The following is a 57,671-nucleotide window of genomic DNA, read 5'->3' on the forward strand; positions in this document are numbered from 1 at the left end:
GTCGAGTCGCACCGCGGCGTAGCCCAGCACCGATACCGCCAGCACGATCACCAGGTCACCGGCGGCCAGTGGCCGGGTGCCCAGAAGGTCGCGCAGGGGCGGGAGGTACAGCCCGGCCAGCTGGAGCGCGAACGCGCCCGCGACGGCGATCGGCAGCAGTGGATTGGCCCGGGTGCCGGGCCGGGTGCGTGAGCCGAGGGCGACGCCGAGCTGTGCCGCGCCCAGGGCCAGGAAGGCCATGCTCTGCCAGGGGCGGCCGGTGTGAGCGGCCCACACCGCGACGCCGAGTGTCACGGCGGTCAGCACCGCGGCGATGCGGACCACCCGCTGCCACAGGCCCGCCCCGAGGATGCTCTCCCTCGGAGGGCGCGGTGGGACGTCCATGGATCCGGGCGTGGCGGGCTCGCCGCCCAGGGCCACGCCGGGCAGGCCATGGGTGAGCAGGTTGATCCACAGGATCTGGGCGGGCAGCAGCGGCAGCGGAAGACCGAGGAAGGGGCCCAGCAGCATCACGGCGATCTCCGCGGCCCCGCCGGACAGGCCGTACACGAGGAAGCGGCGGATGTTGGCGTAGACGCGCCTGCCCTCCTGGACGGCGGCGACCACGGTGGTCAGGTTGTCGTCGGCGAGTACCAGGTCGGCGGCCTGACGGGCGACTTCGGTGCCCCGGAGGCCCATGGCCACCCCGATATCGGCGTGCCGCAGGGCGGGACCGTCGTTGACCCCGTCGCCTGTCATGGCCAGCACCTCGCCGCGGTCCCGCAGGCGCCGGATGATGTCCAGTTTCTGGGCGGGAGTGGCGCGGGCGTATACGGTGGCGTCCTGCCGGTGGGCGTCTGTCTCGCGGCAGTCGGCGACCAGGCCGTCGTGTTCGACGATGCCCAGTTCCACGGCGATGGCGCGGGCGGTTCCCGGATGGTCGCCGGTGATCAGCAGGGGCCGGATCCCGGCCCTGCGGCAGGCGGTCACGGCGGTGGCGGCCTCCTGCCTCGGCGGGTCGAGCATCGCCACCAGGCCGATCAGGCGCAGGCCGCGCTCCTCGGTGCCCGCAGGCGTTCCGTCGAGGTCGGCCCGCGCGACCGCCAGCACCCGGTAACCCGCGCGGGCGAGCCGGTCGGCCTCCGCGGCCGCGCGTTCGAGCAACTCCGGCGCGTCGCCGAGCAGCGGGGGATGGAGCAGCACTTCGGGGGCGCCTTTGCAGATCACCAGAGTCCGGCCGTCGGGCAGTCGGTGTGCGGTGGTCATGCGCTTGCGGTCGCTGTCGAAGGGGAGTTCGCCGACCCTCGGGAACAGGCGCTGGAGTCCGGCATGGTCCAGGCCCAGTTTGGCGGCGGCGGCCAGCAGGGCGGCCTCGGTCGGGTCGCCCAGCGCCTCCCATCTGCCCTCGGAGTCGCGGACGAGCGTGGCGTCGTTGCACAGGGCCGCCGCGGTCGCCAGGTCGGTGAAGTCGCCGGCGGCCGTGCCGGGGGAGAAGCGGACCTCGCCTTCCGGCGCGTAGCCGGAGCCGGTGAGCAGCGCTTCTCCGACGGGGGTCCACATCTCGCGGACGACCATCCGGCCCTCGGTGAGGGTGCCGGTCTTGTCCGTGGCCAGTACGGTCACCGAGCCCAGGGTCTCCACCGCGTGCAGGCGGCGCACCAGCGCCGACCGCGTGGTCATCCGCCGGGCGCCCAGCGCGAGGCTCAGTGTGACCACGGCCGGCAGGGATTCGGGTACGGCGGCGACGACGAGGCTGATCGCGGTCACCACCATCAGCTCCACCGGCTGCCCGCGCAGCAGGCCCAGGGCCAGCACCAGCGCGCACAGCGCCACCGCGACCCCGGCCAGCACGCGTCCGACGCCTGCCAGCCGGCGTTGGAGCGGCGTCAGCGCCGCCTTCTCGCCCATCATCGAGGCGATGCGGCCGACGGCGCTCGCGGCACCGATCGCCGTGACCTCGGCCTGGCCCCGCCCCCGCACCACCATGGTCCCGGCGGACAGACGCTCACCGTCCCCCTTGTCGATCGACACGGACTCCCCGGTCAGCGCCGACTCGTCCACCAGCAGCCCGGCCGACTCCACCACCACGGCGTCGGCGGGGATCACATCTCCCTCGGCCAGCACCAGCAGATCGCCCCGCACCACCTCGGCCGCCGGGACCGGCGTCTGGGCGCCGTCTCTGACCACCCGGGCGGATGGGGCGGTGAGCCGCGAGAGGGCGGTGATGGCCCGGTCGGCGCGTACTTCCTGCACCACCCCGACGGTGGTGTTGACCGCGATCACCAGCAGGATCACGCTCATGTCGGCCCAGTCCCGGGTGGCGGCGGTCAAGGCGGCGGCCACAAGCAGGACGAGGATCAGCGGGTCCTTCATCTGCCCGGCGATCCGCCGCCACAAGGGTGTCGGGGGCCGCTGCGGCGGCAGGTTGGGGCCGTCCCGCTTCAGCAGGACCGCCGCCTCACGGGTGGAGAGCCCGTGGTATTCGAAACCTCGTGTCTTCATCGTCGCGTGCGTACGACGGCGACGGGGCAGGGGGCGACGTGCAGCAGGGCCTGGCTGACCGACCCCAGGACCATCCCGGCCAGGGCGGCGTGCCCGCGTGATCCGACCACCAGGAGTTCGGCCTGGGCGGCGGCCTGGCGCAGGACGTCGACCGGGTGCCCTTCGACGACCTCCATCGACACTCGGACGTCCGGAAAGAGTTCGCGACGACCGGCCATGGCCTCCGCCAGGGCCCGCCTGCCGTCTTCCGGTTCGTCGCCGAGGGTGCCGGCACCGAGGACGTCCCGCCAGTTCCAGGCCAGGACGGCACGCAGGGCGGCGTCGCGCGCGGCGGCTTCCCGGAAGGCGAAGTCGAGCACGTCACCCTGAGCGGCCGACCCGTCGACGCCGACGACGACCTCCGCCTGTGGCGCGGTCGCCGGGGGCCGCACCACCACCACGTCGCAGTGGGCGTGACCGGCCACGCCCAGGGCGACGGATCCGATCAGGAGGCCCCGCAGGGAACCCATGCCGGAATCGCCGACGACGAGGAGGTCGGCCTCCCTCGAGATCTCGATGAGCTCGTGCCGGGGATCACCACTCAGCAGGGAGGTCTCGACGGCCGCCTTCTCCGCCGCGCGCCGGGCGGCGGCCGCCGCCTCGGCCAGGGCGGCCTCGCCGCCGTTGCGCATCCATGCGCCGACCTCGGCGATCGTGCCGGTCAGGTCACTCAGCAGGCACCACGCGGGGACGACGTTCACGACATTCAGCGGAAGGCCGCGAAGCACCGCCTCCCCGGCGGCCCACTCGGCCGCGAGCACTCCGGGACGCATTCCGTCCACTCCGACGACGATCATGGTGTTCTCCTTCTGCCGCCGTAGCGGCCTCTCAACGGGACCAGGTCCAGTCGCGGACTTCCGGGAGGTCCTCGCCGTGTTCGCGCGTGTACGCGCGGGCGCGCAGCCGGGCGTCGTTCATCCGCTGGCGCAGGTGCGCCTGTGTGGCGCCCAGGCCGGGGACGCGGTCGATGACGTCCATGACCAGGTGGTAGCGGTCGATGTCGTTGAGCATGGCCATGTCGAAGGGGGTGGTCGTGGTGCCCTCCTCCTTGTAGCCGCGCACGTGGATGTTGGGGTGGCCGGTCCGGCGGTAGGTGAGGCGGTGGATCAGCCAGGGGTAGCCGTGGAAGTTGAAGATGACCGGCTTGTCGGTGGTGAACAGGGCGTCGAACTCGGCGTCGGGCAGTCCGTGCGGGTGTTCGGTCGACGGCTGGAGGCGCATCAGGTCGACCACGTTGACGACGCGGACCCGCAGGCTCGGCAGGTGTTCGCGCAGCAGCGCGGCGGCGGCGAGGGTCTCCAGTGTCGGGACGTCGCCCGCGCAGGCCAGCACCACGTCGGGCTCCTCGCCGGCGTCGGTGGAGGCCCAGTCGATGATGCCGAGGCCGCGGCTGCAGTGGGTGATCGCCTCGCCGGGGCCGAACAGGTCCAAGACGGGCTGTTTCCCGGCGACGATCACGTTGACGTAGTCGCGTGAGCGGAGGCAGTGGTCGGCGACCGACAGCAGGGTGTTGGCGTCCGGTGGCAGGTACACGCGTACGACTTCCGCCTTCTTGTTCACGACGACGTCGAGGAATCCGGGGTCCTGGTGGCTGAAGCCGTTGTGGTCCTGCCGCCAGACGTGGGAGGACAGCAGGTAGTTGAGCGAGGCGACGGGGCGGCGCCAGGGGATCTTCCGGGTGGTGGACAACCACTTGGCGTGCTGGTTGAACATGGCGTCGATGATGTGGATGAAGGCCTCGTAGCAGTTGAACAGGCCGTGCCTGCCGGTGAGGAGGTAGCCCTCCAGCCAGCCCTGGCACAGGTGCTCCGACAGCACCTCCATGACGCGGCCGCCGCGTGCGAGGTGCTGGTCGGTGGGGAGGATCTGGGCGTTCCACGCCCGGTCGGTGGTGTCGAAGACGGCCGACAGGCGGTTGGAGTCGGTCTCGTCGGGGCCCATGATCCGGAAGTTGGCCTCGTTGGCGGCCATCACGTCCCGCAGGAATCTGCCCAGGACGCGGGTCGGCTCGGTGGTGGCCGTGCCGGGTGAGGGCACGTCCACCGCGTAGTCGCGGAAGTCGGGCAGGACAAGCGGGCGGAGCAGTTTTCCGCCGTTGGCGTGGGGGCTCGCGCTCATGCGCAGGTCGCCGGACGGCACCGTGCCGAGGATCTCCGGGACGGGACGGCCGTCGGCGCCGAACAGTTCCTCCGGGCGGTACGACCGCATCCACTGCTCCAGCATCGCGAGGTGGGCGGGGTTCTCCCGGACCGAGGCCAGCGGCACCTGGTGGGAGCGCCATGTTCCTTCGACTGGTACGCCGTCGACCTCCTTGGGGCCGGTCCACCCCTTGGGGGTACGCAGGATGATCATCGGCTGGAGTCCCGCCGCGATGTCGTCGAAGACGGCGTCCAGGGTGTCGGCCATCAGCTTGTGCATGGCCGCCGGGTCCTCGCCCTCGACGGTGTATGGACGGTAGCCGTAGCCCTCCATGAGCTTGGTCAGCTCTTCGGCGGGAATCCGGGACAGTACGGTCGGGTTGGCGATCTTGTAGCCGTTCAGGTGGAGGATCGGCAGGACGGCGCCGTCGCGCTCGGGGTCGGTGAACTTGTTCGAGTGCCAGCTCGCCGCCAGCGGCCCGGTCTCCGCCTCGCCGTCGCCGATGACACAGGCGACCACGAGGCCGGGGTTGTCGAAGGCCGCGCCGTAGGCGTGCGCGAGCGAGTAGCCGAGTTCGCCGCCCTCGTGGATGGAGCCGGGGGTCTCCGGCGCCACGTGGCTGGGGATGCCGCCCGGAAAGCTGAACTGGCGGAACAGGCGGCGCATCCCGGCGGCGTCCTGGGAGACGTCCGGGTAGGTCTCGCTGTAGGAGCCCTCCAGCCAGGCGTGCGCGACGGCGGCGGGTCCGCCGTGGCCGGGCCCGGCGATGTAGATCATGTCCTGGCCGCGTTCGGTGATGACACGGTTCAGGTGGGCGAAGATGAAGTTGAGCCCGGGGGTGGTGCCCCAGTGACCGAGCAGGCGGGGCTTGATGTGCGCAGCCGTGAGGGGCTCGGTCAGCAGGGGGTTGTCCAGCAGGTAGATCTGGCCGACCGAGAGGTAGTTGGCGGCCCGCCAGTAGGCGTCGACTTTCTCCAGCGTGTCCATGCTTCGATCGTCCTTTCTGCGCCGTGGCCATCCCAGGGACCAAGGTCCCGTAGGGAAGGGCCGTTGGAAACGCGACGACGCCCCTCCGGAGAACCGGGGGGCGTCGTCGCGATGCGTGGGCTGCTACTTGAGGATCGGGTACTTCTGGACGATGGGGAGGCGGGCCCACCAGCGGCCCAGGCCCCAGGTGTCGCCGGCCGCCGCGGCGGCCAGGCCGATGAGGACGACGGCGTAGACGATGTGGTCGTCCATGAAGGGGTTGGTCTGGAGAGGCAGTTCCGCGCCCCACATCATGACCATCATCAGGGTGCCCGCACCGGCGGCGACCCGCAGGCCGATGCCGGCGATCAGGGCGACGCCGATGCCGAGGAGACCGAGCATGAACAGCCAGTCGACCAGGGCGTGGCCGGCGAGCGCGTTGTAGAACCCGCCGAGGGGGCCTTCGGCGGCGCCCTTCAGGAAGCCGGTGGTCGGGGTGCCGCCGTTGATCCACGCCTTGGCGGCGGGGGTGGCGAAGCCGAATCCGAACAGCTTGTCGAGGAAGGCCCACAGGAAGATCCAGCCGAGGGCGATGCGGGCGACGGCCCAGACCTGGTCCGCGATGCGCGGAGCGGGGGTGGCCGCCTGGGGGGTGAGGGGGGTCGTGTGGAAGATGCGGCGTCCGTGCGTGGTGGCCATCGTCGGCCCCTTTCAGGGGATTTTCTGTCGCCTTGTGATACTTCAATGACACCGTTTTCCGGGGGCCGTGCTCAGGGCTGGAAGACTCCCCGCCGTGGTCCTCAAGACCCCTGCCTGACGGGACTTTCGTCCCTGGGCGCGGTCAGTCGCCGGCGGAACACCCAGTAGGTCCACGCCTGGTAGGCCAGCACGACCGGGGTGAAGATCGCCGCCACCCAGGTCATCACGCTCAGGGTGTACGGGGTGGAGCTCGCGTTCGTCACGGTCAGGCTGTTGGCCGGGTCGAGCGCGGGCATGACGTCGGGCCACAGGCCGCCGAACAGCGTGGCGGTGATCGCGACGATGGCGACGGTGTTCGCCGTGAACGCCCAGCCGTCACGCCGCCCGATGAGCGCCAGTGCGGCGGCGATGCCGGCCGCCGCCAGGACGGTGGTGACCCAGGTGGCTGGTTTCGGGTCGTTGAGCTGCGTGAGCAGCAGGAACAGCCCTCCTGCCAGGAAGGCGGCCAGCCCGGCCTGCCGCCCGACGCGAGCGGAGGTCTGGCGCAGTTCGCCGTTCGTGCGCAGGGTGAGGAACAGAGCCCCGTGGAAGGTGAACAGCGCGAGCGTGGTCACCCCGCCGAGCAGGGCGTAGGGGCTGAGCAGGGTGAGCAGATTCCCGGTGAACTCGTGCCGGGCGTCCAGGGGGACGCCTCGCACGATGTTGGCGAAGGCGACGCCCCACAGGAACGCGGGGGCGAGGGAGCCCCAGAAGAAGGTGCGGTCCCAGCCCCGGGTGGAATCGCTCTTGTTGCGATACTCCAGGGCGATCCCGCGGGCGATCAGGGCCAGCAGGATGAGGAACAGCGGCAGGTAGAAGCCGCTGAACAGGGTGGCGTACCACTCGGGGAACGCGGCGAACGTCGCGCCGCCCGCGACCAGCAGCCACACCTCGTTGCCGTCCCAGACAGGCCCGATCGAGGCGACGACCAGCCTGCGATCGGCCTCGTCGCGGGACACGTACGGCAGCAGCACGCCGACCCCGAAGTCGAAACCCTCCAGGACGAAGTAACCGGTCCACAGGACCGCGATCAGGATGAACCAGATGGTGGTGAGTTCCATGGGGGCCTTCTAGTAGGAGAGAGCCGGCGCGGCCGGGACGGTTTCGGTGCCGGCTTCGGGGTCGGGCCCGAGTCGGGTGAACTTGATCAGCAGCCGGATCTCGACGGCGGCGAGGACGGCGTACACGAGGGTGAACCCCACGAGAGTCAGGGCGACCGACGGCACGTCGGCGCCCGGGGAGACCGCGGCGGCGGTGCGCATCACGCCGAAGACGGTCCACGGCTGGCGGCCCATCTCGGTGAAGATCCAGCCGAGGGAGTTGGCCAGGAACGGCAGCCCGATGCCGAGCAGGGCGATCCGGGTGAACCAAGGACCGCCGGGGAAGCGCCCGCGACGCATCAGCCAGAGTCCGGCCAGGGCGAGCAGCGCGGCCAGCGCGCCGAAGCCGATCATCAGGCGGAACGACCAGTAGGCGATTCCGACGACCGGCTTGTAGTCGCCGGGGCCGTAGGTGGCCTCGTAGCGTTTCTGCACGTCGTTGATGCCTTCGACGGCGCCGTCAAGGCTGTTGGTGGCCAGCAGGCTGAGTCCGTTGGGCACCTGGACGTTGACGGAGTTGCGGCCGTTCTCGACGTCACCGATCGCGAACAACGAGAACCCGGCCGAGGTCTCGTCCTCCCAGAGGGCTTCGGCCGCCGCCATCTTCATCGGCTGCTGCTCGGTCATGATCTGGGCCTGCACGTGGCCCGACACCGCCACCCCGAGCGCGGCGACCAGACTCACCGACATGGCCAGCCTGGCGGAGGTGCGGAAGATCGCCGTGTCCCGGTCACGGGCGATCTGCCAGACGCTGATCCCGGCCATGAACGCGCCGGCCGTGGCGAACGCCCCGAAGATCACATGGGGGAAGGTGACCAGGGTCGTGGAGTTGGTGAGCACGGCGCCGATGTCGGTGAGCTCGGCCCGGCCGCTGACCGGGTTGAGCCGGTATCCCACGGGATGCTGCATCCAGGAGTTGGCGGCGAGGATGAAGTACGCCGAGATGACCGTGCCGATCGAGGCGAGCCAGATCGTCGCCAGGTGCACCCGGCGCGGCAGGCGGTCCCAGCCGAAGATCCACAGGCCGAGGAACGTCGACTCCATGAAGAAGGCGATCAGCCCCTCCATGGCCAGCGGCGCGCCGAACACGTCACCGACGAACCGCGAATAGGCGCTCCAGTTCATCCCGAACTGGAACTCCTGCACGATGCCGGTGACCACGCCCATCGCGAAGTTGATCAGAAAGAGCTTGCCCCAGAAGTGGGTCAGCCGCAGATATCCGGGTTTCCCGGTGCGGTACCAGGCGGTCTGCAGACTCGCGACCAGCACTGACAGACCGATGGTGAGCGGGATGAACAGGAAGTGGTAGACGGTTGTGATGCCGAACTGCCAGCGTGAGAGGTCGAGGACATCCATGGTGGGAGCGTGGGGGGCCGGATGTGGCCGTCCCCAGGGGACTCGGTCCTCGCACGACAGGACCTTGGTCCCTGTTGCGTTATGTCCGGTAAAAGTAAATTGGCGGCATGATTCGGGTTTTTCTTGTCGATGATCACGAGGTCGTCCGGCGCGGTGTCGCCGCGCTCCTGGACAGCGAGGACGACATCGAGGTGATCGGCGAGGCCGGCACCGCGGAGTCGGCGATCGCGCGCATCCCCGCGCTGCGCCCCGATGTCGCGGTGCTCGACATGCGGCTGCCCGACGGCAACGGCGTGGAGATCTGCCGCGAGGTGCGCAATCGGGTGCCCGGTCTGGCGTGCCTCATGCTGACTTCGTACGCCGATGACGAGGCGCTGTTCCAGGCGGTGATGGCGGGCGCGTCGGGTTATGTCCTCAAGCAGATCCACGGGTCCGACCTGGTGGGCGCCGTGCGCACGGTGGCGGCCGGGCAGTCGCTGATGGACCCGCAGACCACAGCCGCGATGCTGCACCGCCTGCGTGACGACGCCACGCGCAAGGATCCCCTGGCCGCGCTGACCGACCAGGAGCGCCGCATTCTGGAGTACATCGGTGAAGGGCTGACCAACCGCCAGATCGGCGAGCACATGTTCCTGGCCGAGAAGACGGTGAAGAACTACGTGTCCACCCTGCTCACCAAGCTCAGCATGCAGCGCCGCACCCAGGTGGCCGCCCTGGCCGCGCGCCTCCAGGCCGACCGGCACGACTGACGGCTGTCAGCCGGTCGGGACGCTCCAGCGCAGCAGCGTCCCACCGAGTGCGCCCGGACCCGCCTCGAACGTGCCGCCCAGCTGGTCGGCCCGGTCGTCCAGGTTGCGCAGCCCGCTCCTGCGGCCGTCCGGGGACAGGCCGACACCGTTGTCCTCCACCGTCAGCGTGAGGTTCCCGCCGCCGACCTCCGCCGTGACCTGGGCCCGGGTCGCCTTCGCGTGTCGGACGAGGTTCGACAGCGCCTCTCTGAGGACGGCGAGCAGGTGTTCGGCGACGGGTTCCGGGACGGCGTTGTCGAGCGGTCCCTCCAGCCGCAGTCCCGGGAGAAACCCCAGGTGCCCGCGGGTTCCCTCGACGAGATCCACGATCTGCGCGCGCAGACCCGAGCCGCCCGGCCCAAGCGGTCCCTGAAGCGCGAAGATCGTGGCCCGGATCTGGCGGATCGTGGCGTCGAGCTCGTCGATGGCGTGCTGGACGCGGGAGGCCCCCTCGGGCCGGTCGACCAGCCGGATGGTGCTCATCAGGGTCATCGCCACCGCGAACAGCCGCTGGATGACCACATCGTGCAGGTCTTTGGCGATACGGTCGCGGTCTTCCAGCAGGCCCAGACGCTCGGCGTCTCTCCTCGCTTCGGCCAGCTCAAGCGCGATGGCGGCCTGGCCGGCGAAGGAGTGCAGCATGCGCACCGTCGAGGGGGCGAACGGAACGCGCCCCGGCCGTTTGCCGAAGGCCAGCACGCCCCTGATCGATCCGGCCGCGCCCAGCGGGACGGCGGTGGCGGGACCGATCGGCAGGCTGTCGAGGGTCTCGTAGTCGGTCGCGGCCAGATCGCGGACCGTGACCGGCTCACCGGTCCGGAAGGCCTGGCCGGACAGCGACCCGTCGATGCCGATCTCGGTGCCCAGCAGGCCCTCGGCGCCTTCGGAGATCAGCACGCGCAGCGCCCGGCCGTCGTCGATGGGGAAGAGGATCGAGGCGACGTCGGCGTCCGCCATGTCCCGGACGTTCCGGGCCACCTGGCTGAGCACGTCGCCGACGTCCGCGCCGGACAGCAGGCTCGTCGTGACCTCGGAGCTGGCCTGCAACCAGATCTCCCGGCGGTGGGTCTCCCCGTAGAGGCGGGCGTTCTCGATGGCCACGCCGGCGGCCGTGGCCAGGGCGATGACGACGGCCTCGTCCTCTTCGTCGAAGTCGGCTCCGCCGCGTTTCTCGGTGAGGTAGAGGTTGCCGAAGACCTCCTCACGGAGTCTCAGGGGGACGCCGAGAAAGGAGCCCATCGGCGGGTGGCCGGGGGGAAACCCGTACGACTCGGGATGGTCGGAGATTCGGGACATCCGCAGTGGCCGGGGCTCTTTGATCAGCAGTCCGAGCAGGCCGAGACCGTGGGGCCAGTGTTCGATCCGGGCGATCTCCTCCTCGCTGAGGCCGACCGGGATGAACTCCAGCAGGGTGTTCTCCTCGCCGATCACGCCGAGGGCGCCGTAGCTGGCGTCCACCAGTTGGGTCGCGGTCTCGACGATGCGCCGGAGCACCGTCTCGAGCTGGAGGTCGCTGCCGACCAGGACGACGGCTTCCAGGAGTGTGTGGACCCGGTCGCGGGTGGCGAGCACCGCCTCCAGGCGTGATTGGAGCTCGGCGAGCAGCTCGTCCAGGCGCATGCTCGGAATCAGAGGATGCGTTCCCTCCGTGGTCATTTCCGAATTGTGGCACCAAGTGCATCGGTGGACCAAAGTCCCTGACCGCAGAGCCCTCCGGCCCTGCGGCAGGCGGGACGGCGGGCGAGAACCTGGAGGCAGAGCCCGTTAAGGAGGCTTTGCCATGATCACTCCGCTCGCCACCGATCTTGGGACACGCCGGCTCCTGATCGCAGCCGGAGAGGCGCCGTCGGTGCAGAACACCCAGCCGTGGCGGTTCCGGGTCGTGCGCCGCGAGTACGTCGAGCTGTCCGCCGACCCGGATCGCCGGCTGACGGTGGGGGACCCCCGCGCCAGGTCGCTGCACGTGAGCTGCGGTGCCGCCCTGCTCAACCTCCGGCTGGCCGTCCGGCAGACGGGTCACCACCCGCTGGTGTGGCTGATGCCCGAACCCGGCCTGCTGGCCGCCGTGCGCCTCAAGGAGACCGAGGCGCCCCTCCCCGCCGAGCGCCGTCTGTACGCCGCCATCCCCGCCCGCAGGACCAACCGCGAGCCCTACGACGATCGGGCCGTGCCCGCCGGGATCATCGGCGATATGAAGATCGCCGCCAGCCGGGAGGGCGCCTGCCTGGTCGTCCTCGACCGCACCGGGGTTCATGAGCTGCTCGAATACGCGGCCATCGCGGAGGACGAACTGGGCCGCGACGGCGACTATCAGGCGGAGCTCACCCGGTGGGCGGTGCCCGACTACGTTCGCGGCCCCGGCCCGGACGGCGACCCGCCCGTGACCCGGAACCTCGGCCGGCGGTACCGGTCGGCCACATTCGAGGCGCGTCCGCGGATCGCCGTCCTCACCACGCCCGGTGACGGGCCGGTCGACTGGCTGCGCGCCGGGCAGGCCCTCGAACGGGTGCTCCTCGTCGCCACCGCCGCCGGGCTGTCCACGTCCTTCCTGAACCAGCCGCTCGACCTGCGCGACATGCGCGGCCACACCGACCCCCGCCACCGTCGCGGGCATCCACAAATGATCATCAGGTTCGGCTTCGGCCCGCCCGTGCCGCGCGCGCCCCGCCGTCCCGTGACTGAACTGGAGATCCACCATGTCCGATGAATGCGACGTCCTGCTGCGCGACGGCGGCATCGCCCACATACGCCCGCTTGGCCCCGGCGACGTGCCGGAACTGCACGAACTGGTGGAACGCGTCTCCGAGAAATCCGCGTACCTGCGGTTCTTCACCGGAGGCCGGGCGACGGCGCACGCGTACATGGACGCGATCGCCCGGCCCGGCCATCACGGCCGTGTGCTGGTCGCCTTGGTGGCGGGACGGCTCGCCGCTGTCGCCGAGTACATCCCGGACGCGGACGGCGCCGCCGACCTCGGCGTCCTCGTGGACGACGCCCTGCACGGCACCGGCCTGGGCACGCTGCTCATCGAGCACCTGGCCCTCGCCGCCGCGGCCGAGGGGGTGACCCGCTTCGTCGCCGACGTCCTGACCGAGAACAAGGTCATGCTCGACGTGCTCTCCCACGTGGGCCTGCCGGTCGAGATCACCCGCAGTGGCCCGGACACCCGCGTGATCGCGGCGCTCACCGCGGGAAGTCGCCTGGCCGGGACCATCGCGGCCCGCGATCACGAGGCCGAACGCGCCTCGCTGCGACGGGTGCTGGAACCACGCGCCGTCGCCGTCGTCGGCGCCGGCCGCGATCCCGGCTCGGTCGGGCACAAGGTGCTGCGCAACCTGATAGACGGCGGATTCCCCGGCACGATCTACCCCGTCAACCCGCACGCCGACGAGATCGCCGGCTGGCCGGCCTACCCCTCCCTGGCCATGCTGCCCGAGCGGGTCGACGTCGTCGTGGTGGCGGTCCCCGCGAAGGCGGTCCCGGACGTGGCCCGCGACTGCGCGGCGACGGGGGTGCGCGGCCTGGTGGTCCTGTCGGCCGGGTTCGCCGAGCATGGCGGCAAGGACGCCGAACGCGAACTCCTGACGATCTGCCGCACGGCGGGGATGCGCCTGATCGGCCCCAACTGCCTGGGCATCGTCAACACCGCCGCCCACCTGAACGCCAGCTTCCTGCGCGGCACGCCGGAACCGGGCGGTGTCGCGGTGCTGTCCCAGTCGGGGGCGGTCGGCGCGGTGCTGCTCGACCGGCTGCCGATCTCCTCGTTCGTGTCGGTCGGCAACAAGGCCGACGTCAGCGGAAACGACCTGCTGGAGTACTGGGAGGACGACGAGACCACCCGCGTCATCGCGCTCTACCTGGAGTCGTTCGGCAACCCCCGCAGGTTCGCCCGGATCGCCGCCCGGGTGGGGCGGCGCAAGCCGGTCCTGCTGGTCAAGAGCGGCCGTTCGGAGGCGGGTGACCGGGCCGTGCGCTCCCACACCGCCGCCGCCGCGACGCCGGACATCGCCGTCGACGCGCTGGTCCGCGCGGCCGGGGTGATCCGCCTCGACAGCATCCGCGACATGTACGACACCGCCCGGCTCCTGGAGACCCAACCCCTGCCCGCCGGGCGGCGGGTCGCCATCGTCGGCAACTCGGGCGGCCCGGAGGCCATGACGGCCGACGTCTGCGAACGCGCCGGCCTGACCGTTCCCGCCCTCGACCCTGGCGCCGAACTGCGGCGCAGGTTCCCCTCGGCGGCCCTCGGCAACCCGGTCGACCTGGGCGCGGAGGCGTCCGCCGAGGACATCGGGCTGGGGATCGAAAGCGCTCTGGCCGACCCCGGGGTGGATGTCGTCTTGGCCGTCTACACCCCGCCCTTCGGCTCCGGCGCGCCCGCCACCAAGGAGGCCATCGCCAAGGCCGCCCGCGAAGCGCGCAAGCCGGTCATCGCCTGCATCCTGGGCGAGGACGGCCTCATCGACGGCCGGGTGCCGAGCTACGCCTACCCTGAACAGGCCGTCCAGGCACTGGCCCGGGTCGTCCATTACACCGAGTGGCGGAACTCTCCCGCGGAGGAGGTGGAGACGGGCGGCTTCGACGACCTCACCGCGCGGGCACTGCTGACGGGGCAGGCCCCCGAAGGATGGCTCGACCCCCACGCGCTCGACGGACTGCTCCGGCACTTCGGCATCCCGCTCGTCCAGACGATCAGCGTGTCCGATGCCGAGGCGGCGGCCGAGGCGTCCGCCGCCCTGGGCGGTCCGGTGGTGCTGAAGGCGGTCGGCCCCGTCCACAAGAGCGACGTCGGCGGTGTACGGGTCGGCCTGACCACTCCGGAGGAGACCAGGGCCGCCTTCGTCGCGATGCGGGAGTCGATCGGCGCTGAGATGACCGGCGCTGTCGTCCAGCCGATGGTCGAGCAGGGTACCGAGATCATCGTCGGCGGTGTCAACTATCCCGCCTTCGGCCCGCTGGTCATGGTCGGCATGGGCGGCGTCACCGCCGACCTGCTCGCCGACCGCGCCTTCCGGGTGCCGCCGTTCTCGGCGGCCACCGCCGAGGGGATGATCCGCGAGCTCCGCTCGCACCCCGTCCTGTACGGCTACCGCGGCAGGCCCCCGGCCGACGCCCAGGCGCTGGCAGAGGTCGTCAGAAGAGTGGGCCTGCTCATGGACGCCCTCCCGGAGGTCGCCGAACTCGACCTCAACCCGGTGATCGTCACCCCCGGCGGCGCGGTCGCCGTCGACGCCCGAATCAGACTGGCCCCGGCCGGACGCCCGCCCTCGCCGTTCATCCGCAGACTCCGCTGACAGGAGGAGACATGCGACCCACCGTACGAACCCTGATGACTCAGGAGGTTGTGACGGTTCATCCGGACGCGACCTTCAAGGAGGTCGCCGAGACCATCATCGGGAACGAGATCAGTGGAGTCCCGGTCGTCGGAGACGACGGCCGGGTGCTCGGCGTCATCTCCGAAGAGGACCTGCTGCGCAAGGAGCAGTTCCGCGAGCAGTACTACCGCGAGGGCTACCAGCCCCCGCTGCGCGCCCGTCTGCGTCATCGGCTGAATCACCGGCGCGACCCCGGACGCACGGCCCACGGTGACACGGCGGCCGAGTTGATGACCTCTCCGGCGGTGACCATCGGCCCGGACTTCTCGTGCGGGTACGTGGCCCGGCTCATGGAGCGCGAGGACGTCAAGCGGCTGCCCGTGGTCGACGACGCCGGTCGGCTGATCGGCGTGGTCAGCAGGCGTGACCTGATCAAGCCGTTCCTCCGCCCGGACGCCGAACTGGCGGAGGAGATCGCCGGCGACGTCCTCGGAGGACGCCTCGGCATCGACACCTCCGGCGTGCGCGTCATCGTGGAAGAAGGAATCGTCCGCCTCGGCGGATCGACGCGCCGCAGGAGCGAGGGCGCCCTCGTCGCGCGTGTCATCGAACGCGTCAACGGCGTCGTCGACGTCGTCAACGAGATGACGTGGACACAGGACGACGGGGTCACCTGGTCCGGCCTCTGAACAAGCGCGAAAGGCCGGCCCGGCGAGTGGATCGCCGGGCCGGCCTTTCGTTCCGTGTTCAGAGCAGAGGGGGGAAGACGGCTTCCGGAGCGGAGCCGCGCACCGTGATCTCGCCCACCGCGACGTCGATCACGCCGTCGATCTCCCGGATCTCCCTGAGAAGCCTGCGGAGCTCCAGGTCCCCGATCTCTCCGGCGACGGTGACCATCCCTTTGTCGACATCGCAGGTGATCGTCTCGGGATTCGCGGCGGCCGCGTGGACGGCGGCCGTGACGTCGGCCTCCAGCTCGGCCGCTGGACGGAGGAACACCCGCAGCAGGTCGAACTGGTGGACGGTGCCGCAGACCCGCCCGGTGACCGGGTCGATCACCGGAAGCTGCTTCACACGGTGCTCGTGCATCAGCCGCGCGGCGGACTTCACCGACGTCCCCGGCGTCACGACGATCGCGGGCGAGGTCATCAGCTCGGCCGCCCGCACCGCCCGCTCCTTGCGCTGCCGCGCCCGGTTGCCCGGGCCGAACGAGGCGAACGTGCGCCGGGGGACGATCTCCCGCAGCAGCAGGTCGTCCTCCGACACGACTCCGACGGGGCGGCGGTCGGCGTCGACGACGGCGACGGCGCCGACCTTGAACCGCTGCATGGCGGACAGGATCTCGGCGAAGTCCGCCTCCATCTCCACGGCGATCGCCACGCGGCCCATGACGTCTTTGACCTCAACGGACATGATTCTCTGCCCCCTCCACAGGTGCGTCGGGCCGGACGACGGCGACCGGGCACTCGGCGTGGTGCAGGACGGCCCGGCTGACCGAGCCCATCAGCGCCGAGGCGACCGCGCTCCGGCCGTGCGAGCCCACGACGAGCAGGTCGGCGCCCGCGGAGGCGTCCACCAGGGCCGCGACGGGATGGCTCAGGCGCACGTCCTCGATGACCTTGATCTCCGGGTACCGCTCCCGCCAGGGATCGAGGATCCCCGCGACCACGGCGTGCTGCGCGGTGCCGATCTCCTCCAGGTCGTAGATGATGCCGGGCGCGTACGCGTGCACCGGCTCCATCCAGGCGCGCACCGCCCGCAGGGTGCTGTAACGCGACCGGGCCTGCTCGAACGCGTAGGCCAGCGCGGGCTGCGCGGCGGGGGAGTCGTCCACGCCGACGACGATCTCGCCGGTGGGCAGTCCCGGAAGGTGGCGGACCACCACCACGGGACCGGGCACGTGCCCGGCGACGTGCGAGCTCACCGACCCGACGACCGCGCCCGCGAAGCCGCCCATGCCCCGGGTGCCGACGACCAGCTCAGCCGCCTGGGCGGCGGCCCGGCGCAGGACGTCCGCCGGCCGGCCCTCGATCTGCTCGGTGACGACGGTGATCCCGGGCTGTCTGGCCTTGGCGGCCCTCTCGGCCTCTTGGAGGACGCGGACCGCGCCCCGGGACAGCGCGTCCTCCAGGTGGGGGTTGGGGAATTTGGGGATCTCGTGCGGGGACCGCTCGACGGCGAAGACGACGCGCAACGGCAGGCCGGTCCGGGCCGCGTCGTCCGCGGCCCACTCGATGGCGGCGACGGTGGCCGGGGAACCGTCCACACCGACGACGATGGCTTCTTTCATGGCTCCTCCTGGGGTCACCTCCATGACACTCCGCCCGGACTCGCCTCCCCAGGGACGAAGGTCCCTGCCGAGGGAGGCGAAAGCACCGGACCTGGTCATCGCCGTCATTCGGCGGCGATGCGGCCGGCCGTCTCGGCCAGGCGGCTGGCGTAGCCCCACTCGTTGTCGTACCAGCCGAACACCTTCACCAGGTCGCCGTCGACCTGGGTGAGCGGAGCGTCGAACACGCAGGACGCCGGGTCGCCGATCACGTCGCTGGAGACCAGCGGAGCGGTGCTGTAGCGGAGCACACCCGCGAGAGGGCCCTCTCCGGCCTGGGCGAAGGCGTGGTTGACCTCCTCGACGGTCGTCCGGCGGGACACGACGGCCGACAGGTCCGTGAGGGAACCGTCGGTGACGGGGACCCGGAGGGCGACGCCGTCCAGGCGTCCGGACAGCGCGGGCAGGACCTCGCCGACCATGCGGGCGGCGCCGGTCGTGGTGGGGATGATGTTGACGGCGGCCGAACGGGCGCGGCGCGGGTCCTTGTGGGGCGCGTCGAGCAGGCGCTGGTCGCCGGTGTAAGCGTGGACGGTGGTCATGAAGCCCTTGACGAGCCCGAACGTGTCGTCGAGCACCTTCACCATCGGCGCCACGCAGTTGGTGGTGCAGGACGCCATGGAGATGATCCGGTGTGTGGCCGGGTCGTAGGCGGCGTCGTTGACACCGGGCACGATCGTGACGTCCATGCCCTTGCCGGGTGCGCTCACCAGGACCTTCCGCGCGCCGTTCTTCAGGTGCGTCTCCACGTCGGCGCGGGCGCGGAACCGGCCGGTCGCCTCGATGACCAGGTCCACGCCGTAGTCGCGCCAGTCGATGCCGGAGGGGTGGTGGTGGCCGGTCACCGGTATGCGCACGCCGCCGACCACGAGGCCGCCGGGGGTGGAGGTCACCGGTCGGTCGTAGGTGCCGTGGGTGGAGTCGTGCTTGAGCAGGTGGGCCAGCGCCTCGGGGTCGGCGAGGTCGTTGATCGCCACGATGTCCAGGCCCCGGTCCACACCCGCTCTTAGCACGGCCCGGCCGATCCGCCCGAATCCGTTGATGCCGATCCTCGTCATGGTCTTCTCCTTCGTTTCGTCGAGTCGAGCCGATCGTCCGGCTGTGGTCCCGGCCGACGTAGAGGCGAAGACCGTGGGATCGAGGTGACTTTGGTCCTGGTCAGGCGTGACCTCCGGGTCGTGATCGGTGGCCGGCCACGCGCGAGAGTGAGAGGTGCCGATCGATCTGAGGGGGTACGTGATGACGCTCACCGAGGCCTGGAGAGGGTTCCGAGGCACGACGTGGCGCACGGTCGTCGATGTCCGCGCGTTCATCCAGGCCAACTACACGCCGTACACCGGAGACGAGGGATTCCTCGCCGGGCCCACCCCCCGGACGAAGACCGTGTGGGGCACGGTCGCCGGGATGCTCCCCGAGGAGCGGCGGCGAGGGATCTACGACGTCGACGTCGCCACGCCCTCGTCGATCACCGCACACGCTCCCGGCTACATCGACCGGGACAACGAGCTGATCGTGGGACTGCAGACCGACGCGCCGCTCAAGCGGGCGATCATGCCCCAGGGCGGGCTGCGCATGGTCGAGAACGGCCTGGCCGCCTACGGCTACGAACTCGACCCGAAGGTGAGGGAGATCTTCACCAAATACCGGAAGACCCACAACGACGGCGTCTTCGACGCCTACACCCCCGAGATCCGGGCCGCCCGCCGGGCCGGCCTGATCACCGGCCTGCCCGACGCCTACGGCAGAGGCCGCATCATCGGCGACTACCGCCGCGTCGCCCTGTACGGGGTCGACCGGCTCATCGAGGCGAAGAAGGCCGAACTCGGCGCGCTGGACGACGTGTTCTCCACCGGTGATGTGATCCGCGACCGGGAGGAGCTGAACGAACAGATCCGCGCTTTGCATGAGCTGCGCGCGATGGCCGCCTCCTACGGCCACGACATCTCCGGTCCGGCCACGACCGCCAGTGAGGCGGTGCAGTGGCTCTACTTCGCCTACCTGGCGGCGGTCAAGGAGCAGAACGGCGCCGCCATGTCGCTCGGCCGCACCTCGACGTTCCTGGACGTCTACCTCGAACGCGACCTGGCCGAAGGCCGGATCACCGAGGAACGCGCGCAGGAGCTGGTCGACGACTTCGTGATCAAACTGCGGACCGTCCGGTTCCTCCGCACCCCCGAATACGACCAGCTCTTCTCCGGCGACCCGACCTGGGTGACGGAGTCGATCGGCGGCATCGGCGACGACGGCCGCCCCCTGGTGACCCGCACGAGCTTCCGTTACCTGCAGACGCTGCGCAACCTCGGCCCCGCGCCGGAGCCCAACCTGACGGTGTTCTGGTCGCCTCGCCTCCCGGAGCCGTTCAAGCGCTTCTGCGCGGCCCTCTCGATCGAGACGAGCTCGATCCAGTACGAGAGCGACGAGCTCATGCGCCCAATCTTCGGCGACGACACGGCCATCGCCTGCTGCGTCTCCGCGGCCCCCGTGGGACACCAGATGCAGTTCTTCGGCGCCCGGGTCAACCTCGCCAAGACCCTCCTGTACGCCGTCAACGGGGGTCGCGACGAGATGACCGGCGACCAGATCGCTCCACCGACGCCCCCGCTGACCGGGGATCACCTGTCCTACGACGAACTCGCCCCGGCCTTCGACCACATGATGGACTGGCTGGCCCGCACGTACGTGAACGCGCTCAACGTCATCCACTACATGCACGACAAGTACGCCTACGAGCGCGTCGAGATGGCCCTGCACGACCACCCGATCAAGCGCACTTTGGCGTGCGGCATCGCCGGCTTGTCGGTCGCCGCCGACAGCCTCTCGGCCGTCAAGTACGCGCGCGTGCGGGTGATCCGCGACGCATCCGGCCTGGCCGTCGACTACGAGGTCGAGGGCGATTACCCGGCCTTCGGCAACAACGACGACCGGGTCGACGCCATCGCCGTCGACCTGGTGCACTCGTTCATGGAGAAGGTCCGCAGGCACCCGGCGTACCGGGGAGCGGAACACACCCAGTCGGTGCTCACCATCACCTCCAACGTCGTGTACGGGAAGCACACCGGCAACACCCCCGACGGCCGCCGGGCGGGCCTGCCGTTCGCACCCGGCGCCAACCCGATGAACGGCCGCGACCGGCACGGCATGATCGCCTCGGCCCTGTCGGTGGCCAAACTGCCCTACGCCGACGCCCAGGACGGCATCTCGCTGACCAACACGGTGACGCCCGAAGGTCTGGGCCGTGCCGAGGAGGAACGCGTCACTAACCTGGCCGGTGTGCTCGACGGGTACATGGACGCCGGCGGCTTCCACATGAACGTCAACGTGCTCACCCGCGCCACGCTGCTCGACGCGATGGAACACCCCGAGAAGTACCCGCAGCTCACCATCCGCGTGAGCGGCTACGCGGTGAACTTCGTCCGGCTCACCAGGGAGCAGCAGCAGGACGTGGTCGACCGCACCTTCCACGGGACGCTGTGATGGAGGGGGCCGGGGTCATCAGCTCCTGGGACCTGTCGGTCGGCGTCGACGGCCCCGGCACCCGGTTCGTCGTCTTCACCTGCGGCTGCCCGCTGCGCTGCCTCTACTGCCAGAACCCCGAGACATGGCGTCTGCGCGACGGCCGCCGCGTCACCGTGGACGAGGTGATGGCCGAGGCGGCGAAGTACCGCCGCTTCATCGACGTCGCGGGCGGCGGCGTCACGATCAGCGGCGGGGAACCGCTGCTCCAGCCGCGGTTCACGGGCGAACTTCTGCGCCGGAGCCGTGCTCTCGGCCTGCACACCGCCCTGGACACCTCGGGGTATCTCGGCGACCGGGCCACCGACGAACTGCTGGCCGACACCGACCTGGTCCTGCTCGACATCAAGTCGGCCGACCCGGTGGGCTACCGCGCCCTCACGGGGGTGGACCTCGCCCCGACGTTGCGCTTCGCCCGCCGCCTCTCGAATCTGGGCCGGCCGACGTGGATCCGCTTCGTCCTCGTCCCCGGCCTGACCGACAGGGTCCGTGACGTGGACACCCTGGCGGCCTTCGTGTCGACACTGCGGAACGTGGAGCGGGTCGACGTCCTGCCGTTCCACCGCATGGCCATGGGGAAGTACCGCGAGCTGGGCCTTGAGTTCCCGCTCGCCGACGTGAGCCCTCCAGGTCCGGAACTGCTCGACCGGGTCCGGCAGCAGTTCCGGAACATGGGCCTCACCTGTTCTTGAGTTCCGCGCGGTCGCGGATTCCGTGCAGCATCCTGCTCTCCATGAACAGGCTCGCCGGGGTCATCACGACGTCGTAGAAGACCTTCGCCGCCCCGCACACGTCAATGCGGTTGCGGCTGATCAGCCGGGTGACGCCGTCCTTCTCCCGCAGCAGGAACGACCAGACCCACCTGCCGTCCTCGGACCGGAACACCAGCGTGCTCTCCGGCTCCAGGACGGCCACCCGCATGCGCGGTCCGGACGCGCCGAAGGGCAGGACGTCGTCCACCTTGAGGTTCTGGAAGGCCGGGAGTATCTCGTCTGCGCTGTGCATGTCGAGCCCGAAGAGGTTCTCGATCCAGTCGTAGGTGTAGGCCCCACCGCGGCCGCTGCCCATCTGGACGAGCCATGGCCAGACCGCACTCGCGGGCGCGTCGATCGAGACGGCCCGGGTCGTCGTCACACCGGGTTCGGGGATCAGTCCGTCGCCCGGCATGGGGCCCTCGATCTCGTTCTCCTCGGCTCCCCAGTTCCGGCACCAGCGGTTCAGAACGGGCTGGAGGACCAGGGCCGTCCCCGCGATGCCGAGGATGATCGTTTTCTTGCGCATGCCGCCTCCTTGGTCGATCACCTCCACTGTCCGCTCGTCCGGGCTCTCCGCGGAGGGCTCAAGGTCACCGCCGGGCGGGACCTAAGCCTCTCCATCCGCTGGTGGGACACGTGCAGGGTGAAACGGAGAGATCACAGAGGAGGAGCCATGCAGGCAGCGAGCGTCATCGCCTTCGACAAGCCGATCGTGGTCACGGAGGCGCCGGTCCCGGAGCCGGGGCCCGCGCCGACCTCGCGGAGGTGTTCGCGCTGCACGCGGCCGGACGCACCGAGGTCGTGTGCGAGACCCGCCCGCTCGACGAGATCAACGAGGCCGTGGAGGACGTGCTGTCAGGCCGCGTGGGCGCGCGCCTGGTGTTCACGTTCTGAGCGCGCGACCAGCCTGACGAACGCCAGCCCGGTGAGCGCCGCCACGGTCGCGGCCATGGCGGCGCCTCCGAGCAGCCCGATCAGGGCGATGAGCCAGACCGGCTGGCCCTCCTGCCAGAGCGGAGTCGCCACGGCGGCGAACACGCCGAGCGCCACCGCCCACGCCCCGGCGGTGGCCGCGATCCACCACGCCGATCCCGGCAGCCGGACGGCGAGCACCCGCCACTGGAGCACACCCATAGCGCACAACCCCACGACGCCGAGCGCGACCGCGAGCACACCACTGACCTGATCACCGACCACGACGGGCACCACCCCCGCGGCCCAGGCCGTCGCCGCTCCGCACGAGGTCGCGCCGGCCCACGCCAGGGTCGGCACCCAGCTCAGCACGCTCCGCAGGGCGCAGGCCTGGACGAAGCCGAGAACCAGCCCCTCCACCGCCCCCGCCGTGATGAGCGCCAGCGCCTGGAGCAGCGGCGACTCCGACCCGGCCACGAGCGCGGCCACCACGGCGGGGACGGCGAAGCCGGCCAGTTCGCCTGCGGTCACCGCACGGAACCACCGCCACCATGCGCTGGTCGGCGCGGCTTGAGGGTCGGCAGGGCCGACGACCATGGAGATCGCCACCCCGTCGTCCAACGACCGCACCACCGGCTGCCCGAGCTCGGTCAGCGCCGCGCGGACGGCGGCTGGGCCGGTGGTGGCCGACCCGTAGGCAGGATGCGCCCGGCCGCGCAGGACCACGGTCAGCGCCGCTCCGCCTTCGAGATTGCGCCACCAGGTGCGGCCACGTCGGCTGACGACCGTGAGGACGTCGCCGTCCTCGGCGTACCGGACCGGGATCGCGAAGACGCGGCCGGAGCGCCGCCCAGTGATCACCAGCAGGACGACGAAACGAGACAACAGGTCGTGCAGCGGGGACATCAGTATCCATCGCACCACCGCGTTGACGACGCGCATGGGACCTCCTTCATCGGCCCTTCCACCGTCCAGGACGGCGGTCGTCCGGGCACGGGCCGAAGGTCCCCCCGCCTGGTGCCTTTGTGCTCAGGAACCGCCTCGCGCCGGTGGGGATGCTGGGGGCGGAGGTGGTCGGACATGATCGACCTACTTGTGGGAAACGCCCTCAAGGCTCTGGACGAGTACGCGGCCTACACCCAGGAGCAGATCGACCACATCGTCAAGAAGGCGTCCGTCGCGGCGCTGGACGAGCATGCCGAACTCGCCGACCTGGCGGTCCGGGAGACCGGACGCGGCGTGTTCGAGGACAAGGCCGTCAAGAACCTCTTCGCCTGCGAGCACGTGACCCACAGCATGGCGGCGCTGAAGACCGTCGGGGTGATCTCCCGCGACGACATCACCGGCCTGGTCGAGATCGCCGAGCCCGTGGGGGTGATCGCCGGCATCACCCCGGTCACCAACCCGACCTCGACCACCATCTTCAAGGCCCTCATCGCGCTGAAGACGCGCAACCCGATCGTCTTCGCCTTCCACCCGGCGGCCCAGCAGTGCAGCGCCGCGGCGGCCCGGGTGGTGCGCGACGCGGCGGTGGCGGCGGGCGCGCCGGAGCACTGCGTGCAGTGGATCACCGAACCGTCGCTCCAGGCCACGACCGCGCTGATGCGGCACGACGGCGTCGCGACGATCCTGGCGACCGGCGGCAACGGCATGGTGCGCGCCGCCTACTCGGCGGGCAAGCCGGCGCTCGGCGTCGGGGCGGGCAACGTGCCCGCCTATGTGGAAGCCACGGCCGACGTGCGGCGCGCGGTGAACGACATCGTGCTGAGCAAGGCCTTCGACAACGGCATGGTGTGCGCCAGCGAGCAGGCGGTCATCCTCGACGCCGCGGTCCACGACACCGCGCTCGCGGAGTTCGCCCGGCTGCACGCCCACCTGGCCACCCCCGACGAGAAGCGAAAGCTGGAGGACCTGCTGTTCACCGCCGGGGCCATCAACCCCGACGTGGTGGGCCGCCCCGTCGAGTGGATCGCCGAGCAGGCCGGGTTCACCGTTCCGGAGGGGACTTCGATCATCCTGGCGGAGGTGGCGGGCGTCGGCCCGGCCGAGCCGCTGACCAGGGAGAAGCTCTGCCCCGTCCTCGCGGTGCTCAAGGCGGGCGACCGCCAGGAGGGCATCACGCTGGCCGAGCGCATGGTCGAGTTCGGCGGGCTCGGGCACAGCGCGGCCGTGCACACCCGCGACGCGGCGCTGGCCGAGGAGTTCGGGGAGCGGGTGAAGGCTGTGCGGATCATCTGGAACTCGCCCGCCTCGCAGGGCGGCATCGGCGACATCTACAACGCCTTCCTGCCCTCGCTCACACTGGGGTGCGGCAGCTACGGCCGCAACTCGGTGTCGCACAACATCTCGGCCGTCGACCTGCTCAACATCAAGCGCATCGGGCGGCGGACCAACAACCTCCAGTGGTTCAAGGTCCCCGCCAAGGTCTACTTCGAGCCGCACGCCATCCGCTACCTGGCCGACATGCCGGACGTCCACCGGGTGACCGTCGTGACCGACCCGACGATGACCCGCCTCGGGTACGTGGACCGGATCATCACCGTCCTGAACCGGCGGCCCGAACGGGTCGCGCTGCAGATCATCGACGACGTCGAGCCGGAACCCAGCGTCGCCACGGTGGACCGGGGCGCCGAACTCATGCGCTCCTTCAGGCCCGACACGATCGTCGCGCTGGGTGGCGGGTCGGCGATGGACGCCGCCAAGGTCATGTGGCTGCGCTACGAACACCCGGAGGTCGTCTTCGCCGACATACGGCAGAAGTTCTTCGACATCCGCAAGCGCGCCTTCCGGTTCCCGCCGCTCGGCGCGCTGGCCCGGCTGGTCTGCGTGCCCACCACGTCCGGGACGGGCGCGGAGGTGACGCCCTTCGCCGTCATCACCGACACCGCGACCGGGAAGAAGTACCCGCTGGCCGACTACGCGCTGACCCCGACCGTGGCGATCATCGACCCGGTGCTCGCCGCCGACCTGCCGCCGGTGGTCACCGCCGACAGCGGCTTCGACGCGCTCACCCACGCCATCGAGGCCTACGTGTCGGTGTACGCGAGCGACTTCACCGACGGCCTGGCCCTGCACGCGATCAAGCTGATCTTCGCCAACCTGGAACGGGCCGTCCGGAACGGCGCGGCCGATCCCGAGGCGCGGGAACGCATGCACAACGCCGGCACCATCGCCGGCATGGCGTTCGGCAACGCCTTCCTCGGCATCGTGCACGCCATGTCGCACACGCTGGGCGCCACCTTCCACATCGCCCACGGCCGGACCAACGCGGTGCTCCTCCCGCACGTCATCCGTTACAACGGCACCGTCCCCGCCAAGCCCACCGGCTGGCCCAAGTACGAGCACTACCGCGCCCCCGAACGCTTCACCGAGATCGCCCGCTCCCTCGGAATCGACGGCGGCGCCGAGGAACTGGCCCAGGCCGTCGAACGGCTGCGCGACGCCGTCGGCATCGAGCCCACCTTCCAGAAACTCGGCGTCGACGAGCGGGACTTCCTGGATGCCCTGCCCGCGCAGGCCCGCAACGCCTACGAGGACCAGTGCGCCCCCGCGAACCCGCGTATGCCGATGCTCGCCGACATGCGCGCACTCATGCGCGCCGCCTACTACGGCGCACCCCGTGGTGAGGAGTGAGAGATGTCCTACGTACGCGACTTCGCCGACGGCGGCATGGAGCTCAAGGACCTGCTCGGCGGCAAGGGCGCCAACCTCGCCGAGATGACCCGCATGGGCCTGCCCGTGCCGCCCGGCTTCACCGTCACGACCGAGGCCTGCCGGACCTACCTCAAGCTGGGGGAGACCCCCGACGGGCTGTTCGCCGAGATCGGTCGTCACCTCGACGACGTCGAGCGGGTCATGGGCCGCCGCCTCGGCGACCCGGCCGACCCGCTGCTGCTGTCGGTCCGGTCGGGCGGCAGGTCCTCCATGCCGGGGATGATGGAGACGATCCTCGACATCGGCCTCAACGACGTCACCGTCGAGGGCCTGGCCGCCGTCTCCGGCGACGAGGAGTTCGCCTGGGACTGCTACCGGCGGCTCATCTCGATGTACGGATCCACTGTCGCTCACGTGCCGCATGACCTGTTCGAGCAGGCCCACGCCACTGAGCCCGATCCACGCCGCCTGGTCGCCGCGTACAAGAGGATCTTCGCCGATCACTCCGGTGAGGAGTTCCCACAGGACCCTCAGGCCCAGCTCGAAGGGGCGGTGCTGGCCGTCTTCCGGTCATGGAACACCGAACGCGCCCGCGTCTACCGCCGGGCCGAGCACATCCCCGACGACCTCGGCACCGCCGTGAACATCATGGCCATGGTGTACGGCAACCGCGGCCCCGCCTCCGGCACCGGCGTCGCCTTCACCCGCGACCCCGCGACCGGCGCCCGCGGCGTCTACGGCGACTACCTGCAGAACGCCCAGGGCGAGGACGTCGTCGCCGGCATCCGCGACACCCTGCCGCTGAACCGGCTGGCCGAGCTCGACCGCCGGAGCTACGAGGAACTCACGGCCGCCCTCGCGACGCTGGAGGCCCGCTACCGCGACCTCTGCGACGTGGAGTTCACCATCGAGGAGGGTCGGCTGTGGCTGCTCCAGACCCGGGTGGGCAAGCGCACCGCCGCCGCGGCCTTCGTCATCGCGGCCCAGCTCGTCGACGAGGGGGTCATCACCCTCGACGAGGCCCTGCTCCGCGTCGACGGCGCACGGCTCGCCCAGCTGATGTTCCCCCGCTTCGACCTGACCGACTCGCCTCTTCCGGTGGCCACCGGAGTGCCCGCCTCGCCCGGAGCCGCCTGTGGCCGGGCCGTCTTCGACTCCCGGACGGCCACCGAGGCGCGCGGCCCCGTCATCCTGGTCCGCCGCGAGACCAACCCCGACGACCTGCCCGGCATGCTGGCCGCGACCGGCATCCTGACCAGCCACGGAGGCAAGACCTCGCACGCCGCCGTCGTCGCCCGCGGCATGGGCCGCACCTGCGTCTGCGGCGCACCGATCGAGGTCGACGAGGAACGGCGGGAGTTCCGCGCCGGAGACGCGGTGATCAGGGAAGGCGACCTGATCTCGGTCGACGGCGCGACCGGCCACGTCTACCCGGGCGAGCTGCCCGTCACGCCGTCACCCGTGGTCCGCCACTTCGACGGCGCCGTCCCCGCGGATGCCGGGCCGCTCGTCTCGGCGGTCGCCCGGTTGGTCGGCCGCGCCGACGCGGTGCGTCGTCTGGGCGTGTACGCCAACGCCGACACCCCGGAGGACGCCGCTCGTGCCCGCCGGTTCGGCGCGGCCGGGATCGGGCTGTGCCGTACCGAGCACATGTTCCTCGGAGAACGACGCCGGCTCGTCGAAAGGCTGATCATCGCCGAGGACGAGACCGAGATCCGGGCCGCGCTCGATGCGTTGCTGCCGCTCCAGCGGGCCGACTTCACCCGCATCCTGGCCGCCATGGACGGCCTGCCGGTGACGATCCGCCTGATCGACCCGCCGCTGCACGAGTTCCTGCCGTCGTACGAGGACCTCCTCGGCGCCACCGACGACCACTCCCGTGAACTGCTGGCCGCCGTGCGCCGCCTGCGGGAGACCAACCCCATGCTGGGCCTGCGCGGGGTCCGGCTCGGCCTGCTCGTCCCCGGCCTGTTCGCCATGCAGGTCAGGGCGATAGCGGAGGCGGCTGCCGAGCGCGTGGCCGCCGGAGGCCGGCCGAAGCCCGAGATCATGGTGCCCCTCGTGGGCGACGTCAGGGAACTGGCCGCTGTGAATGCGGAAGCCGTGAAGGTGCTGGACGAGATCTTCCCCGGCATCCCGATCGGCACGATGGTCGAGGTGCCGCGCGCCGCGCCGCCCTGCTGTCCCCCGAATGAGAAGAGGAACATCATGCGTGTCAACGTGCGGGACGTCATGACGGCCGACGTGGTCTCCGTGTCCGCCACCACCCCCTTCAAGGAGGTCGCCCGGACACTGGTCGGCCGCGGCATCAGCGCGGTGCCCGTCCTGGACGCCGAAGGCGTCGCCATCGGCGTCGTCTCCGAGGCCGATCTGCTCCGTAAGGAGGAGTTCCGTCATCTCTACTACCGCGAGGGCTACGAGCCCGCCGGCCGGAGCCGCCACGACCGCACGCCGGGCTTCGAGGCCAGGCGCAAGTCCGAGGCCCTGACGGCCGCCGACGTCATGACCACCCCGGTGGTCACCGTCCCGCCCGACACCCCCGCCGTGCGTGCCGCACGGGTGATGGATCAGGAGGGCGTCAGGCGGCTGCTGGTCGCCGACCAGGGCCGGGTGGTCGGCGTGGTCAGCCGGGGCGACCTGCTGCGCGTCTTCGTCCGGGACGACGCCGACCTCGTGTCCGAGATCACCGAGGAGGTCCTGGGCCCGGCCAAGTGGATCACGATGGACCGGCTCACCGTCACCGCCTCCGACGGCGTCGTCACCGTCTCCGGCCGGACCCCCACCCGCAGTGAGGCCGAACTGGCCGTGAGCATGACGCGCCGCGTCAACGGCGTCGTCGCGGTCGTCGACGAGCTCGGCTGGGACGAGGACGACCTGCCCGCGTGGCGGGGACGGCGATGACCAAGGACACCCGTCCCGGGGACCTGCGGCTCTGCCCGCCTGCGCCGGGCCGGGATCGAATGGAATCGAGCACAGCACACCAGGAGGTGGAGCGATGAGCACACTCACGCGCCGGGACAAGGGGATCATCCCCGAGATCTTCGAGCTGCTGGAGACCCCGTTCCTGGGGGTCCGCCCTCTGCGGCTGGAGGGGGTCGTCCGTGACGGGCGTTACGTCCTGCGCGCCGAACTCCCCGGCATCGACCCGGAGGACGTCGAGGTCACCCTCACGAGCGGCGTTCTGACGATCCACGCCGAGCGGCACCGCGAGGACACCGACGCCGTCCACACCGAGTTCAGGTACGGCAGCCTGACCCGGTCGGTAACCCTCCCGCAGGGAGCGCAGGAGACCGACGCGACCGCCGTCTACGACAAGGGCATCTTGGAGATCACCCTCAAGTTGTCCGACACCAAGGAAGCGGAAACCCGCATCCCGGTCACCGTCCCCAAGTAGTCACCCCGTAACGCGGCCCGCCCTTCACCGGGCGGGCCATGGAGGACCAGGATCATGCGTACCAAGGTGCAGGACATCATGACCGTCGAGGTCGTGACCGTCGGCGCGGACATGACGTTCAAGGACGTGGCTCATACCCTGCTGAGCAACCGCGTCAGCGCCGTCCCGGTGGTCGACGTGGACAACCGTGTCTTGGGGGTCGTCTCCGAGGCCGATCTGATGCGCAAGACGGAGTTCCAGGACGAGTACAGACAGCCGTGGAAGGTACGGCTTCGCCACCGGCTGTCCCCGGAGGGCGCCCACCCGGCGGACAAGGCCGACGCGCTCACGGCCGCGGATCTGATGACCGCTCCCGCGCGGACCGTGCGTCCGGAGTCCTCGGTGGCCGCCGCGGCCCGCCAGATGGACGAATTCGGCGTCAAACGGCTCGTGGTCACCCTGGACGACGGGGTCGTGCGCGGCCTTCTCAGCCGGGCCGACCTCCTCAAGGTCTTCGTCCGCCCCGACGCCGATCTGGTGCGGGAGGTGCGGCATGACGTGCTCGGCCGTTATCTGTGGGTCGACACCTCCGACGTCAGGGTCAGCGCCGACCGGGGCGTCGTCACCCTCAGCGGCGCCATCGGCAGGCACAGCGACGCCGAGATCGCCGTCCGGCTCACCCACCGGGTGGACGGCGTGGTCGACGTCGTCAACGAACTGGAATGGCAGCAGGACGACCTGCGCACCCGCCATGCCCGGACGGCGTAGCCGCTCACGCATCAGGCCCCGGTCCGCCGACCGGGGCCTGATCGCATTGTGGGGTCATCACGCCTGGCGGGGCCGACGCCACCGTCGGTCGGCGACCAGCCAGTCGTCGCCCCACCGGGTGAGGCGGCGACGGTCGAGAAAGAAGCGCACCCACATGTACACCACCGCCAGCAACCCGGCGGCCGTCAACGCGGTACCCAACCCGGTGATGCCCGCCGCCAGGGCGAGTTCCTGCGGGTCTCTCGGGCGCGGGGCGATCTCGTGACGCCCGTCGAGCCACACCTGGCGGATGGTGTCCGCCTGGCTCGCCGGAGGAGCCAGGCCCTTCCCCACGACGACCGCGCCGTCGGGCGACCGCCACCGGCCGGTGGTGTACCGGATGACCACCAGCGCCCGCCCCGGGGGAGCGGCCGCTTCCGCGCGGACCCCGCTCTCGTACATGGCGGAGGCGATCCACACGGCCGGCCACAAGGACAGCAGCGCCAGCGAAACGAGCACGGCGACGACGGCCGCCTCCCACCGGTCCGAGGACCGGCGTAACGGATTCCGGTCGGGCCGGTACAACCGGACCACCCTCATGATCAGATCGGCCGATCTCATGGCCATGCCCTCCCCGGCCGGTCAGAGAGCCGAGGTCGTCTCGGCCAGAGCACGCCCCCACTCGAACGCGCGGGCCGCCTCGATCTCCTCGAGCGGCCCCTTGGTGCCGGTGACGTAGAAGCTCGCCGGCGCCGCGATGAGGATCATCCGATGGCGCCGCAACGCCTTGTGGACGCCTTTCGCCGCCGAGCCCGGCAGATAGGCCGCCCTGAGCCGGGTGTCGAAGGCCGCCGCCGCGATCGGCTTGTTCACCTGCAGGGCGGTCAGCCACTCGCGCACTCCGCCGCCCTTGGAGACGAGGCCCTCCGGGGCCTGTTCGAGTGCCGACTTGCGGGTGCTCGCCCGCGACATGCCGAACGCGTGCGTGGGGCCGCCGACCACGAGAAGCCCGACTTCGTCGGGGATGACAGTGGGCGCCGTCCCGACCTCGACGACCTCGGCCGGCATGGAGTCGCCCAGGCCCCGCGCCACTTCCTCGGCGATCTTCATGGTGTTGCCGAACATGGACTCGCAGACGACAAGCGCACGCATGGCGCCCATCTCCCCTCGTGGGAAAGACCTCGACTTGGCGCTCTCAGTCTCGGAGGCGGGCCGAGGGACGCGTCAGTGCCGAAGACCCCCAGGAACCAGGACTTTGGACCATCGCGTAGGCCGCGTGATCGCAGTGGCGGCCCGTCCAGCCATGAGGCGTCGATCGCTGCGACCGACGCGACCGATGCACCTGAGCCAATCCCGACGCCCGCCCCGGCTGCGTCCCGAGGTTCCCGGGAGGACAAGACCGAAGGGAACTTCGTGACGGCGCGGCCAGGAGCGCTGGTGATGGCCCCCGCCGGGGGGCCACGAGGTCCCCGGTGTCAACGAGAGGCGCTGAGGACTCCCGTGTGGTGCAGGTGATCGCGGGCGGCGGCGATGGCCTCAGGCGTGGTGTCCAGGACCTGGCCGGCGGCGTCCAGGCGGGCGATCACGCCCAGGGCGTGCAGCGGCTGGTGATGGCCGTCACGGATGCCGGAGACGTAGACGGTGATGCCACGCCGCTGGAGTCGTTCGATCGCGTCGGCGAGTACCAGCGCACCGCTGGCGTCGACCGTGGTGACCCGGGACATGCGCAGGATGACAACCGAGACGTCGGCGACCTGCGACAGTTGCAGCAGGAAGCGGTGAGCGGCGGCGAAGAACAGCGGCCCGTCCAGCCGGTAGGCGACGATGTGCTCGGCGAGCAGGGCGTGTTCCTCCTCGGTGTGGTCCTCCGGCAGGTCCGGCTTCAGCGGCACGGCGTCCAGCCGCACGTCGCGGGCCACCGCACGCAGGGCCAGCGCGCCGGCCACGACCAGGCCGAGGACGACGGCCAGCACCAGGTCCAGGGCCAGCGTCGCGACCGCGGTGAGCACCAGTACCAGCGCGTCACCTCGGGTGGAGCGGATCATCGCAGCGACGGATCCGGCCTCGACCATCCGGATGGCGGTGGCCAGCAGCACCCCGGCCAGCGCGGCCAGGGGAATGCGGGCGACCAGGCCCGCCGCGCTGAAGACGATCACTCCGAGGATGGCGGCGTGCGCCAGCGCGGCAAGCCGGGAGGAGGCGCCGGAGCGCACGTTGACGGCGGTGCGCGCGATCGCGCCGGTCGCCGGGACCCCGCCGAACAGCGGTGCGGCCAGATTGGCCAGTCCTTGGCCGAACAGTTCGCGGTCGGGGTCGTGCCGGTGCTGGACGCTCATGCCGTCGGCGACCGCGGCCGACAGCAGGGACTCCAAGCCTGCCAACGCGGCGACCGCGACGGCGGGGGCGACGAGGGAGCCCAGCGTGTCGAGGTCGAGGAAGTCCAGCGACGGGGCGGGCAGCCCGGCGGGCAGCGCTCCGATCCGGGCCACGTCCAGGCCGGTCAGTTCGGCGGCGGCCGTGGCGGCGGCCACCGCGATCAGGGAGAAGGGCACGCCCGGCCGCCACCGGACGCCGGCCAGCATGAGCACCGCCACCCCCGCCGCGATGACCGGCGCCTGCCAGTCGGGCGCCGTCAGGAAGTCACGGGCGGCCTGCCAGGCCACCACGACGACCTTCTCTCCCTCACCCGGGCTCACGCCGAGCGCGGCGGGGATCTGCTGCAGGCCGATCACGCAGGCGATGCCGACGGTGAAGCCCTCGACCACGGGAGCCGGCACGAGCGCCATGTACCTACCGGCGCGAGCCAGCGCCAACGCCAGCAGCAGGAGCCCGGCCAGCACTCCGACGGCCAGCACCCCGGACGCGCCGTGCGCGTGCATGATCGGCACCAGCACCACCGTCATGGCCCCCGTCGGGCCCGACACCTGCAGCGCCGAACCGCCGAAGAAGGCGGCCACCGCGCCGGCGACCACCGCGGTGGCCAGCCCCGCCTCCGCGCCCATCCCCGAGGAGATGCCGAATCCGAGGGCCAGTGGGAGTGCGACGATCGCCACGGTCAGCCCCGCCAGCAAGTCCCTGCGGGGATGACGGCCCATGGCGGCCAGTTCGGCGCGTTCGGGCAGCACCGATCGCAGGCGCGACCAGCCCGCCAGGATCCGGCTGTTCACGCGCTCGTCTCGGCCTTCTCCTCGCGCGACTCCGCCCGCAGCTCACTCAGCAGCTCGCTCTGCCCTGACAGCTTCTCGGTCAGCAGTTCGCGGGCGGCCCGCAGGAGCCCCGCCACCTGTCCGCCCGCCAGCGCGTACACCACGGTGGCCCCGTCCCGCTGAGCGGTCACCAGCCCGGAGCGGCGCAGCACCGCCAGGTGCTGCGACAGCCCTGTCGGCTCCACGTCGATCGCCGAAAGCAGCTCCCGGACAGGCATCGGCCCGTCCTGGAGCAGTTCCAGGACGCGGATCCGCACCGGGTGCCCCATCAGCCGGAAAAGTTCCGCCTTGGCCTGGTAGAGGGGAACCGACATCACGCCTCCACCTCGTCACCCTCGACGGCCTCCCGGGGGTCGTCGCCTCCGGGCAGGAGCACGGAATGCGCGCGTGCCAGGCGTCGCACGTCGTCCCACTCTTCCTCGGCCAGCAGCACGGCATGGGCGTCACCGTTCCGGTAGGCGGCCCGCAGCGCCTGCGGGGCCACACCGGCCCGTGCCCGGATGGCGGCGGCAACGGCTGTGCTCACCACGCGTCTCCTTCCGTCGCCCCAACCGCACGATCTCAGTTCCGCAGTTGAGTAATTACGATTTTTCGCAATAGCGACAGTTTAGTCCTCGCGGGACCGGGGTCGACGCGGCAGGTTCGTCCCAGCACATGTTCGACGGGTGGGCCACCTCAGATGGTTCAACCGTGAGATCGGCCGGGCAACACCGTCCCATCGATCGCGGCGTCGCCGGTCACGAGCGTGGGATCTAGTCAGCGGTGGGTCACCCGGCGTTCTTCCAGGGGCGCTCGATGGGGAACCTGGCGGGGACGATCGTCGCGCACCTTGAGGAATCCGCGTAGAACGGTTCATGTCGGAATGGCCTTTCGGCTTCACCTGTGGCGGCAGGAGGAAACGCAGTGGACGACGACGTCCGCCGGCGAAGCGGGCTCGATGGCGGTCACGATGGTCAGGCCAGAGTCCGTCGAGCGCCTCCTTCATGGTGCGCTGGTGACTGGGGTCGTCACCGCGGTGGCCGGATTCCCGGCCGCCGTAGGGCAGCAGCCACTGCGGGGTCATCGGCCTGCCGCCTGGCCAGGCCACTTCTATACGCCGTGCAGCGGGGACGCTCCATGCGCGCAGGAGCGAGGGAACGGCCTCCGGTAGCGGAGCCCAGCCGCCGAAGCGGGGACCGAGGAACTCGTCGGCTTGCAGCGGATGGGCCTCGAACACGCCGTTGGGGTCGTGGCGGGTGACCTGCCAGCGCGCCGGTGGCAGGAGCGGGTCGCTCTCGCGCTGGGCATGGTCGTCGCGCCGTTGGGCGCGCGTGGCCAATTCGGCGTTGAGATCGCGATCCCGCACCTGCTGCAGGCGGCGCAGGGTGGGCGGCTCCCATGGATCTCCTTCAGTTTCGGGCATCGCCTCGATGGCACGGCGCAGATGCGTCACGGTGCTGTGCAGATCATCGGCCTGGGTGCGTTCGTGCTTCAGGGTGAGGCTGCGGCCGTCGAGGGCGGCGAGGATCTCCGCGACGTTCGCCTGCTGGTGGGCGGCCAGCAGGAGCATCTCGCGCTCCCACTGCGGTGCCCTCCTGCGGTCGTCGTCGGTGAACAGGGCGCTGGGCGAGCGGTGTCTGCGGGCGGCGCGGTGCGGGCCGAGGGTGTGCTCTGTTTCGATCAGGACCAGCAGGTTGCCGGTGAGGTCCGCGGTGAGGAAACGTTCGCTGATCCAGGTGAGGATCAGGGCCGCCGCGGCCAGGGCGACGCGGTGCGTGTGCGGCAGGCGGGTGCGTCCATCGCGGCGGCGGCATTGGTGTCCCGCCGGGGCCTGGCAGGCCGGACAGCCAAGGGAAGCGGGCACATCGCCCACCATCACCCGCCCGCGAGCCGTGGGCAACCCCGCAAACGCATAAGTGGCCCCGCAGGTGGGTCGTCGGCTCTCAGATCACCGCTCCCATTCGCCGTGTTGATCATTTGCTGCACGTTCGCGACCTGCTAAATCTAAATTCTTTTAGAATTCCCAGAATTCCTCCATGGCCCCCGAGTGAAGGTGAAAGATATTCATCCCAGCCGATTGACCTGCGATGACGCTTCCGACAGTTGACGCTAACACTTGCCGTGCGTAGGCTCGCCATGTCGACTCGCAATTTCGCGCGAGATTATTGACTTCTTTCGCGCATATCGAAAGTGGTGAATGGTCATGCCCATCGATCACGCCGCCCTGGATGCCGTCATACAGGACACCATCGCCCCGCAGGCCGCGGAAACCGACCGTTCCGGCGCCTTCCCCAGGGCGAGCATCGACGCTCTGGGGAAGGCGGGGCTGCTCGGCCTGATCAGCGCCGAAGAGGTCGGCGGCCAGGGTGAGAGCATGCAGGCCGCCGCCGAAGTGATCGAGCGGGTGGCGGGGGTGTGCGGGTCGACCGCGATGGTGCTGCTGATGCACTACTCCGCCACGGCTCTCATCGAGGCGCACGGCGAGCGCGCCACCCGGGAGGCGATCGCCGGGAACAGCCACCTGACCACGCTGGCCTTCTCCGAGACAGGTTCGCGCAGCCACTTCTGGGCGCCGCTGGGCACCGCCGAGGCCGACGGCGAGAATGTGCGGCTCCACTCCGACAAGAGCTGGGTGACCGCCGCCGGGGAGGCCGACAGCTACGTGTGGTCGAGCCGGCCGCTGGCCGCCGAGGGGCCGATGACCATCTGGCTGGTGGCCAGTGACGAGGGTGGGCTTCAGGTCGGCGGGCCCTTCGACGGGTTCGGGTTACGCGGCAACGCCTCCAATCCCATCAAGGGCCACGGCGTCACGATTCCCCGCTCGTCCATGCTGGGCGTCGACGGCGAGGGGCTCAACCAGGCGCTGGCTTCGGCGCTGCCGTTCTTCCTGGTGCTGAACGCATCCTTCTCTCTCGGCCTTATGGAGGCCCTGGTCGCCAAGGCCCACGACCACCTCGTCGGGGCCCGCCTCGACCATCTCGGGCAATCACTCGCCGAGCAGCCGCAGCTGCGTGCCGCGTTCGCGCAGTTGCGCACCCGCACCGACACCGTGCGCACCTTCCGCGACGACACCCTCGCCGCGCTCGGCGCCGGACGCGCGGACGCGACCTTGCGGGTGCTTCAGGTCAAGGCCGTCGCCGGTGAGGCCGCAGCGGAGGTCGCCGACGGGGTGATGCGCGTCTGTGGCGGCTCGGCCTTCCGCAAGTCCACCGGGGTCGAGCGGCTCTTCCGCGACTCGCTCGCCGCCCGGGTGATGGCCCCGACCACCGAGGCCCTGCACGACTTCGTCGGACGGGCCACGCTCGGCCTGCCGCTGTTCTAGGAAGGCGCGGACGATGACTCTTCTCATGGGTGCGGTGGCCTACGACCCCAAGGTCGTCACCATCTGGGGTGGGTTCCGGTCGTGGCTGAACGACAACGGGCTGCCCTTCGACTTCGTCCTGTACTCCCAGTACGAGCGCCAGGCCGAAGACCTGGCCGCCGGCCGGATCGACGCGGCGTGGAACTCGCCGCTGTCGTGGATCCGCAGCCGCCGCCTGGCGCAGGCCAGGGGCCGCACACTCACTCCGCTCGTCATGCGGGACACCGATCGTGATCTCAGGTCGCTGATCGTCGTACGGGCCGATTCTCCCTTCAAGGACGTGGCCGACCTCAAGGGCGAGACCGTCGCGGTCGGCGCGGTCGACTCCCCGCAGGCCACCCTGCTGCCGCTGTCCTACCTGGCCTCCCAGAACGTGCAGGTCGACGTCCGCCGTTTCGACGTGGGCGTCGGGCTGCACGGCGACCACATCGGCGGTGAGCGGGACGCCGCCCGCGCGTTGGTGTCGGGCACCGTCGCCGCCGCGTGCATGATCGACTCCAACCACCTGCTGTTCGGCAAGGAGGGCACCCTTCCCGCCGGTTCGACCCGGGTCATCGGCCAGACCGAGCCCTTCGACCACTGCAACATGACCGTGGGCGAGACCGTGTCCGACCAGACGAGGGCCGACTTCGCCGAACTGCTGCTGTCGATGTCGTACACCGACCCGAAGGTGCGGCCGCTGTTCGACCTGGAGGGGCTGACCCGCTGGGAGCCGGGCCGCGTCAGCGGCTACCCGCCACTGGAGAGGGCCGTCGACGAGACCGGTTTCTACGACGCGGCCGGAGCCGTCACCGCCGCCGATTACCGGCCATGATGCTCGACCTGGGCGACCTGGGTTTTGAACAGGGCGCCCACATCCTGCTGCAGCGGGCGCTCGGCCCGCTGCGGCCGGGGGAGCGGCTCGGTGTCGCGGGGCTCGATCCGGCGCTGGTCATGCACGTCGAGGTGTGGTGCCGGGCGAAGGGGCACCTCACCCGGCGTGCGGACGACAACGACGACGGGATCAGGGTCTGGGTCACCCGGGGTCGCGCCGACCTCGATCGGTGGGTGCACGCCGAACGCGCCGGCGGGCCCTCGCCGCACGGCATCGTCAACGAGCCGCCGGCCCACTGGGGGCTCGCCGCCCGGGGGGCGCTCGTCGAGCCGGGCGGGCCGCCGATCGCCGCCGACCTCGCCTCCAGGGAACTCGTCTGGGCCGACCTGGCCCCCAGCCTGTACGCCAACGCGGCGGCCTCCCAGTGGGATCCGGCCACCGCCATCGCCTGGGACGCCCCGGTCGACCTGGTGCCGGAGATCGAACGCGCCGTCGTGCAGGTCATGACGTTCCTGGTGGAGAACGAGCAGGCCGCGCTGGTGGTCCCGGCCCGGCTGCTGGCCCGCATCCACCCGCACTTCCGCGAGGTGCTGCAACTGCTGGCGGTGCAGGCCGCCGACGAGGCCCGCCACGTCGAGGTCTTCACCCGGCGGGCACTGCTGACCGGCGGCGAAATGGGCACCTCGTCGGTCAGCGGCCGGGAGTCCCTGGCCACCCTGTTGCGGGAGCCCGACTTCTCGATGGCCTCGTTCCTGCTGTCGGTCCTCGGCGAGGGTAGCTTCCTCAACCTGCTGACCTTCATCGACCGCAACGCCCCCGACCCGGTGACCCGCCAGGTAGCCCGCATGGCGCGGCAGGACGAGGCCCGCCACGTCGCCTTCGGCGTCGCCCACCTCCAGCACCAGGGCACCCTCGACCGCACCCTTCTGGGTCGGTTGCGCGGCGCGATCGAACAGCGGCACGAGACCCTGATCTCCAGCGCAGGGCTAAACCAGGACGTCTTCGACTCCCTGGTCGTGCTGGCCGCCGGAGAGTGGAGCCCGGCCGGGATCAGACGAGGTTACGCCGCGGTGCAACAACTCCAGGCGGAGATGGACGAGGGCCGCCAGCACCGACTGGTGCGCCTCGGATTCCCCCACGACGAGGCGGCCGAGTTGTCGGCCCTGCACACCAGGAACTTCATGTGATCTCCTCCCGGCACCACCGGGCGACCGACATATACGGTTCCAGCCGGGCCGACTCTTCCAGCGACCGCAGGTAGCCGAGGGCCCATGGCCGCACGTGGTCGTCGAGCAGTTCCTCGGCGACCGGCCCAGAACCGAGATGGTGGAGCAGGGCCAGTTCCACCCCGAGGTGGTCGAGGGCGAGCACGGCGAAGCCCGGCGGCACCACCACGTCGAGACCGTGCCGGGCGGCGAACTCCTTCAGCCGTTGCTCGGCACGGCCGCCGATCATCGGCTCGCCCCGCCGCACCGACGCGTACGGCGGGCAGACCGGGCGTGGCCCGACGAACAGACGGCAGAACTCGGCCGACAGGTCCTCCAGCGGCTCGGGGCAACCGAGCGCCTCCCGCAGCGGGGCGTCGATCTCGGTGCTGACCAGCCGTGACATCAGCAGGATCACGTCGCCGTTCACGCGCCGCCCTCGATCCTTCGGACCGTGACCATCGTGTCGTGGTAGGCCTGCTGGCCCGACACCGGGTCGGGATAGATGGGCAGGATGTCGTTCTGCGCGACGCTCAGCGAGCCCGCCCACCAGACCCGCCCGTGGTCGGGCGGCTCGTGGCCGGCCAGCGTCGTGCGGTCGCGGCCGTTGGAGGCGACCGGACCGCCGGTGGTCCGGCCGGCGTTGTGGGCGATGGCGATGACCTGCGGGTGGATGCCCTCGGTCAGGTGGACGCGGGTGCGCAGCGAGCCGAGCTGGGAGCCGTCGCCGCGCGGCACCTCCGGATCGATGGGTCGGTAGCTGGTGACCTCGATCCAGTCGCCGTGGGCCAGCCCGAGCCCGGCCGCGGTGGCCGGGTTCAGCCAGGCCGGGTTGGTGTGCGAGATCTCCTGGAGCCACTTCGACTGCAGAGTGCGGTGGGCGTTGTGCACGTTCCACTTGAAGCTGATCATGATGAGCCGACCCTGGGCGAGCTGTTCGCGGTGGCCGGGGATAGGTTCGTAGACCGGCAGCGGGGAGATCGTGCGGTCGGCCTCCCGCCCCCGGTCGTTGACGAACTGGCTGTGCACCTCGACCTTGCGCGACGGGGTGCCGAAACCGCGCCTGGCCACCCCGTCGACCATGACCCCGATCGCGCCCTCCGGGCCGTGGATCACCCCGTCTTCCGTAAGGGTGCCCTTCAGCTCCTCGGCGGTGAGCTCCTTCTCGTACGGGAGATAGTTGGGCTTCTTCGCCGGGTCGACGTGGACGCCCGCCTCCCGCATGCGGCCGAAGCCGCCCGGAACGGGGGCGAAGTACTGCTCGAAGTACTCCTCCTGAGTGGCCCACGGGAAGTAGTCCTCCATGCCGCCGCCGATGCGCCGGGCCAGCTCGGGGAAGATCTCCCGCAGGTCCTTCGACTCGCCCAGCGGCGCGACGACGGGCTGCCGCAGGCCGACGTAGTCGACCAGGCCCTGGGGCGGGCGGGAGTCGATGTCCCACCGTTCCAGATAGGTCGTCCACGGCAGGATGATGTCGGCCAGGTTCGAGGTCTCCGACGCCATCACGTCGAGGCAGACGTGGAACGGCACGAGTTCCTCGTCGGCCAGCACCTCGCGCACCAGGTTCGCCTCCGGCCACGCCCACGCCTGGTCGCAGTTGTAGGTCATCAGCGCTGAGATCTTCTGTCGGCGTTCCCTGATCCACAGGTAGACGATCTCGCCGACCCGCATCTTGTTGCCCTGCCAGGCGTTGGCCAGCGGCCAGTCCTTCGCCTCGGCGATCAGGCTGCGCGCGGTCGGCTTGGGCGCGATCGGTCCCGGCTCGGGCAGCGCCTTCTTGTCCCAGGCGCTCATCGGGTGCCAGCACCAGCCGCCCTCCTTGCCCATGTTGCCGACCAGGGCGTTGAGCACGGTGATGGCGCGGTCGTTGTGGAAACCGTTGCGGTGGGCGGCCGAGCCCCGGTTGCAGATCGTGGTGCAGCGCGGCGCGGCTGCGGCGAACTCGCGGGCGATGCGCCGGATCGCCTCGGCGGGCACGCCGCTCTCGGCCTCCGCCATTTCAGGGGTGTACGCCCTGACGTGCTCGGCGTACTTCTCGGCCGGGTAGTTCGTCCACCGGTCGAACCACTCCCGGTCCCACAGCCCTTCCTCGCAGATGACGTTCGAGATGGCCAGGGCGATCAGGCCGTCGGTGCCGGGGCGGACGGCGTACCACTCGTCGGAGAGGGCGGCGGTGTTCGACAGCCGGGCGTCGAAGGTGACGATCTTGGCGCCGCGTTCACGGGCCAGCATCATCCGGGTCGCGACCGGGATGTGGCCCTGGTGGGCCTCGGCCCAGTTGCTGCCGAAGTTGAGGATGTAGCGGCTGTTCTCGTAGTCGCCGAGGTCCCAGTCGGAGTCGCCGATCGTGGTCAGGATCGCGGCCCGCCGGTTGAGCGAGCACAACGCGCGGTGGTTGAAGGCCGAGGGGGTGCCGAAGGCGTCCAGGAAGCGGGTCACGATGTCGGCCGAGCGGTTGCGGCCCTGCTGGAAGGCGAACTCCTCCGGGCGTCCGCTCTCCCGGATCGCCCGCAGCCGGTCGGCGATCTCCGTGTACGCCTCCTCCCAGGTGATGCGCCGCCACCGGCCCTCGCCCCGGCGGCCGACCCGTTTGAGCGGGTAGAGCAGGCGGCTGGGGTCGTACAGGATCGACGGGCCGGCCACCCCTTTGGCGCAGACCGCGCCCCGGCTGTTGGGGTCGGCCGGGTTGCCTTCGATCGTGAGCAGCCGGCCGTCGCGGACGTTGGCGATGATGCCGCAGGCGGTCGTGCACATCTGGCACATCGAGGCGACGCGGCGCACCGCGCCGACGGTCTTCCCTGCGGCGCGGGGCTCGGTGGCGATCCGGTGCACGACCTCGATGCCGCCCAGCCCGGCCGCGCCGACTCCGGCGACGGCGGCGGCCCGCAGCAGGTCACGCCGGGTCAAGGTCCACGTTGACATGCGTGCTCCTCCTACGAGCCGACCGCGAACAGCAGGTATCGGGTGGCCGCCGCGCCGGCGAGCACGGCGACGGCGCACAGAGCCGTCACCACGCGGTTGCGCGGCAGCGCGAGCAACCCGGCGGCGGGCAGCACCAGGCCGGCGCCCACCGCCACACCCCAGAACAGCGGCGCGGAACCGCCGGTCGTGAGTTCAGCCAGCAGCAGCCGGTCGTCGGGCCGACCGGCCAGCGCGAGCGCCTCCACGGCCAGCGCCACCGCCGAGGCCGCCAGCAGTCCCAGCAGAGCGGTCCGCCCCTCGCCTCCCAGCAGCACGACCACGGCCGCGCCCATCAGCAGGGCGGTGAGCACGAACAGCACCCCCGCGCCCCCGGCCAGCGGGGACGCCCACGAGCGGGCGAGCAGCGCCGCCGGATAGAGGGCGAGCGCGAAGCTCACGGCCAGGAGCAGGACGGCGACGACCCTGGTGAGGCGGGTGAGTGGCCGGTCGGGTGGCCGGCGACGCTCGACGGCGTGGACGACGAGGAGGAGCAGCAGGATCTTCAGCGCGATCAGCTTGGCGCCCCACGAGATGGGCGAGGCGAGATTGTCGAAGCGGACCAGCATCAGATGGAACCGCTCGGGCCGCCCCAGGTCGACCACCAGCAGGACGCTGATCGCGACCAGCGCCACCAGCGCACCCCATGCGCCGACCCGCTCCAGCCGGGCCGACGCGCCCGACCGGCCGACCCACCAGGTCATCAGAGTGAGCCCCGTCGGCAGCCCCACCAGCACGACATAGGCCGCCAGCAGCGGGCCCCACGCGACCGTCACGCCGGCTCGCCGGACAGGTCGGCCGTCGTGTCGACCTGCACGCCTTGGGCTTCGATCAGCGGAAGCGCGTTCTTGGGGTCGACGTAGAGGACCTTCGGCCGGGTGCCCGCCGACTCCTTCCACACGGTGATGTCGTTGGCGGCGGCCCGGACGGCGATCTCGCTCTCCGGGTCGTCGAGGTCGCCGAAGACGCGGCAGTTCGTCGGGCAGGCGTCCACGCACGCCGGTTGCCGTCCCTCGGCGGTGCGGTGGTCGCAGAACGTGCACTTGGCGGCGGCGCCCCGGTCCTCGTCGACGTAGATGGCGTCATAGGGGCAGGCGGCCATGCAGGCCCGGTTGAGGTTGCAGTCGCCGTCCTCGATCGTGACCTGGCCGTCGTCGAGCCGGACGACCGCGCCCGTCGGGCACGCGTTGAGGCAGGGCGCGTCCTCGCAGTGGTTGCACAACACCGGGATGAAATGCCGGGTGACCTTCGGATATGCGCCCTCCTCGACGTATTTCACGGTGTCGCGGAAGTTCCCCAGCGGGACGTCGAACTCCGCCTTGCAGGCGACGGAACAGGCGTGACAACCGATACACGTGCGCAGGTCGATGAGCATGCCGAGACGGGCCATGGAAATCCCTCGCGGTATTCGGACGGCGGCGTTCCGGAGGGTAAATCGGGATTTTTCGCCCAGTCAACCGCGTTCGTCATCAACCCAGCTCGGGAAATTCACGAATCCTTTTGAATGTTTGACTGCTCCTTTTCTATGGGGAGCCCGGCGACCTGCCACTCGAGCATTCCCTCGTTCAGCCGGGCCGCCGGAATGCCGTGCGCCCTCAGGACGCGCACCGCCTCCGGGGCGAAGACGCAGTAGGCGCCCCGGCAGTAGGCCACCACCTCCGCGTCGGGCGGCAACTCGTTCAGCCGTTCCGGCAGGTCGTCGATGGGGATGCACACCGCCCCGGGGATGTGGCCCGCGTCGTACTCGCCCTGGGGGCGGACGTCGAGGATCGTGACACGGCCGGTCTCGGCGCGTCGCAGCAGTTCGTCGCGGGTCACCTCCTCGGTCTGCTCTCCCAGGTAGGCGACCACGGCGACCTGGACGTCGGCCAGCCGGGTCGCGGCCACATCCCGCAACCGGGCATAGAGCTCGACGACGTCGTCGCCCGCCAGGCGATAGAGCACCCGCTGGCCGTCGCGCCGGGTGGCGACCAGGCCGCCGTGGCGGAGGGTCTGGAGGTGCGCCGAGGTGCTGGTGACCCCCATTCCGGCCGTGTGCGCGAGGGCCTCCACGCTCTGCTCGCGCTGTGCGAGCAGGTCAAGCAGCTCCAGGCGCTTGCCATGACCAAGAGCTTTACCGACCCGTGCGATCTGGTCGAAAAGGGAGGCTTTTCTCTCGCTGTCTCCGACCATATAATCCTCCAATGAGCAATGGATTAATGGATGCATGGAGGAGTATAGCTTTCGGCGGGGCGTCTGTCCCGTAATTCGACTGGTCAGAGCCGCACCGAAAAGATCGATTCGATTCGACGGGAGCACACCATGACCAACACCGTTGTCGTCCTGGGAGCCGGAGCGGGCGGCCTCACCGTCGCCGAAGCCCTCCGCGAACGGCTGCCCGGCACCGACCGTGTCCTGCTGGTCGACCGTTCCTTCGACGGAGTCCTGGGCCTGTCACTGCTCTGGGTCATGCGCGGCTGGCGCACCCCCGAGAAGGTCCGGGTCAGGCCCACCCCCGAATCCCTGCCCGGCGTCGAGATGATCCGCGCCACGGTCGAGCGCGTCGACCCGGACACCCGCCGGGTGCACACCGACTCCGGCGTGCTCGACTGCGACGCGCTGGTGGTCGCCCTGGGCGCCGAACTCGACGAGGGAGCCGTACCGGGACTGACCGAGGCCCTGGACAGCGGCCGGGCCGGCGAGTTCTACACCCTCGGCGGCGCCGCCGCGATGCGCGAGAAGCTGACCTCGTTACGGCGGGGCCGGCTGGCCGTGCTGGTCGCGGGGGTGCCGTTCAAGTGCCCGGCCGCGCCCTTCGAAGGCGCGCTGCTCGCGGCCGACCTGCTGACCGAGACCGGGGTACGCGACCAGGTGACCATCGACGTGTTCACCCCCGACCCGCTGCCGATGCCGGTCGCCGGTCCGGCCGTCGGCCAGGCCCTGGTCGGCATGCTCACCCAGTCGGGCATCGGCTTCCACGGGCAGCACACGATCCAGTCGGTCGCCGACGGCGAACTCGTCTTCGCCGGCGGCGTCCGGGAACGTTACGACCTGCTGGCCGTGGTGCCGCCGCACCGGCCGCCGGCGGCGCTGGGCGGGTGGCTCCCCGTCGCCCCGCGCACGTTCGCGACCGCGTCCGCCGGGGTCTGGGCGATCGGCGACGCCAGCGCGCTGATGCTGCCGAACGGCAAGCCGCTGCCCAAGGCCGCGGTCTTCGCCGAAGGGGCCGCCGACGTCGTGGCGAACGGCGTCGCGCGGCATCTGGGATACGAGGCGCCCGACCCGTGGTTCGACGGGCGGGGCGCCTGCTACATCGAACTCGGCGACCGGATCTCGGCGAAGGGCGAGGGGGACTTCCTGCGCGAACCCGCGCCCGAGGTGACCCTCTTCGACCCCTCGCCCCTGTTCCACGAAGAGAAGGCCGATCAGGAAGGCAACTGGCTCAAGCGCTGGAACGCCTAGCACGACACCCCTCCAGCACAAGACGGGAAAGGCAAGGTAGACATGACCACCGACAACGTGACCACGGTGCTCGCCGAGTTCGCCCGAGTCGCCAAGGCGCTGGCGAATCCCGTCCGGCTCCACCTGCTCGACCTGCTCTCCCAGGCCGAGCGCAACGTCGAGGACCTGGCGACCGCGGCGGGGGTGCCGATCGGCAACACCTCGGCCCAGCTGAAGGTGCTGCGGGACGCGGGACTGGTGTGCAGCCGCCGGGACGGCACCCGCATCTACTACCGGCTCGCCGGAGACGACGTCGCCGCCCTGTACGCCAGCCTCCGCCAGGTGACGCGCAGGCGGGCGCCGGAGGCGGAGGCTCCCCGGGTGGTGCCCCTGAGGGTGGCCGCATCGGATGCCACGATCACCCGTGAGGAACTGCTGCGCCGCCGAGGGGACGGCCGGACCCTGCTGATCGACGTCCGTCCGGCCGTCGAATATCTCGCCGCCCACATCCCGGGCGCGATCTCCATGCCCGTCGAGGAACTGCGCACCCGGGTGGAGGAGTTGCCGGTCGGCGCCGAAGTCGTCGTCTACTGCCGCAGCTCCCACTGCCTGCTCGCCCGGGAGGCGTTGTGGCTGCTCAAGTCACACGGCCGGTGCGCGCGCCGCCTTGAGGAGGGCATGCTCGAATGGCGCCTGCAACGCTTCCCGCTGGCCTCCGGCCGCCCGAAACCCCGCCGCCAGCTGCCGGTGACCCCGGTACGTGAGCGGGAGCACTCCGCCGTGCGCGGCGCCTGACACCGTCCTGACCTCGTTGTGAAAGTTGACGCTAACGAAAGGTGCTGCCTACTCTCGTAGTCATTCAGGGGTCTCGCCCCCTGGCTAGGATCTGACTTCATGAATGGTGACGTGGACGAGGTGCTGCGGGCGATCGCCGAGCCCCGCAGGCGGGCGATCCTGCGTCTGGTCGCCACCGAAGAACTTCCTGCCGGCCGCATCGCCGAGCATTTCGAGGTGACCCGCTCAGCCGTCTCCCAGCACCTGCAGATCCTCAAGGACGCGGGCCTGGTCCTGGAGCGGCGTGACGGGACCAAGCGGATCTACCGGGCCAGTGAAGACGCGCTGGCCCAGCTCCGTGAGGTCGTCGAGTCGTTGTGGCGCGAGAGCATGGCGCGGGCCCGCGACTCCGTCGAAGGTCACGACGGGTTGCGCGATGAACAGGTGGCGGGCTGATCCGTCTGGCAGACTTGCCCCTGTCCGTCCGCCGCACGCAGGGGTAGCGCCGATGACCAGCCCGGCCGAGACCAACGTCGAACCCATCCGCCACGCGGTCAACGTCGAGGCCGACCAGTCCCGCACGTTCAGTACCTTCACGCGGAAGCTGGCGACCTGGTGGCCCGTCGAGGCGATCGCCATCGAACCCGGCCGCGTGCGTGACGTCTGCCTCGAGGAGCACGTGGGCGGGCGCATTTACGAAATTCTCGACGACGGCCAAGAACGCGACTGGGGGCACATTCTCCGGTGGGATCCGCCGAATCTGGTGTCGTTCACGTGGGAGGTAATCCAAACGCCCACGCTCACCGAGGTCGAGTTGCTATTCAAACCTCTGGGGCCGGCTTTGACGCGGGTGGAAATGACCCACAAGGGCTGGGAGAACCTCACCCCGCTGCTCATGGAGTCCTACCTGGCACACCAGTCTGGCTGGGCATTCATTCTGAGCCGGTTCGAGGCGCAGGTCAACGGCTGATTCGCCGTCAACCTATTCAATAGATCCTTTTAGAATTTGTTTGCGCACGTCGCAGACTTTCTGTCGAATCCTCGGTTGACACCCCTTTTCGCGATGTTATTTGTTGCCTTCTGTGGCAACGTCGCATTCCCTTGTGAGATCGGCACTCCGCCGCCCGCTCACCCTCCAACCCGAAGATCTTGATCTCGGCGCGCGCGGTTTCCGGCTCGCCGACCCGGCGGTCGCGCCGGTGCTCGATTCGGTGGTCGCCGCCTTCGCCTCCGGGTACAACGGGATGCTCTCCCGCGATCCGGCCGAGCTCGGCGTAGAGAGGCTGAGCGCGCGGGTCCGCGGCTTCGCCTACGAAGGCGCCGCGATGAGCGCCGTCATCCTCGACCTAGTAGCCTTCGGCGGCGGCCGGCGTCTGCGCGAACTCGACCGGGTGACCGGCGGGCGCTACGTTCACCTGCTGCTGGTCGGCGCCGGCTGGGCTTTCGCGCGCCTACGGCTGCGGCCCTGGCGCGGGGTGCGGTTCGGGCCGCCGGTGCTGCGCTGGCTGGCCTGGGACGGCTGGGGCTTCCACCAGGCGTTCTTCCACCCGGTCAAGGTGTTCGGCAACGGCTGGATCGAGGCTCGGGTACCGGAAGCGTGCCGCGCGATCCGTGACCAGGGCGCGGGGCGGGCGTTGTGGTTCTACGCGGGCGCCGAACCCACCCGTGTCGCCGAGGTGATCGACGGTCTCCCCGCAGGCCGCCGCGCCGACCTGTGGGCGGGCATCGGGCTGGCGGCGGCCTACACGGGGGCCCAGTCGCCGGAGGCGCTGAACCGCCTGGTCACAGCTGGCGAAAGCTACGCCGCCGCGCTGGCGCAAGGAGCGGCGTTCGCGGCCAAGGCGCATCTGCTGTCGGGGATCGTCACCGACGAGACCGCCTCGGCCGTGCAGATCCTCACCGGTGTCGACGTGCCGGCCGCCGCGCGGTGGACCGACGACGCGCTGGCCGCGCTCGACGGCCGCCCGGACACCCCCGAAACCTACGAAGCCTGGCGGGCCGGTGTGCGGCACGCCTGGGCCTCCACCCTGGGAGAGGTGACACGGTGACGTCCCCGATCAGAAGACGCCTGGTACAGATCGTTGCGGTCGTCCTAGTGCTGGCCGGCTGGCAGGTGGCCCGCCCGCCCGCCGCCGCGCCCGCGACGGCCGACGCGCTGGCGAAGGGTTTCTCCTTCCAGCGGCTCCCGTTGAACGGCGAGGCCACGGAACGCTCCATCCGGGTCGTCGCACCGGCGTACAAGAAGATCGACCACTGGATCTCCTCGCTCGGCGGCGCGGTCGCGCTGGCCGACGTGGACGCCAACGGCCTGCCCGACGACGTCTGCCTGGTCGACCCCCGCGACGACTCGGTCCGGCTGCTGCCCGCTCCCGGCACCGGCGCCCGATACGCCGCCCGCCAGCTGACGGCGGGGGCGCTGCCCTACACCACGGCGATGGCGCCCATGGGCTGTGTGCCCGGCGACTACAACGACGACGGCCGCACCGACCTGCTCGTCTACTTCTGGGGCCGCAGCCCGATCCTCCATCTGAACTCGGGCGCCGGCTTCACGCCGACGGAGATGGTCACGCCGTACGAGATCTGGAACACCAACGCGGTCTCGCTGGCCGACTTCGACGGCGACGGCCGGACCGACGTGGCGATCGGCAACTACTTCCCCGACAACGCGCGAATCCTCGACCCGACGGCCGTCCAGTTCCAGATCCAGATGCAGGACTCGATGTCGGGGGCCTACAACGCCGGACGCAACCGCATCCTGCTCGCCCAGGGCCAAGGCCGCTTCGCCGAGGCCGCCGGAGCCTTCGACGCCGAGATGGGCGACGGCTGGACCCTCGCGATGGGCGCCCAGGACCTCGACCATGACGGCCGCCCGGACCTGTACGTCGCCAACGACTTCGGCCCCGACCGCCTGCTGCGCAACATCTCCACCCCGGGCGCGCCGCGCTTCGAACTGATGGAAGGGATCCGGCACTTCACCACGCCGAAGTCCAAGGCGCTGGGCTGGGACTCCTTCAAGGGCATGGGCGTCGCCTTCGGCGACCTCAACGCCGACGAGGTGCCCGACATGGTGGTCAGCAACATCACCCAGAACTACGGCCTGCACGAGAGCAACTTCGCCTGGCTCAGCGCCGACGGCGTCGCCTTCAAGGCCGAGGGCACCGCCTCCTACGACGACCACAGCGAACAGGTCGGCATCTCCCGCTCCGGCTGGGGCTGGGACGTGAAGATGGGCGACTTCGCCGGAACGGGCGACCTGCAGATCGTCCAGGCCACGGGCTTCATCAGGGGCGAGACCAACCGCTGGCCGGAGCTGCAGGAACTAGCCATGACCAACGACGCCCTGCTGGTGAACCCGGACATGTGGCCGCGCTTCCAGATCACCGACGACCTGTCGGGAAGCGACCCCGACCGCTTCTTCGTCCGCGATGAGAACGGCCGCTTCCACGACCTGGGCGGACGGCTCGGCCTCGACGACGGCGGCCCGACTCGCGGCATCGCCCTGGCCGACGTCGACCACGACGGCCGCCTCGACTACGCCATCGGCAACCAGTGGCGGCAGTCGCACTTCTACCGCAACACCAGGACCACCGACCTGCCCCACCTCGGACTGACGCTGACCCGCCCGGCCACCTGCCAGGGCACCGCCACGCCGACACCGGCCATCGGCGCCGCGGTGCGGCTGCGTTCGGGCGCGGCCGGGGTCACCACCGGCCAGGTGTACCCGGCCGCCGGGCACGCCGGGGTCTCATCGCCCGAGCTTCTGTTCGCCCTGTCCGGACCGGCCGCCGACGCCACCCTCACCTGGCGGGATGCCTGCGGAGTCCGGCACAGCGCCGACACGCGGCTGACCTCCGGATGGCACACGGTCCTGCTCGGCAACGACGGAACCGTCAAGGAGACCCGATGAAAGACCCCCGCGTCATCGCGCTGCGCCGGTTCGCGATCTCGATCACGGCGTTCAACATCCTCGGCCACGCCGTGCTCGGCTTCGAGCAGGCCTACGTCACCCCGCTGGCGGCGCTGGCCGCCGCGTACATCCTGGAGATCGGGCTGGAGTGGCTGGACGCCACGGCGACCGGGCGCACGCCCAAGTTCCGGGGCGGCGGCTTCAAGGGGCTGGTCACGTTCCTGCTACCGGCCCACATCACCGCGCTGGCCTGCGCGATGCTCCTGTACGCCAACGACCGCCTCGCCCCGGTGATCTTCGCGGTGATCGTGGCCATCGCCTCCAAGTACCTGATCCGCATTCGGCTCCACGGCAAGTTCCGGCACGTGCTCAACCCGTCGAACTTCGGCATCGTCGTGGTGCTGATCGTCTTCCCGTGGGTGAGCATCGCGCCCCCGTACCACTTCACCGAGTGGATCAGCGGGCCGCTCGACTGGGTGCTGCCGGCGTTCATCCTGGTCTCCGGCACGGTGATCAACGCCATGCTCACCAAGAAGATCCCGCTCATCCTCGGCTGGGTCATCGGCTTCGCCGCACAGGCGGTGATCAGGACCGGCATCGACGGCACGGCCACGGTGACCGCGCTGACCGTCATGACCGGCACGGCGTTCATCCTGTTCACCAACTACATGATCACCGACCCGGGCACGACGCCCGTGAAGCCCGCCAACCAGGTCGCCTTCGGTGTGGCCACGGCGGCGGTCTACGGCCTGCTGGTGCACGTGCACATCGCGTTCGGCCTGTTCTTCGCCTTGGTCATCGTCTGCGCGCTGCGCGGCGCGGCCCTCGGGGTGATCTCGCTGCGCGCCCGTGCCGAGAGGCCTGCCGAGGAACCCGTGCCACAGCTCGTCGCCACCGCAAACAGGACGTGATCCCGTGTACGACCGCGCCACCATCGCCATCGTCGGCGCCGCCTGCCGCTATCCGGGCGCCGACGACCCGGACCAGCTCTGGGAGTCGGTCCTGTCCCGGCGTCGCTCCTTCCGGCCCATCCCGCCGTCCCGGCTGAACCTGGCCGACTACACCGGCGACCGCGACGGCACCTACGCCAGGTTCGCGGCCGTGCTGGAGGGCTGGACCTTCGACCGGGCCCGCTTCCGCATCCCCGGGCCGGTCCACCGGGTCACCGACACCGCCCACTGGCTCGCCCTGGAGGTGGCCGCCGACGCCCTGGCCTCCGCCGGGTACGCCGACGGCGCCGGGCTCGACGGGGACCGGGTCGGCGTGGTCGTGGGGAACACCATGAACGGCGAGTTCAGCCGCGCCAACGGGCTGCGACTGCGCTGGCCGTACGTCCGCCGGGTGATGCAGCAGGCGTTGACCGAGGAGGGCTGGGAGGCGCCCGAGCTCGCCAGGTTCCTGGCAGGCGTCGAGCACCGCTTCAAACAGCCCTTTCCCGAGCCGAACGACGAGAGCCTGGCGGGCGGACTGGCCAACACCATCGCCGGGCGCATCTGCAACCACTTCGACTTCCGCGGCGGCGGCTACACCGTCGACGGCGCCTGCGCCTCGTCGCTGCTGTCGGTCGTCACGGCGGGCAACACGCTGCGCGCCGGGGCGGCCGACGTCGTGATCGCCGGAGGCGTCGACCTCAGCCTCGACCCGTTCGAGCTGGTCGGATTCGCCCGGACCGGCGCGATCGCGACCGACGCCATGCGGATCTACGACGAGCACCCGACCGGCTTCTGGCCCGGCGAGGGCTGCGGCATGGTCGTGCTCATGCGGGCCGAAGACGCGCTGGCCGAAGGACGGGCCCCGCTCGCGCTGATCCGCGACTGGGGCGTGTCGTCCGACGGACGGGGCGGCATCACCCGCCCGGAACAGGCGGGCCAGCTGCTCGCGGTCGGCCGGGCCTACGAACACCTCGACTACGGCCCCGAGGACGTCGCGCTGTTCGAGGGCCACGGCACCGGCACCGCCGTCGGCGACGCCGTGGAGATCGCCACCCTGATCGAGGCGCAGCGGGGCAGACGGACCACGACTCCCGCCGCGCTCGGCTCGATCAAGGCCAACATCGGCCACACCAAAGCCGCCGCCGGGCTGGCCGGGCTGCTCAAGGCCGCGATGGCGCTGCACCGGCAGGTGCTCCCGCCGACGACCGGCTGCGACACAGCCCATGCGGGTCTGCGCGCGGAAGACGCTCCCTTGCGGGTGCTGGCGGACGCCGAACCCTGGCCGCAGGACCAACCCCTGCGGGCCGGGGTAAGTGCGATGGGCTTCGGCGGCATCAACACCCATGTCGTGCTGGAATCGGCGGCAACGATCCGGCGGGCCGCGCTCACTCCACGCGAACGCCTGCTCGCGCACCGGCCGCCGAGCCATGAACTGGTCCTCCTCGGGGCCGACACCCGCGACGAACTGCGGCGAACTCTGGAGCGGATCGTCGCGGCGTCGTCGACGATGGCGTTCGGCGAGCTGGCCGATCTTGCGGCCAGCAACCTCCCCGGCGAGCGGCCCGCCTTCCGGGCGGCACTGGTGGCCGCCGATCCCGCGCAGCTCGGCGAACGCGCCCGCAAGGCCGTCGCCGCACTCGACGACGGCTTCACGGTCTTCCCCGGCGGCGCGGTGGGGGAAGGGCCGGCCGGCCGCGCCGGATACCTGTTCACCGGTCAGGGCGCGGGGGTGCCCGCAGGGCCGGGGGCACTCGGCGGGTTCGATCCCGAACTGGCGGCGTACTTCGACGGCGGCGTCTCGGACACCGTCGACACGGCGGTGGTCCAGCCGGGGGTGGTGCGGGCCTCGATCGCGGGGCTGCGCTGGCTGAGCTCCCTCGGCGTCACCGCGCACGCCGCCACCGGGCACAGCCTGGGAGAGATCACCGCGCTGCACTGGGCCGGCGCGCTCACCGAAGCACAGGCCGTCGAGCTCGCCGCCGTCCGAGGCAAGATCATGAAAGCCCACGGCACTCCGGGGACCGGCATGGTCTCCGTCATGGCCGACCGGAGCCTGGCCGACACGCTGATCGCGGGCACCCGCCTGGTGGTCGCCGCCGAACACGGCACCTCCCACGTGGTGGCCGGGCCTGAGGAGGACCTGGCCGCGCTGATGACCCGGTGCCGGGATCGCGGGGTGACCGCGCGGGCGCTGCGGGTCAGCCACGCGTTCCACTCACCCGCCTTCGCCGAGGCGCGTCCGGTGCTCGCCGAACACCTGCGCGACCTGGACTTCGGCGCGGTCCGCCGTCCGGTGTACTCCACCGTGCTGGGCACCCGCCCGACACCGGAGACCGACCTGCGGGACCTGCTGACCGAGCAGCTCACCGCGCCCGTGAGGTTCGCCGACGCCGTGACCGCCCTGGCGGAAGACTGCGACCTGCTGGTGGAGATCGGCCCGGGGCAGTCGCTCACCACACTGACCACCGCGCTGACCTCACTCCCGGTCGTGGCGATGGACGTCGGAAACCCGTCCGCGGCGGCGCCTCTCCAGGCCGTCGCCGCGCTGTTCGCGCTCGGCCTGGTGACTGACCCACGGCCACTCTTCGCCCATCGATCGCACCGCCCTTTCGACCTGTGGCGGGAGCCGCGATTCCTGGAGAACCCCTGCGAACAGGCGCCCCAGGTGGAGGCGGGATACGAGCCGCTCGTCACCGAGGCCGTTCCGGAGGTCCGGACGGCCTCCGACGACATTCCCGGGACCGTTCGTGAACTGGTCGCGGGATTGCTGGAACTTCCCGTCGAGGCCGTCGGGCAGGACGACCGGCTGCTCAGCGACCTGCACCTGAACTCGTTGCGGGTGGTGCAGCTCGCCGGGGAGGCGGCCACGGTGCTCGGCCGGGCCATCCCGGCCGAACCCCTGATGTCGGCCGACGTCTCCGTCGCCGAACTCGCCGCGCTGATCGCCGCGCTTCCGGCGGCCGACGAGAGCGAACCGCCGCTGGAGGGGGTGGCGAGCTGGCATCGGCTGCTCGTCGAGGACACCGAGCCCGTCGAACTGGCCCCCGCAGACCGCCCGCATGCGTGGCGGATCAGCGGCCGGGGGCCGTTACGAGAGGCACTCTCGCTCCGTTCGGGCTCTGGAGCCGAACTCGTCTTCCTCCCGGAGGACCCCTCCGATGACGACGTCGCCACGCTGGTCGCGGCCGTCCGCACCGGATCGCCGGTGACCGTCGTCGACCATGGCGACAGCGCGTCGGGGTTCCTGGCCTCGGTGCGCGCCGAAGATCCCGGCCGGTGGTTGCGGTGGATCCGCGCCCGCGACGCGGAATCGGTCGCGACCGTGCTCGCCGCCCCGTTCGAGGGCCCCGTCGAGGTGCACGCCGAGAACGGTGTGAGTGTCCCGGTCTTCCGCCCCGCACCGGCCGGCACTGGCGGACCCCCGCTGACCTCGGAGGACGTCGTGCTGGTGACAGGCGGCGGGAAGGGCATCGGCTTCCGGTCGGCTCTGGCCCTCGGTACCGCCTACGGATGCCGGTTGCTGCTGCTCGGCCGCGCCGACCCGTCCTCCGACGAGGAACTGCGCGCGAACCTGGCCGCGCTAGCCGAGAACGGCATCCGGTACGCCTACCTCCGGGCCGACCTCGCCGACCCGGCCGCCGTGCGGCGGGCGATCGACGAGCCGGTCACCGCGATCATTCACAGCGGCGGTGTAAACGAGCCCAAACGCTTCGCCGAACTGACCGACGACGACCTCGCCCGGCACGCCGCCGCCAAGTACCACGGGCTGAAGAACGTCCTGGCGGCGGTCGACGTCACGAGACTGCGCCATCTGGTCACCTTCGGGTCGGTCATCGGCCGCTTCGGCCTCGCGGGTGAGGCCCACTACGCCCTGGCCAACGGCCGCATGCGCGAACTCGCCCGCGTCCTCGCACTCCAGGCGCCGGGCTGCCGGGTCCGCAACGTCGACTGGACGGCCTGGTCGGGCGCGGGCATGGGGGAGCGCCTGGACGTGCTCGACGGCCTGCGCCGGTCCGGCGTCGACCCCCTCCCTGCCGAGCGCGGCGTGGAACTCCTCCACGAGGTGCTGACCTCCGACGGCGCGACCCTCCTGGCGACCGGCCGGCTGCCCCAGCTCGACCGTCCCGGTGACGCGGCGGGGCCGCTGCTCACCCGGACCCGGCTGCACGTCCCGGGTGTCGAACTGGTCGCCGAGGCCGACCTCGGGCTCGACACCCAGCCCCAGCTCCGCGACCACCTCATCGACGGGATCGCCGTGCTGCCCGCCGTGGTCGCGCTGGAGATCATGGCCGAGGCCGCCGCGACGCTCACCGGGCGGCGCGTCACCTCTCTGGGCGAGGCGAGCTTCGACCGGCCGGTCATCGTGCCCGCCGACGGAGCGAGAACGGTTCGCGTCTGCGCGCTGACCGGCCCGGACGGCGTGCGGGTGGTGCTGCGCAGCGACGAGAGCGGCTACGCTGCCGACCACTTCACCGCCGTCGCGGGCGTCCCACCCGACACCATCGAGCCGCTGCGCCGGGTCTCGGCGCTGCCACCGCACGACGGGGCCGATCTGTACGGGCCGACCTTCTTCCACGGCCCCGCCTTCCAGCGGGTCCGCCGCTACGACCACCTGGAGGCGACCGCCTGCGTCGCCGTCGTGGACGCCGCGACCCGCTGGTCACTGGACGGGACCCAGCTGGGCGACCCCACCTTCACCGACGCGACCATCCACGCGCTCCAGGTCTGCGTGCCCGGCCGTCGGCTGCTGCCGGTCGGCTGCCAGGCGATCACGGTGCATGAGGCCGGTCCCTACCCGCAGGAGCTGCGGCTGTCGGCCGTGGAGCGCCATCGCGACGGACCTGAGCACGTCTACGACGTGTCCGTGCACCACGCCGACGGCAGACCGGTGCTCAGTTGGAGCCGGTTGCGGCTGCGTGACATCGGCCCGCTCGAACCCGCAGGCGGCTGGCCGGCCGTGCTGCTCGGCCCCCTTCTCGAACGCGGGCTGGAGAGCCTGCTGCCCGACGTCAGCGTCAAGGTCGAGACAGGCCCCGGCCTCGACCTGGAGGTCACCGGCGCGGCCTCGCTGGGCTGCGCGATCGACCACGTGGCCCTCGACGCAGAGGAGCCGCCAGGGGAGCCCCATCCGATCACACGGCTCACCGGCGAGCCTGCCGCCTCCACGCACGCGCGGTTGCGCACGGCACGTTCCTGTCTGGCCGCGGCGGGCGACACCGGCGGGGTGCCGCTCACCGTGTCCGGGGTCTACGAGCAGGGATGGGTGCTGTTGCGCGGCGGGCCGCACCGGATCGTCTCGGCGATCGTGCGCATCGGCGGTGAACCCCGGCCGGTGGCCGTGGCCGTCCTTGTGAAGGGAACACCGTGAACCCCCACTTCGCCTACGAACATCTGGTGACCTTCGCCGACACCAACCTCGTCGGCAACGTGTACTTCGCCAACTACGTCGCCTGGCAGGGCGCCTGCCGGGAACGGTTCCTGGCCGACCACGCCCCCGGAGTGCTGCGCGGCCTCTACGCCGACCTGGCGCTGGTCACCGTGTCGTGCTCGTGCGAGTACTTCGCCGAGTTGCAGGCCTTCGACCAGGTGTCGATCCGCATGACGCTGCGCAGCATCGACCTCAACCGCATCGTCATGGGCTTCGACTACTTCCGCATCGGCAACGGCCCCGGCCAGCTCGTCGCCCGAGGCGCCCAGACGGTGGCCTGCATGCAACGCGTCGAGGGCGACCTCATCGCCATCGACGTCCCTCAGGAGCTCTACCAGGCGCTGGACGCGTTCGCCGTGCCGGGAAGCCGGCGGTGACCGGCGAACCCGTCGGGGTCGTCGGATGCGGCTCGATGGGCGCCGCCATCGCCGAACTGCTGCACCGCAGTGGCCATCGGCTGATCCTGGCAGGCGGGACCCGCCGGACCGCCGAGATGGTGGCCTCCACCTTGCCCGGGGCGATGGCCGCCGATCTGTCGACGGTCGTCGCACGGGCGCCGATCGTGTTCCTGGCCACCCGGCTGCGGGTGACCTGCCAGGTCATCGGCCCGCTGGCGGCGCGCGGCCTGGCCGGGCGGGTCGTCGTGGACGTCTCCAACCCCGATCCCGGCGACCTGCCGCCCGGCGGGCCTCGAACCTCGGCCGAACTCGTCGCCGACGCCTTCCACAAGAGCGCGGTCGTCAAGGCGCTGAACTGCGTCTCGGCCCGGCGGCTGCGCGCCGTCCGGCCCGGCGACGGTCTCACCGTGCCCATCGCGGGCGACGACCCCGGCGCCAAGGACGCGGTGACCCGCCTGCTCGGCGGAACCGGGCTGAACGTCGTCGACGCCGGGCCCCTCTCGGCCAGCACGTGGATCGAGTCGCTGGCCGCCTTCCTGCGTCACCTCGGCACCGAGCAGGGGTTCGGCGACTCCGTCGGATTCCGGCTCATCACCCCCCACGAGAAAGGACGGCCAACGTGACGGCCACCCAGCCCCAGTCCACCGCGCCCCCGCGCACGGACATCCCCGACCATCGGGGACGGATCGTGCTGTTCAGCTTCCTCGGCGGCTTCGCCCTGACCGTGTTGTGGTCGGCGCCCTTCGTCGACAAGGTCATCGGCGAGAACGTCACCAGCGCGATCATCGGCCATGAGGCCACCGGCGCGCCCATCGCCGGCGTGCTTTCCGGCGTGCTGTTCGCCTTCGCCAGCGGCCTCGGCGGCACGTTCACGGCCTGTAACATCGCCGCTCTCGGCGCGGTCGCGCCCATGCTCGGCGAACGCCGGTCCATCAAGGGCCGCATCACTCAGGCGCTTGTGCCCCTTGGATGGCTCGTCGCCGCGATGGCCGTCGTCTCGGCCCTGTACGGCGTCATCGTCGCCTTCTTCGGCACGAACATGCCGCAGTACTCCACCGCCACCGTCACCTCGGGGCTGGCCCCA

The 57,671-nt window shown here is 70.9% G+C and carries 48 protein-coding genes (1 of these 48 running past the window's edge); 25 read left to right on the top strand and 23 right to left on the bottom strand.

All coding sequences use genetic code 11. The features are described 5' to 3' along the window. The 6 genes from QSK34_RS37070 to QSK34_RS37095 all read right to left on the bottom strand — a co-directional run. A partial coding sequence (locus QSK34_RS37070; protein ID WP_285591458.1) for a cation-translocating P-type ATPase occupies positions 1 to 2,481 on the bottom strand: 2,481 nt, incomplete at its 3' end. Further along, positions 2,478 to 3,317 (bottom strand): universal stress protein, encoded by an 840-nt coding sequence (locus QSK34_RS37075; RefSeq protein ID WP_285591459.1) that lies wholly within the window; start codon positions 3,315 to 3,317, stop codon positions 2,478 to 2,480. The genes QSK34_RS37075 and QSK34_RS37070, both read right to left, overlap by 4 nt. A gap of 31 nt (positions 3,318 to 3,348) precedes the next feature. Then, positions 3,349 to 5,646 (bottom strand): phosphoketolase family protein, encoded by a 2,298-nt coding sequence (locus tag QSK34_RS37080; RefSeq protein WP_285591460.1) that lies wholly within the window; start codon positions 5,644 to 5,646, stop codon positions 3,349 to 3,351. 123 nt (positions 5,647 to 5,769) lie between these two features. Continuing rightward, positions 5,770 to 6,324 carry a DoxX family membrane protein gene (locus tag QSK34_RS37085; protein WP_285591461.1) on the bottom strand — a complete coding sequence of 185 codons (555 nt, stop codon included), beginning with the start codon at positions 6,322 to 6,324 and terminating at the stop codon, positions 5,770 to 5,772. A gap of 101 nt (positions 6,325 to 6,425) precedes the next feature. Beyond that, on the bottom strand, positions 6,426 to 7,424 hold the full coding sequence (gene cydB / locus QSK34_RS37090) for a cytochrome d ubiquinol oxidase subunit II (RefSeq protein WP_285591462.1): 999 nt from the start codon (positions 7,422 to 7,424) through the stop codon (positions 6,426 to 6,428). Positions 7,425 to 7,433: 9 nt separating this feature from the next. Continuing rightward, positions 7,434 to 8,819, bottom strand: coding sequence for a cytochrome ubiquinol oxidase subunit I (locus tag QSK34_RS37095; protein ID WP_285591463.1), 1,386 nt, complete (start codon positions 8,817 to 8,819; stop codon positions 7,434 to 7,436). 107 nt (positions 8,820 to 8,926) lie between these two features. On the opposite strand from QSK34_RS37095, the gene QSK34_RS37100 reads away from it, so the two are divergent. Then, positions 8,927 to 9,568, top strand: a complete 642-nt coding sequence (locus QSK34_RS37100) for a response regulator transcription factor (protein WP_285591464.1) — start codon at positions 8,927 to 8,929, stop codon at positions 9,566 to 9,568. A gap of 6 nt (positions 9,569 to 9,574) precedes the next feature. On the opposite strand, the gene QSK34_RS37105 is transcribed toward QSK34_RS37100, so the two are convergent. Beyond that, positions 9,575 to 11,227, bottom strand: coding sequence for a sensor histidine kinase (locus tag QSK34_RS37105; protein ID WP_285591465.1), 1,653 nt, complete (start codon positions 11,225 to 11,227; stop codon positions 9,575 to 9,577). A gap of 160 nt (positions 11,228 to 11,387) precedes the next feature. On the opposite strand from QSK34_RS37105, the gene QSK34_RS37110 reads away from it, so the two are divergent. From QSK34_RS37110 to QSK34_RS37120, 3 genes are read left to right on the top strand one after another with little or no spacing between them, the layout of a single operon-like run. Then, entirely contained in the window at positions 11,388 to 12,314 is a 927-nt protein-coding gene (locus QSK34_RS37110) for an Acg family FMN-binding oxidoreductase (protein WP_285591466.1), read from the top strand. Continuing rightward, positions 12,304 to 14,901 carry a bifunctional acetate--CoA ligase family protein/GNAT family N-acetyltransferase gene (locus QSK34_RS37115; protein ID WP_285591467.1) on the top strand — a complete coding sequence of 866 codons (2,598 nt, stop codon included), beginning with the start codon at positions 12,304 to 12,306 and terminating at the stop codon, positions 14,899 to 14,901. Before QSK34_RS37110 ends, QSK34_RS37115 begins: the two co-directional genes overlap by 11 nt. Positions 14,902 to 14,936: 35 nt before the next feature. After that, complete coding sequence (locus QSK34_RS37120; protein WP_285591468.1) at positions 14,937 to 15,611, top strand: CBS domain-containing protein; 675 nt, start codon at positions 14,937 to 14,939, stop codon at positions 15,609 to 15,611. A 58-nt stretch (positions 15,612 to 15,669) separates the two neighbouring features. On the opposite strand, the gene QSK34_RS37125 is transcribed toward QSK34_RS37120, so the two are convergent. The 3 genes from QSK34_RS37125 to gap all read right to left on the bottom strand — a co-directional run bounded on the left by QSK34_RS37125 (position 15,670) and on the right by gap (position 18,309). Further along, positions 15,670 to 16,335, bottom strand: a complete 666-nt coding sequence (locus QSK34_RS37125) for a CBS domain-containing protein (RefSeq protein WP_161483004.1) — start codon at positions 16,333 to 16,335, stop codon at positions 15,670 to 15,672. Then, on the bottom strand, positions 16,325 to 17,212 hold the full coding sequence (locus tag QSK34_RS37130) for a universal stress protein (RefSeq protein ID WP_285591469.1): 888 nt from the start codon (positions 17,210 to 17,212) through the stop codon (positions 16,325 to 16,327). The genes QSK34_RS37125 and QSK34_RS37130 overlap by 11 nt, the downstream gene beginning before the upstream one ends. 104 nt (positions 17,213 to 17,316) lie before the next feature. Then, positions 17,317 to 18,309 (bottom strand): type I glyceraldehyde-3-phosphate dehydrogenase, encoded by a 993-nt coding sequence (gene gap, locus QSK34_RS37135; protein ID WP_285591470.1) that lies wholly within the window; start codon positions 18,307 to 18,309, stop codon positions 17,317 to 17,319. A gap of 181 nt (positions 18,310 to 18,490) precedes the next feature. Here gap and pflB point away from each other — a divergent pair, with 181 nt between their 5' ends. Continuing rightward, positions 18,491 to 20,725: a formate C-acetyltransferase gene (gene pflB, locus QSK34_RS37140; protein ID WP_285591471.1), complete on the top strand. Its 2,235-nt coding sequence runs from the start codon at positions 18,491 to 18,493 to the stop codon at positions 20,723 to 20,725. Beyond that, positions 20,725 to 21,456 (top strand): pyruvate formate-lyase-activating protein, encoded by a 732-nt coding sequence (gene pflA / locus QSK34_RS37145; protein ID WP_285591472.1) that lies wholly within the window; start codon positions 20,725 to 20,727, stop codon positions 21,454 to 21,456. The genes pflB and pflA overlap by 1 nt, the downstream gene beginning before the upstream one ends. Here the strand turns inward: pflA and QSK34_RS37150 are convergent. Then, the gene (locus QSK34_RS37150; protein ID WP_285591473.1) at positions 21,443 to 22,045 is read right to left on the bottom strand and encodes a hypothetical protein; all 603 of its coding nucleotides are present in this window, start codon (positions 22,043 to 22,045) and stop codon (positions 21,443 to 21,445) included. The two genes, pflA and QSK34_RS37150, sit on opposite strands and share 14 nt — an antisense overlap. A 239-nt stretch (positions 22,046 to 22,284) precedes the next feature. Between QSK34_RS37150 and QSK34_RS37155 the strand changes: the two genes are divergently transcribed. Next, positions 22,285 to 22,413, top strand: a complete 129-nt coding sequence (locus QSK34_RS37155; RefSeq protein ID WP_285591474.1) for a hypothetical protein — start codon at positions 22,285 to 22,287, stop codon at positions 22,411 to 22,413. Here the strand turns inward: QSK34_RS37155 and QSK34_RS37160 are convergent. After that, complete coding sequence (locus QSK34_RS37160) at positions 22,375 to 23,373, bottom strand: nitroreductase/quinone reductase family protein (RefSeq protein WP_285591475.1); 999 nt, start codon at positions 23,371 to 23,373, stop codon at positions 22,375 to 22,377. The genes QSK34_RS37155 and QSK34_RS37160 overlap by 39 nt on opposite strands. 138 nt (positions 23,374 to 23,511) lie before the next feature. Here QSK34_RS37160 and adhE point away from each other — a divergent pair, with 138 nt between their 5' ends. The 4 genes from adhE (at position 23,512) to QSK34_RS37180 (ending at position 30,226) form a co-directional block, all read left to right on the top strand. Next, a complete protein-coding gene (gene adhE, locus QSK34_RS37165) occupies positions 23,512 to 26,064 on the top strand; it encodes a bifunctional acetaldehyde-CoA/alcohol dehydrogenase (protein WP_285591476.1) in 2,553 nt (850 codons plus the stop codon). A gap of 3 nt (positions 26,065 to 26,067) precedes the next feature. After that, positions 26,068 to 28,986, top strand: a complete 2,919-nt coding sequence (gene ppdK / locus QSK34_RS37170; RefSeq protein WP_285591477.1) for a pyruvate, phosphate dikinase — start codon at positions 26,068 to 26,070, stop codon at positions 28,984 to 28,986. 94 nt (positions 28,987 to 29,080) lie between these two features. Further along, on the top strand, positions 29,081 to 29,479 hold the full coding sequence (locus QSK34_RS37175) for an Hsp20/alpha crystallin family protein (protein ID WP_285591478.1): 399 nt from the start codon (positions 29,081 to 29,083) through the stop codon (positions 29,477 to 29,479). A gap of 54 nt (positions 29,480 to 29,533) precedes the next feature. Then, positions 29,534 to 30,226, top strand: a complete 693-nt coding sequence (locus QSK34_RS37180) for a CBS domain-containing protein (protein WP_285591479.1) — start codon at positions 29,534 to 29,536, stop codon at positions 30,224 to 30,226. A 57-nt stretch (positions 30,227 to 30,283) separates the two neighbouring features. Here QSK34_RS37180 and QSK34_RS37185 read toward each other — a convergent pair whose 3' ends face one another. From QSK34_RS37185 to QSK34_RS37210, 6 genes are all read right to left on the bottom strand, one after another. Beyond that, entirely contained in the window at positions 30,284 to 30,826 is a 543-nt protein-coding gene (locus QSK34_RS37185; RefSeq protein WP_285591480.1) for a hypothetical protein, read from the bottom strand. Between the two features lie 21 nt (positions 30,827 to 30,847). Then, a complete protein-coding gene (locus QSK34_RS37190) occupies positions 30,848 to 31,357 on the bottom strand; it encodes a flavodoxin family protein (RefSeq protein ID WP_285591481.1) in 510 nt (169 codons plus the stop codon). 323 nt (positions 31,358 to 31,680) lie between these two features. Then, positions 31,681 to 33,300, bottom strand: a complete 1,620-nt coding sequence (locus QSK34_RS37195; RefSeq protein ID WP_502875569.1) for a SulP family inorganic anion transporter — start codon at positions 33,298 to 33,300, stop codon at positions 31,681 to 31,683. A gap of 68 nt (positions 33,301 to 33,368) precedes the next feature. Then, positions 33,369 to 33,725: an ArsR/SmtB family transcription factor gene (locus QSK34_RS37200; RefSeq protein WP_161483023.1), complete on the bottom strand. Its 357-nt coding sequence runs from the start codon at positions 33,723 to 33,725 to the stop codon at positions 33,369 to 33,371. Then, positions 33,725 to 33,937: a hypothetical protein gene (locus QSK34_RS37205; protein ID WP_285591483.1), complete on the bottom strand. Its 213-nt coding sequence runs from the start codon at positions 33,935 to 33,937 to the stop codon at positions 33,725 to 33,727. Before QSK34_RS37205 ends, QSK34_RS37200 begins: the two co-directional genes overlap by 1 nt. An 81-nt stretch (positions 33,938 to 34,018) precedes the next feature. Then, a complete protein-coding gene (locus QSK34_RS37210; RefSeq protein WP_285591484.1) occupies positions 34,019 to 35,266 on the bottom strand; it encodes a zinc finger domain-containing protein in 1,248 nt (415 codons plus the stop codon). Positions 35,267 to 35,593: 327 nt separating this feature from the next. Between QSK34_RS37210 and QSK34_RS37215 the strand changes: the two genes are divergently transcribed. Genes QSK34_RS37215 through QSK34_RS37225 form a run of 3 tightly spaced genes read left to right on the top strand, consistent with a single transcriptional unit; the run spans position 35,594 to position 38,752 of the window. Continuing rightward, positions 35,594 to 36,712, top strand: a complete 1,119-nt coding sequence (locus QSK34_RS37215) for an acyl-CoA dehydrogenase family protein (protein WP_285591485.1) — start codon at positions 35,594 to 35,596, stop codon at positions 36,710 to 36,712. Positions 36,713 to 36,725: 13 nt separating this feature from the next. Then, positions 36,726 to 37,565 carry a phosphate/phosphite/phosphonate ABC transporter substrate-binding protein gene (locus QSK34_RS37220; protein ID WP_285591486.1) on the top strand — a complete coding sequence of 280 codons (840 nt, stop codon included), beginning with the start codon at positions 36,726 to 36,728 and terminating at the stop codon, positions 37,563 to 37,565. After that, positions 37,562 to 38,752, top strand: coding sequence for a ferritin-like domain-containing protein (locus tag QSK34_RS37225; RefSeq protein WP_285591487.1), 1,191 nt, complete (start codon positions 37,562 to 37,564; stop codon positions 38,750 to 38,752). The genes QSK34_RS37220 and QSK34_RS37225 overlap by 4 nt, the downstream gene beginning before the upstream one ends. Here QSK34_RS37225 and QSK34_RS37230 read toward each other — a convergent pair. The 5 genes from QSK34_RS37230 to QSK34_RS37250 form a co-directional block, all read right to left on the bottom strand. Next, the gene (locus QSK34_RS37230) at positions 38,745 to 39,200 is read right to left on the bottom strand and encodes a TorD/DmsD family molecular chaperone (RefSeq protein ID WP_285591488.1); all 456 of its coding nucleotides are present in this window, start codon (positions 39,198 to 39,200) and stop codon (positions 38,745 to 38,747) included. The two genes, QSK34_RS37225 and QSK34_RS37230, sit on opposite strands and share 8 nt — an antisense overlap. Beyond that, positions 39,197 to 41,692 carry a molybdopterin-containing oxidoreductase family protein gene (locus QSK34_RS37235; protein ID WP_285591489.1) on the bottom strand — a complete coding sequence of 832 codons (2,496 nt, stop codon included), beginning with the start codon at positions 41,690 to 41,692 and terminating at the stop codon, positions 39,197 to 39,199. Before QSK34_RS37235 ends, QSK34_RS37230 begins: the two co-directional genes overlap by 4 nt. 11 nt (positions 41,693 to 41,703) lie before the next feature. Further along, positions 41,704 to 42,504 carry an NrfD/PsrC family molybdoenzyme membrane anchor subunit gene (gene nrfD / locus QSK34_RS37240; protein ID WP_285591490.1) on the bottom strand — a complete coding sequence of 267 codons (801 nt, stop codon included), beginning with the start codon at positions 42,502 to 42,504 and terminating at the stop codon, positions 41,704 to 41,706. Next, entirely contained in the window at positions 42,501 to 43,118 is a 618-nt protein-coding gene (locus QSK34_RS37245; RefSeq protein WP_285591491.1) for a 4Fe-4S dicluster domain-containing protein, read from the bottom strand. The genes nrfD and QSK34_RS37245 overlap by 4 nt, the downstream gene beginning before the upstream one ends. Positions 43,119 to 43,216: 98 nt before the next feature. Continuing rightward, on the bottom strand, positions 43,217 to 43,900 hold the full coding sequence (locus QSK34_RS37250) for an ArsR/SmtB family transcription factor (protein ID WP_285591492.1): 684 nt from the start codon (positions 43,898 to 43,900) through the stop codon (positions 43,217 to 43,219). 129 nt (positions 43,901 to 44,029) lie between these two features. Here QSK34_RS37250 and QSK34_RS37255 point away from each other — a divergent pair, with 129 nt between their 5' ends. The 11 genes from QSK34_RS37255 to QSK34_RS37305 form a co-directional block, all read left to right on the top strand. Next, positions 44,030 to 45,169, top strand: a complete 1,140-nt coding sequence (locus QSK34_RS37255; RefSeq protein ID WP_285591493.1) for an NAD(P)/FAD-dependent oxidoreductase — start codon at positions 44,030 to 44,032, stop codon at positions 45,167 to 45,169. Positions 45,170 to 45,211: 42 nt separating this feature from the next. Continuing rightward, positions 45,212 to 45,943, top strand: a complete 732-nt coding sequence (locus QSK34_RS37260) for an ArsR/SmtB family transcription factor (protein ID WP_285591494.1) — start codon at positions 45,212 to 45,214, stop codon at positions 45,941 to 45,943. A gap of 99 nt (positions 45,944 to 46,042) precedes the next feature. Next, positions 46,043 to 46,378, top strand: coding sequence for an ArsR/SmtB family transcription factor (locus tag QSK34_RS37265; RefSeq protein WP_285591495.1), 336 nt, complete (start codon positions 46,043 to 46,045; stop codon positions 46,376 to 46,378). A 52-nt stretch (positions 46,379 to 46,430) separates the two neighbouring features. Further along, entirely contained in the window at positions 46,431 to 46,892 is a 462-nt protein-coding gene (locus QSK34_RS37270) for an SRPBCC domain-containing protein (protein WP_285591496.1), read from the top strand. Between the two features lie 133 nt (positions 46,893 to 47,025). After that, the gene (locus tag QSK34_RS37275) at positions 47,026 to 47,970 is read left to right on the top strand and encodes a DUF1702 family protein (RefSeq protein ID WP_285591497.1); all 945 of its coding nucleotides are present in this window, start codon (positions 47,026 to 47,028) and stop codon (positions 47,968 to 47,970) included. Then, entirely contained in the window at positions 47,967 to 49,829 is a 1,863-nt protein-coding gene (locus QSK34_RS37280) for an FG-GAP repeat domain-containing protein (protein WP_285591498.1), read from the top strand. Before QSK34_RS37275 ends, QSK34_RS37280 begins: the two co-directional genes overlap by 4 nt. Next, the gene (locus tag QSK34_RS37285; protein WP_285591500.1) at positions 49,826 to 50,740 is read left to right on the top strand and encodes an enediyne biosynthesis protein; all 915 of its coding nucleotides are present in this window, start codon (positions 49,826 to 49,828) and stop codon (positions 50,738 to 50,740) included. Before QSK34_RS37280 ends, QSK34_RS37285 begins: the two co-directional genes overlap by 4 nt. A 4-nt stretch (positions 50,741 to 50,744) precedes the next feature. Then, positions 50,745 to 56,129, top strand: a complete 5,385-nt coding sequence (locus tag QSK34_RS37290) for a type I polyketide synthase (RefSeq protein ID WP_285591504.1) — start codon at positions 50,745 to 50,747, stop codon at positions 56,127 to 56,129. Continuing rightward, the gene (locus QSK34_RS37295; RefSeq protein ID WP_285591506.1) at positions 56,126 to 56,566 is read left to right on the top strand and encodes an acyl-CoA thioesterase; all 441 of its coding nucleotides are present in this window, start codon (positions 56,126 to 56,128) and stop codon (positions 56,564 to 56,566) included. The genes QSK34_RS37290 and QSK34_RS37295 overlap by 4 nt, the downstream gene beginning before the upstream one ends. Continuing rightward, positions 56,563 to 57,210, top strand: coding sequence for an NADPH-dependent F420 reductase (locus QSK34_RS37300; RefSeq protein WP_285591507.1), 648 nt, complete (start codon positions 56,563 to 56,565; stop codon positions 57,208 to 57,210). Before QSK34_RS37295 ends, QSK34_RS37300 begins: the two co-directional genes overlap by 4 nt. Continuing rightward, a protein-coding gene (locus QSK34_RS37305; protein ID WP_285591509.1) for a hypothetical protein crosses the window boundary here: on the top strand, positions 57,207 to 57,671 show its 5' end (the start). It continues 474 nt past the right edge of the window; only the first 465 of its 939 coding nucleotides appear in the window; the start codon lies at positions 57,207 to 57,209; its stop codon lies beyond the right edge, outside the window. Before QSK34_RS37300 ends, QSK34_RS37305 begins: the two co-directional genes overlap by 4 nt.

This window comes from Herbidospora sp. NBRC 101105 (assembly GCF_030269205.1).
In the GTDB taxonomy this organism is placed as follows: domain Bacteria; phylum Actinomycetota; class Actinomycetes; order Streptosporangiales; family Streptosporangiaceae; genus Herbidospora; species Herbidospora solisilvae.

Bases quoted from the DNA above. Each gene is read 5' to 3' on its own strand.
- pflB (WP_285591471.1), top strand. From the start codon at position 18,491: ATGACGCTCACCGAGGCCTGGAGAGGGTTCCGAGGCACGACGTGGCGC.
- QSK34_RS37225 (WP_285591487.1), top strand. From the start codon at position 37,562: ATGATGCTCGACCTGGGCGACCTGGGTTTTGAACAGGGCGCCCACATC.
- QSK34_RS37110 (WP_285591466.1), top strand. From the start codon at position 11,388: ATGATCACTCCGCTCGCCACCGATCTTGGGACACGCCGGCTCCTGATC.
- QSK34_RS37130 (WP_285591469.1), bottom strand. From the start codon at position 17,212: ATGAAAGAAGCCATCGTCGTCGGTGTGGACGGTTCCCCGGCCACCGTC.
- QSK34_RS37220 (WP_285591486.1), top strand. From the start codon at position 36,726: ATGACTCTTCTCATGGGTGCGGTGGCCTACGACCCCAAGGTCGTCACC.
- QSK34_RS37215 (WP_285591485.1), top strand. From the start codon at position 35,594: ATGCCCATCGATCACGCCGCCCTGGATGCCGTCATACAGGACACCATC.
- QSK34_RS37095 (WP_285591463.1), bottom strand. From the start codon at position 8,819: ATGGATGTCCTCGACCTCTCACGCTGGCAGTTCGGCATCACAACCGTC.
- QSK34_RS37250 (WP_285591492.1), bottom strand. From the start codon at position 43,900: ATGGTCGGAGACAGCGAGAGAAAAGCCTCCCTTTTCGACCAGATCGCA.
- QSK34_RS37100 (WP_285591464.1), top strand. From the start codon at position 8,927: ATGATTCGGGTTTTTCTTGTCGATGATCACGAGGTCGTCCGGCGCGGT.
- gap (WP_285591470.1), bottom strand. From the start codon at position 18,309: ATGACGAGGATCGGCATCAACGGATTCGGGCGGATCGGCCGGGCCGTG.
- QSK34_RS37200 (WP_161483023.1), bottom strand. From the start codon at position 33,725: ATGTCGGTTCCCCTCTACCAGGCCAAGGCGGAACTTTTCCGGCTGATG.
- QSK34_RS37185 (WP_285591480.1), bottom strand. From the start codon at position 30,826: ATGAGATCGGCCGATCTGATCATGAGGGTGGTCCGGTTGTACCGGCCC.
- QSK34_RS37190 (WP_285591481.1), bottom strand. From the start codon at position 31,357: ATGCGTGCGCTTGTCGTCTGCGAGTCCATGTTCGGCAACACCATGAAG.
- QSK34_RS37245 (WP_285591491.1), bottom strand. From the start codon at position 43,118: ATGGCCCGTCTCGGCATGCTCATCGACCTGCGCACGTGTATCGGTTGT.
- QSK34_RS37270 (WP_285591496.1), top strand. From the start codon at position 46,431: ATGACCAGCCCGGCCGAGACCAACGTCGAACCCATCCGCCACGCGGTC.
- QSK34_RS37285 (WP_285591500.1), top strand. From the start codon at position 49,826: ATGAAAGACCCCCGCGTCATCGCGCTGCGCCGGTTCGCGATCTCGATC.
- QSK34_RS37180 (WP_285591479.1), top strand. From the start codon at position 29,534: ATGCGTACCAAGGTGCAGGACATCATGACCGTCGAGGTCGTGACCGTC.
- QSK34_RS37085 (WP_285591461.1), bottom strand. From the start codon at position 6,324: ATGGCCACCACGCACGGACGCCGCATCTTCCACACGACCCCCCTCACC.
- QSK34_RS37115 (WP_285591467.1), top strand. From the start codon at position 12,304: ATGTCCGATGAATGCGACGTCCTGCTGCGCGACGGCGGCATCGCCCAC.
- QSK34_RS37255 (WP_285591493.1), top strand. From the start codon at position 44,030: ATGACCAACACCGTTGTCGTCCTGGGAGCCGGAGCGGGCGGCCTCACC.
- QSK34_RS37175 (WP_285591478.1), top strand. From the start codon at position 29,081: ATGAGCACACTCACGCGCCGGGACAAGGGGATCATCCCCGAGATCTTC.
- QSK34_RS37150 (WP_285591473.1), bottom strand. From the start codon at position 22,045: ATGCGCAAGAAAACGATCATCCTCGGCATCGCGGGGACGGCCCTGGTC.
- QSK34_RS37265 (WP_285591495.1), top strand. From the start codon at position 46,043: ATGAATGGTGACGTGGACGAGGTGCTGCGGGCGATCGCCGAGCCCCGC.
- ppdK (WP_285591477.1), top strand. From the start codon at position 26,068: ATGTCCTACGTACGCGACTTCGCCGACGGCGGCATGGAGCTCAAGGAC.
- adhE (WP_285591476.1), top strand. From the start codon at position 23,512: ATGATCGACCTACTTGTGGGAAACGCCCTCAAGGCTCTGGACGAGTAC.
- QSK34_RS37125 (WP_161483004.1), bottom strand. From the start codon at position 16,335: ATGTCCGTTGAGGTCAAAGACGTCATGGGCCGCGTGGCGATCGCCGTG.
- QSK34_RS37105 (WP_285591465.1), bottom strand. From the start codon at position 11,227: ATGCGCCTGGACGAGCTGCTCGCCGAGCTCCAATCACGCCTGGAGGCG.
- QSK34_RS37210 (WP_285591484.1), bottom strand. From the start codon at position 35,266: ATGGTGGGCGATGTGCCCGCTTCCCTTGGCTGTCCGGCCTGCCAGGCC.
- QSK34_RS37195 (WP_502875569.1), bottom strand. From the start codon at position 33,300: ATGGGCCGTCATCCCCGCAGGGACTTGCTGGCGGGGCTGACCGTGGCG.
- QSK34_RS37235 (WP_285591489.1), bottom strand. From the start codon at position 41,692: ATGTCAACGTGGACCTTGACCCGGCGTGACCTGCTGCGGGCCGCCGCC.
- QSK34_RS37075 (WP_285591459.1), bottom strand. From the start codon at position 3,317: ATGATCGTCGTCGGAGTGGACGGAATGCGTCCCGGAGTGCTCGCGGCC.
- QSK34_RS37080 (WP_285591460.1), bottom strand. From the start codon at position 5,646: ATGGACACGCTGGAGAAAGTCGACGCCTACTGGCGGGCCGCCAACTAC.
- QSK34_RS37260 (WP_285591494.1), top strand. From the start codon at position 45,212: ATGACCACCGACAACGTGACCACGGTGCTCGCCGAGTTCGCCCGAGTC.
- pflA (WP_285591472.1), top strand. From the start codon at position 20,725: ATGGAGGGGGCCGGGGTCATCAGCTCCTGGGACCTGTCGGTCGGCGTC.
- QSK34_RS37160 (WP_285591475.1), bottom strand. From the start codon at position 23,373: ATGCGCGTCGTCAACGCGGTGGTGCGATGGATACTGATGTCCCCGCTG.
- cydB (WP_285591462.1), bottom strand. From the start codon at position 7,424: ATGGAACTCACCACCATCTGGTTCATCCTGATCGCGGTCCTGTGGACC.
- QSK34_RS37120 (WP_285591468.1), top strand. From the start codon at position 14,937: ATGACTCAGGAGGTTGTGACGGTTCATCCGGACGCGACCTTCAAGGAG.